54 protein-coding genes and 1 pseudogene (2 of these 55 only partly in view) are annotated in these 57671 nt (G+C 36.4%); 23 read left to right on the top strand and 32 right to left on the bottom strand.

The features are described from left to right. Together FW778_RS13795 and FW778_RS13790 are read left to right on the top strand one after the other, a co-directional pair. On the top strand, positions 1-344 hold the final stretch of the coding sequence (locus FW778_RS13795; RefSeq protein ID WP_150415339.1) for a TonB-dependent receptor. 1300 nt of this gene lie to the left of the window's left edge; 344 of the gene's 1644 nt are visible here — the last part of the coding sequence; the start codon falls outside the window, past its left edge; the stop codon is at positions 342-344. A 111-nt stretch (positions 345-455) separates the two neighbouring features. Beyond that, entirely contained in the window at positions 456-1103 is a 648-nt protein-coding gene (locus tag FW778_RS13790) for a hypothetical protein (protein WP_150415338.1), read from the top strand. 1 nt (position 1104) lies between these two features. On the opposite strand, the gene FW778_RS13785 is transcribed toward FW778_RS13790, so the two are convergent. The 7 genes from FW778_RS13785 to FW778_RS13755 form a co-directional block, all read right to left on the bottom strand. Next, a complete protein-coding gene (locus tag FW778_RS13785; RefSeq protein WP_150415337.1) occupies positions 1105-1590 on the bottom strand; it encodes a DinB family protein in 486 nt (161 codons plus the stop codon). Between the two features lie 45 nt (positions 1591-1635). After that, positions 1636-2028 (bottom strand): ribosomal maturation YjgA family protein, encoded by a 393-nt coding sequence (locus tag FW778_RS13780; RefSeq protein WP_150415336.1) that lies wholly within the window; start codon positions 2026-2028, stop codon positions 1636-1638. A gap of 154 nt (positions 2029-2182) precedes the next feature. Beyond that, on the bottom strand, positions 2183-2401 hold the full coding sequence (locus FW778_RS13775; RefSeq protein ID WP_150415335.1) for a hypothetical protein: 219 nt from the start codon (positions 2399-2401) through the stop codon (positions 2183-2185). Positions 2402-2702: 301 nt separating this feature from the next. Further along, a complete protein-coding gene (locus FW778_RS13770) occupies positions 2703-4616 on the bottom strand; it encodes a tetratricopeptide repeat protein (RefSeq protein WP_150415334.1) in 1914 nt (637 codons plus the stop codon). An 11-nt stretch (positions 4617-4627) separates the two neighbouring features. Then, positions 4628-5608 (bottom strand): AAA family ATPase, encoded by a 981-nt coding sequence (locus tag FW778_RS13765; RefSeq protein WP_150415333.1) that lies wholly within the window; start codon positions 5606-5608, stop codon positions 4628-4630. Further along, entirely contained in the window at positions 5609-8221 is a 2613-nt protein-coding gene (locus FW778_RS13760) for a transglutaminase-like domain-containing protein (RefSeq protein WP_202552241.1), read from the bottom strand. Between the two features lie 78 nt (positions 8222-8299). Continuing rightward, on the bottom strand, positions 8300-9670 hold the full coding sequence (locus FW778_RS13755) for a DUF58 domain-containing protein (protein ID WP_150415331.1): 1371 nt from the start codon (positions 9668-9670) through the stop codon (positions 8300-8302). A gap of 75 nt (positions 9671-9745) precedes the next feature. On the opposite strand from FW778_RS13755, the gene FW778_RS13750 reads away from it, so the two are divergent. Then, positions 9746-10672, top strand: coding sequence for a class I SAM-dependent methyltransferase (locus FW778_RS13750; protein WP_235906257.1), 927 nt, complete (start codon positions 9746-9748; stop codon positions 10670-10672). A gap of 26 nt (positions 10673-10698) precedes the next feature. Here FW778_RS13750 and FW778_RS13745 read toward each other — a convergent pair whose 3' ends face one another. Continuing rightward, positions 10699-11538 carry a glutaminyl-peptide cyclotransferase gene (locus tag FW778_RS13745; protein ID WP_150415330.1) on the bottom strand — a complete coding sequence of 280 codons (840 nt, stop codon included), beginning with the start codon at positions 11536-11538 and terminating at the stop codon, positions 10699-10701. A gap of 294 nt (positions 11539-11832) precedes the next feature. On the opposite strand from FW778_RS13745, the gene FW778_RS13740 reads away from it, so the two are divergent. Both FW778_RS13740 and msrB read left to right on the top strand, forming a co-directional pair. Continuing rightward, positions 11833-13074, top strand: coding sequence for a T9SS type A sorting domain-containing protein (locus tag FW778_RS13740; protein ID WP_150415329.1), 1242 nt, complete (start codon positions 11833-11835; stop codon positions 13072-13074). Positions 13075-13171: 97 nt separating this feature from the next. After that, the gene (msrB, locus tag FW778_RS13735) at positions 13172-13738 is read left to right on the top strand and encodes a peptide-methionine (R)-S-oxide reductase MsrB (protein ID WP_235906256.1); all 567 of its coding nucleotides are present in this window, start codon (positions 13172-13174) and stop codon (positions 13736-13738) included. Positions 13739-13894: 156 nt separating this feature from the next. Here msrB and FW778_RS13730 read toward each other — a convergent pair whose 3' ends face one another. Further along, positions 13895-14884: a GumC domain-containing protein gene (locus FW778_RS13730; RefSeq protein WP_150415328.1), complete on the bottom strand. Its 990-nt coding sequence runs from the start codon at positions 14882-14884 to the stop codon at positions 13895-13897. Positions 14885-15007: 123 nt separating this feature from the next. On the opposite strand from FW778_RS13730, the gene holA reads away from it, so the two are divergent. Next, on the top strand, positions 15008-16021 hold the full coding sequence (holA, locus tag FW778_RS13725; protein WP_150415327.1) for a DNA polymerase III subunit delta: 1014 nt from the start codon (positions 15008-15010) through the stop codon (positions 16019-16021). 84 nt (positions 16022-16105) lie between these two features. On the opposite strand, the gene FW778_RS13720 is transcribed toward holA, so the two are convergent. Then, entirely contained in the window at positions 16106-17089 is a 984-nt protein-coding gene (locus FW778_RS13720) for a bifunctional riboflavin kinase/FAD synthetase (protein WP_150415326.1), read from the bottom strand. A gap of 124 nt (positions 17090-17213) precedes the next feature. Between FW778_RS13720 and FW778_RS13715 the strand changes: the two genes are divergently transcribed. Then, positions 17214-18350: an AIR synthase-related protein gene (locus tag FW778_RS13715; protein ID WP_150415325.1), complete on the top strand. Its 1137-nt coding sequence runs from the start codon at positions 17214-17216 to the stop codon at positions 18348-18350. A gap of 51 nt (positions 18351-18401) precedes the next feature. On the opposite strand, the gene FW778_RS13710 is transcribed toward FW778_RS13715, so the two are convergent. Together FW778_RS13710 and FW778_RS13705 are read right to left on the bottom strand one after the other, a co-directional pair. After that, on the bottom strand, positions 18402-20711 hold the full coding sequence (locus FW778_RS13710) for an N-acetylmuramoyl-L-alanine amidase (protein ID WP_150415324.1): 2310 nt from the start codon (positions 20709-20711) through the stop codon (positions 18402-18404). 6 nt (positions 20712-20717) lie between these two features. Further along, a complete protein-coding gene (locus FW778_RS13705; RefSeq protein WP_150415323.1) occupies positions 20718-21077 on the bottom strand; it encodes a BlaI/MecI/CopY family transcriptional regulator in 360 nt (119 codons plus the stop codon). A 176-nt stretch (positions 21078-21253) separates the two neighbouring features. On the opposite strand from FW778_RS13705, the gene FW778_RS13700 reads away from it, so the two are divergent. Continuing rightward, positions 21254-21943: a cell division ATP-binding protein FtsE gene (locus FW778_RS13700; RefSeq protein ID WP_150415322.1), complete on the top strand. Its 690-nt coding sequence runs from the start codon at positions 21254-21256 to the stop codon at positions 21941-21943. Here the strand turns inward: FW778_RS13700 and FW778_RS13695 are convergent. The 3 genes from FW778_RS13695 to FW778_RS13685 are packed head-to-tail and all read right to left on the bottom strand — an operon-like array spanning position 21924 to position 25479. Next, entirely contained in the window at positions 21924-23084 is a 1161-nt protein-coding gene (locus FW778_RS13695; protein WP_150415321.1) for a glycosyltransferase, read from the bottom strand. The genes FW778_RS13700 and FW778_RS13695 overlap by 20 nt on opposite strands. Continuing rightward, complete coding sequence (locus FW778_RS13690) at positions 23053-24150, bottom strand: glycosyltransferase (protein WP_235906255.1); 1098 nt, start codon at positions 24148-24150, stop codon at positions 23053-23055. Before FW778_RS13690 ends, FW778_RS13695 begins: the two co-directional genes overlap by 32 nt. Positions 24151-24162: 12 nt before the next feature. Further along, complete coding sequence (locus tag FW778_RS13685; protein WP_150415320.1) at positions 24163-25479, bottom strand: polysaccharide deacetylase family protein; 1317 nt, start codon at positions 25477-25479, stop codon at positions 24163-24165. Between the two features lie 178 nt (positions 25480-25657). On the opposite strand from FW778_RS13685, the gene FW778_RS13680 reads away from it, so the two are divergent. From FW778_RS13680 to FW778_RS13645, 8 genes are all read left to right on the top strand, one after another. Beyond that, positions 25658-26578, top strand: a complete 921-nt coding sequence (locus FW778_RS13680) for a serine hydrolase (protein ID WP_150415319.1) — start codon at positions 25658-25660, stop codon at positions 26576-26578. Between the two features lie 76 nt (positions 26579-26654). After that, positions 26655-27236: a hypothetical protein gene (locus FW778_RS13675; protein WP_150415318.1), complete on the top strand. Its 582-nt coding sequence runs from the start codon at positions 26655-26657 to the stop codon at positions 27234-27236. Positions 27237-27329: 93 nt separating this feature from the next. After that, positions 27330-27602 (top strand): 30S ribosomal protein S15, encoded by a 273-nt coding sequence (gene rpsO / locus FW778_RS13670; RefSeq protein ID WP_394349799.1) that lies wholly within the window; start codon positions 27330-27332, stop codon positions 27600-27602. An 85-nt stretch (positions 27603-27687) separates the two neighbouring features. Further along, the gene (locus FW778_RS13665) at positions 27688-29835 is read left to right on the top strand and encodes a polyribonucleotide nucleotidyltransferase (RefSeq protein ID WP_150415317.1); all 2148 of its coding nucleotides are present in this window, start codon (positions 27688-27690) and stop codon (positions 29833-29835) included. A gap of 51 nt (positions 29836-29886) precedes the next feature. Then, positions 29887-30702, top strand: coding sequence for a 50S ribosomal protein L11 methyltransferase (gene prmA, locus FW778_RS13660; protein ID WP_150415316.1), 816 nt, complete (start codon positions 29887-29889; stop codon positions 30700-30702). 68 nt (positions 30703-30770) lie between these two features. Next, complete coding sequence (plsY, locus tag FW778_RS13655) at positions 30771-31424, top strand: glycerol-3-phosphate 1-O-acyltransferase PlsY (protein ID WP_150415315.1); 654 nt, start codon at positions 30771-30773, stop codon at positions 31422-31424. A 129-nt stretch (positions 31425-31553) separates the two neighbouring features. Continuing rightward, the gene (locus FW778_RS13650; protein ID WP_150415314.1) at positions 31554-32366 is read left to right on the top strand and encodes a M48 family metallopeptidase; all 813 of its coding nucleotides are present in this window, start codon (positions 31554-31556) and stop codon (positions 32364-32366) included. A 195-nt stretch (positions 32367-32561) separates the two neighbouring features. Beyond that, positions 32562-33032, top strand: coding sequence for a hypothetical protein (locus tag FW778_RS13645; protein WP_150415313.1), 471 nt, complete (start codon positions 32562-32564; stop codon positions 33030-33032). Between the two features lie 30 nt (positions 33033-33062). Here FW778_RS13645 and FW778_RS23150 read toward each other — a convergent pair. The 4 genes and pseudogenes from FW778_RS23150 to FW778_RS13625 all read right to left on the bottom strand — a co-directional run. After that, positions 33063-33452 (bottom strand): annotated as a pseudogene (locus tag FW778_RS23150) (Pr6Pr family membrane protein); the annotation flags it as partial. Positions 33453-33858: 406 nt separating this feature from the next. Further along, positions 33859-34665 carry a DUF4382 domain-containing protein gene (locus FW778_RS13635; RefSeq protein WP_150415312.1) on the bottom strand — a complete coding sequence of 269 codons (807 nt, stop codon included), beginning with the start codon at positions 34663-34665 and terminating at the stop codon, positions 33859-33861. A 144-nt stretch (positions 34666-34809) separates the two neighbouring features. Then, the gene (locus FW778_RS13630) at positions 34810-37290 is read right to left on the bottom strand and encodes a TonB-dependent receptor (protein WP_150415311.1); all 2481 of its coding nucleotides are present in this window, start codon (positions 37288-37290) and stop codon (positions 34810-34812) included. 69 nt (positions 37291-37359) lie between these two features. Beyond that, positions 37360-37707 carry a hypothetical protein gene (locus FW778_RS13625; protein ID WP_150415310.1) on the bottom strand — a complete coding sequence of 116 codons (348 nt, stop codon included), beginning with the start codon at positions 37705-37707 and terminating at the stop codon, positions 37360-37362. 174 nt (positions 37708-37881) lie between these two features. Here FW778_RS13625 and hypF point away from each other — a divergent pair, with 174 nt between their 5' ends. The 5 genes from hypF to FW778_RS13600 all read left to right on the top strand — a co-directional run bounded on the left by hypF (position 37882) and on the right by FW778_RS13600 (position 45150). Next, on the top strand, positions 37882-40302 hold the full coding sequence (gene hypF, locus FW778_RS13620) for a carbamoyltransferase HypF (protein ID WP_150415309.1): 2421 nt from the start codon (positions 37882-37884) through the stop codon (positions 40300-40302). Positions 40303-40305: 3 nt separating this feature from the next. Next, positions 40306-41409 carry a hydrogenase formation protein HypD gene (gene hypD, locus FW778_RS13615; RefSeq protein WP_150415308.1) on the top strand — a complete coding sequence of 368 codons (1104 nt, stop codon included), beginning with the start codon at positions 40306-40308 and terminating at the stop codon, positions 41407-41409. After that, on the top strand, positions 41406-43154 hold the full coding sequence (locus FW778_RS13610) for an enoyl-CoA hydratase-related protein (protein ID WP_150415307.1): 1749 nt from the start codon (positions 41406-41408) through the stop codon (positions 43152-43154). Before hypD ends, FW778_RS13610 begins: the two co-directional genes overlap by 4 nt. Before the next feature lie 58 nt (positions 43155-43212). Beyond that, complete coding sequence (hypE, locus tag FW778_RS13605) at positions 43213-44250, top strand: hydrogenase expression/formation protein HypE (RefSeq protein ID WP_202552239.1); 1038 nt, start codon at positions 43213-43215, stop codon at positions 44248-44250. 219 nt (positions 44251-44469) lie between these two features. After that, positions 44470-45150, top strand: coding sequence for a HoxN/HupN/NixA family nickel/cobalt transporter (locus FW778_RS13600; RefSeq protein WP_150415306.1), 681 nt, complete (start codon positions 44470-44472; stop codon positions 45148-45150). A 66-nt stretch (positions 45151-45216) separates the two neighbouring features. On the opposite strand, the gene FW778_RS13595 is transcribed toward FW778_RS13600, so the two are convergent. From FW778_RS13595 to FW778_RS13545, 11 genes are all read right to left on the bottom strand, one after another. Beyond that, positions 45217-45468 carry a HypC/HybG/HupF family hydrogenase formation chaperone gene (locus FW778_RS13595; RefSeq protein ID WP_150415305.1) on the bottom strand — a complete coding sequence of 84 codons (252 nt, stop codon included), beginning with the start codon at positions 45466-45468 and terminating at the stop codon, positions 45217-45219. Between the two features lie 49 nt (positions 45469-45517). Continuing rightward, positions 45518-46231, bottom strand: coding sequence for a hydrogenase nickel incorporation protein HypB (gene hypB / locus FW778_RS13590; protein ID WP_150415304.1), 714 nt, complete (start codon positions 46229-46231; stop codon positions 45518-45520). Then, a complete protein-coding gene (locus tag FW778_RS13585; protein ID WP_150415303.1) occupies positions 46212-46580 on the bottom strand; it encodes a hydrogenase maturation nickel metallochaperone HypA/HybF in 369 nt (122 codons plus the stop codon). The genes hypB and FW778_RS13585 overlap by 20 nt, the downstream gene beginning before the upstream one ends. A gap of 10 nt (positions 46581-46590) precedes the next feature. Next, positions 46591-47514 (bottom strand): NifU family protein, encoded by a 924-nt coding sequence (locus tag FW778_RS13580; RefSeq protein WP_150415302.1) that lies wholly within the window; start codon positions 47512-47514, stop codon positions 46591-46593. Then, positions 47511-48071 (bottom strand): hydrogenase maturation protease, encoded by a 561-nt coding sequence (locus FW778_RS13575; RefSeq protein ID WP_150415301.1) that lies wholly within the window; start codon positions 48069-48071, stop codon positions 47511-47513. Before FW778_RS13575 ends, FW778_RS13580 begins: the two co-directional genes overlap by 4 nt. Before the next feature lie 2 nt (positions 48072-48073). Further along, on the bottom strand, positions 48074-48364 hold the full coding sequence (locus FW778_RS13570) for a hypothetical protein (protein ID WP_150415300.1): 291 nt from the start codon (positions 48362-48364) through the stop codon (positions 48074-48076). 12 nt (positions 48365-48376) lie between these two features. After that, a complete protein-coding gene (locus FW778_RS13565) occupies positions 48377-49453 on the bottom strand; it encodes a hypothetical protein (protein WP_150415299.1) in 1077 nt (358 codons plus the stop codon). Further along, complete coding sequence (locus FW778_RS13560; protein WP_150415298.1) at positions 49450-50118, bottom strand: DUF6084 family protein; 669 nt, start codon at positions 50116-50118, stop codon at positions 49450-49452. Before FW778_RS13560 ends, FW778_RS13565 begins: the two co-directional genes overlap by 4 nt. Then, positions 50106-50720 carry a DUF5947 family protein gene (locus tag FW778_RS13555; protein ID WP_150415297.1) on the bottom strand — a complete coding sequence of 205 codons (615 nt, stop codon included), beginning with the start codon at positions 50718-50720 and terminating at the stop codon, positions 50106-50108. The genes FW778_RS13560 and FW778_RS13555 overlap by 13 nt, the downstream gene beginning before the upstream one ends. Positions 50721-50829: 109 nt before the next feature. Beyond that, positions 50830-52641, bottom strand: a complete 1812-nt coding sequence (locus FW778_RS13550) for a nickel-dependent hydrogenase large subunit (RefSeq protein WP_150415296.1) — start codon at positions 52639-52641, stop codon at positions 50830-50832. Between the two features lie 52 nt (positions 52642-52693). After that, a complete protein-coding gene (locus tag FW778_RS13545) occupies positions 52694-53728 on the bottom strand; it encodes an NADH-quinone oxidoreductase subunit B family protein (RefSeq protein ID WP_150415295.1) in 1035 nt (344 codons plus the stop codon). 694 nt (positions 53729-54422) lie between these two features. Between FW778_RS13545 and FW778_RS13540 the strand changes: the two genes are divergently transcribed. Further along, a complete protein-coding gene (locus FW778_RS13540) occupies positions 54423-55481 on the top strand; it encodes a Gfo/Idh/MocA family protein (RefSeq protein ID WP_150415294.1) in 1059 nt (352 codons plus the stop codon). 53 nt (positions 55482-55534) lie between these two features. On the opposite strand, the gene FW778_RS13535 is transcribed toward FW778_RS13540, so the two are convergent. Together FW778_RS13535 and FW778_RS13530 are read right to left on the bottom strand one after the other, a co-directional pair. Further along, positions 55535-55732: a KTSC domain-containing protein gene (locus FW778_RS13535; RefSeq protein WP_150415293.1), complete on the bottom strand. Its 198-nt coding sequence runs from the start codon at positions 55730-55732 to the stop codon at positions 55535-55537. 113 nt (positions 55733-55845) lie between these two features. After that, the gene (locus FW778_RS13530) at positions 55846-56184 is read right to left on the bottom strand and encodes an ArsR/SmtB family transcription factor (protein ID WP_150415292.1); all 339 of its coding nucleotides are present in this window, start codon (positions 56182-56184) and stop codon (positions 55846-55848) included. Between the two features lie 343 nt (positions 56185-56527). Here FW778_RS13530 and FW778_RS13525 point away from each other — a divergent pair, with 343 nt between their 5' ends. Further along, on the top strand, positions 56528-57671 hold the 5' portion of the coding sequence (locus tag FW778_RS13525) for a PAS domain-containing sensor histidine kinase (protein ID WP_150415291.1). Its footprint extends 800 nt past the window's final position; the window shows 1144 of its 1944 coding nt (coding positions 1-1144); it begins with the start codon at positions 56528-56530; its stop codon lies beyond the right edge, outside the window.

The following is a 57671-nucleotide window of genomic DNA, read 5'->3' as shown; positions in this document are numbered from 1 at the left end:
GCGGGCTCGATTTAAATACCTATACTGGCCTGCTTGATAATGCGAAAGCATGGGGATTATTTCCTTTAAAAGTTACAGGCTCTCTGCGGTGGAATGCTTTCAAGCAAGTTCTTATAAAAGGAGATCTGGCTGCATTTTCAGGTGCCAAAGCTTTATTGAGCAACGGCTCGCAGAAAAATTTAAAAGGTGGTACAGATATAAGTGCAGGAGCTGAGTTTAAGATCAATAAACAATTTAGTGCTTGGCTTGATTTTGATAATCTTCTTAATAGCAAATACGAGCGCTGGAGTAATTATCCTGTTTATGGATTACAGGTAATCGGCGGAATACTTATTCATTTCTAGTTTTTTATAACACGAATTTGATTCACGAATTGCACGAATTAATTTGTGCCGTCAATTGCATCTTATAAAATAGTTTGTCATCATTATAAATTATAGATATTTGTGTGAATTATGCAGGATCTTATCGCTTCATATTTAATACAAAAGAAGGAATGCCATCTTCCGCTCCTGGGAAATTTCATAATTAAATCAGTGCCCGCTTATTTAGATGTTGCTAATAAAAAAATTTTCCCTTCAATCGATGAAATTGTTTTTAGTGAAGATGAAAATTATCTTTCCGAAGGATTAAAAGAATACCTTGCTCAACTTCAACATATCTCATTGCAGGAAGCTGAAGAAAAAATTAATAACTGGAGTCTTCATGCGAAAATAAAGCTGGACCTAGGGGAGAGAATTGATTTCGCTTCAGTTGGCAGTCTTCAAAAAGAGGCCTCTGGAAATATTTTATTTGACCAGGAGAATGATTTTAATTTTTATGAGCCTGTTACTGCAGAAAGAGTAATTCATAAAAATACAGAACATGCAGTGTTAGTGGGCGATAAGGAAACGACGTCTGTTGTAATGAATGAATTTTACAAGGATGATATAGTTATAGAAAAAAAATCTTCCTGGAAAATATGGGCCATTGTTTTACTGTCGATTGCTTTACTTGTCTTAATAATTTATTTTTATAATCATTCATTTTCTGTGAATGGAATAGCCAACAAAACTGCATTTCCGGTTCAGGAGCCACCCGCTACTTATTCTGTTCCTCAATAAATTATTTTTTCAAAAAAGCCAATTGCCCGCGATGGTAAGAGAGGTGATTCGTTCTGCTTATCAGTACATTCAACCTGTTTCTGTGAGGTTCTTTTTTAAAATCTTCTTCGTTTACGGAAGTATGTTTTTGAAACCATTCTTCGGATGTGAACTGGTTGAAATGTTCGGATAATTTTGAATTTACTTCATTCCAGAGATTTCTTAAATCATTGATGGAAGTTTTTGGAAGGCCCGATTTATCAGGATTTGTAATAAAGATATCTTCCAGGTGCGGATGCATTTTTTTACCCAAACCTAATAATGGAAATAAAGCATCGTGTACGGCCACGAGGTGCCCCAAAAGATAAACACCGGTGTTTCTGCCGGGTGACACTTCCTTTGAAAGTTGATCGTCTGTTAATTCATTCAATAATGTATTAGTTCTTTTCAATTCTATATTCCAGGCATCCAGCACCATTTTAATTACTAACTCAGTTTTATTTTCCATTGAATTTTTTTGTGTATAAAGTTACATGCGAAAGTGAGATTAAATTTATTTTATTTTCATAGCATTACTAACGGTTATCTCAAGAAGAAGTACAACTGCGATTCCTGCGGTGTACATAACAAGATCGGCCCATCCGAACGATGTGCCCATAATTACACGTGCAAGTTGTGACCGTTGCAATCCAAGTTTATTTATAATATGGAAATATTGAGAGAGTTCTATAATATATGAAAAAAGCAATACAGCAATAGCCGTTGGTAGTGTGGGAGTATTTATAAAGGATTTTATAAAACTGTAAATTAAAATAACCACTAATAAATCTCCAAAGTACGGACGGATGATTTCATCATGAACGAATAAAGCAATTATGATTTCAGCAAATAAAATAATTATTGCTATTATAAAATAATAGGTGTTGAACCTAAAGCGAATACTCATCAGTCAAAAAGATTCATTTATTTTAAAAAGGCCGGAATGGCGCCGGCCTTGTTTAAACCTGGTGTAACTAATGCCAAATTTACTTTTAATAAATCTTTCATTTCTTCAATTTTAATTATAATGTAAAATCGCTAGGTCAGTGGGATGAAACCAATTAACCTAATTTAACAGTCTTGCCATTGTTATCAGAAGCAGTAACCGGGCTCTGGTTAACTGAATTTCTGATTACTTCTTCCCGTTGTTTTTGATTTACATCATTTGTAGCATGTGAGAGTTGAATGGCACACATTACCGGCAAAGAAACCGATACAATTAATAGTTGCATTGCAAACCATAAATTTTTAAGGGTGCTTAAATTGAATGTCTTTTTCATTGTTTTAATTTTTAATTTTTTAAAGTTTATTTGTTTGGCTACTTACTTTCTATTGTGATGCCAAACTGTAAAAAATTAAAAATCAATGAGTTACGAAACCCTTACTGTAAGAGGATTGTACGAATCCGTACAGATTTATATTAATAGCGGACAGTTTAGGGGAAAAGTTTGTCGAAATTAATGTTGTTGGCGAACGTTCCGCGTCCGATAATATCTTGCTTTAAGAATTATTATCTCTTATTGTCCTCAATTTATTTATTGTATCGTTCGAAGAATAAAAAGGATTTATACGATCAGAATTCTAGTCTCCCTCAAACTCCGCAGGTCCACCAACTCCACATAATCTCAAAGCCAGCTCGTTCCCAACACCATCTTCTTTTTTAAAATACATTTTCTGTTGCGGAACAATTATTTTACCGTTAGCATCGGTAACGCTGTAATCAACTTCATATTTATTTTTTAATGCAATAAAATTTAGAAATGCCCTTGGTATGTTACCGTTAGTTTCATCTGCAAAATCAATATCGCATCCCTTCAATTCTTTTATAATATTTTTTTCCATTGAGGCATTCAAACCAGACGCCGATAGATTCATCTTAACTGTAAACCCGCTAAAAGGAATTAACTGTGGATATTCTTTAAAAAAATTGTATTTCATATTTTCTGCCTTGTCTTTATCACCATCGTGCAGATAGCTCCTGGCAAGGCTTTCATACAGTCTTGCTACAAATAGCTTTTCATGTGCGGTATCTAATAAAGCAGTGTTTAAGATATTTTCAAAAGTTTGTTGGCTCTCCTTATAATTGCCCGCTTCGTAAGAAAATTCGCCATAAAAAAGCTGCATGTATCGTACGATATTTTTTCGTTTCTCACTGGCCTCTTTTTGTTTGTATATTTCTGCAAAATATTGTGGGCTTATATTTTTCATCATGTTTAAAATTTCGTCAAAGCCGATCACATTTTCACTTGCAAATATGTTATAAATTACCTGCTCACGTTCAGGATTACCCGCTAATTCATTCACCAATGCAAATTTTAAAAGAAACTGCTCACTGCTTAAGGCGGCTATTTCTGAAAGGTCACTTAAGGAGTACCACCATCCTTTATTTATAAATTTAATCCGCTGAATTTTATTTTTTGCAAGCAACAATTTTATCACGTTCACGGCAAAGTCGTATTGCGATTGTCCCAGCGTTGTACCGATATGAACCTCTTTAAATTGTGCCGCTTTGTTAATTGCCTTCTCACAACTATCGAGTTGCCCATTGTATAAATAGCTTCTTGCCAATGCAATATTGTACCACCCAAAGCCGGGCGTAGAGCCATTTGTATTGATGATACTGTTTGTTTCATCAATGGCCTCTTTGCTTTTCCCGCTATTAATAAAGAGTGCAGGAAGAAAATAATAAGATTCAATTAACCTTTTATCAAATGCGTATTTATCATTTTCAAAATTGGTAATTGCCTCCGCAAAATTGCCTAACGTGTTTTGAAAGTGCGCATAGTTGTTGTATGAAAAGCCCCCGGTTTGTTTGAGTATATCGTAGTATAAGCCCGCTGAATCTATATTCAATAAATAATTATGAATGATGGCGAGATAAAAAATAGAATTGGCATCTCCACCGGCAAGTGCTGCGTACAAATGATTTAAAGCAAGTTGCTCATTGGCTTCAACAGAATTTTTTAAGAATGAATATTTATGGATATAAAAGCGATTGCGGTGAATGGTCCACGCTGCTTTAATATTATATTCCATAAAATCATTTCCCGTATTCCAGCTTTGAACCCTGTCTAAAATCCACATGGCGCTATCAGGCTCTTCCACATTAGAATAGCTGTCGTACAAGGCATTGCAGAGCTGTACAATATCAGATTGTGCAAAACTATAACGGCCGGGAGTTAGAACAGTTTTAAGATCGTTTTTATAATTTCTTTCAAATAATAAAAACGCTTTTTTTAAAGGTGCTATACAGTTTTTATAACCAAGGTAGTCTGCAGCCCTGTCGTATTTAAACATTCCTTCGTAATACCAGCCAACATAGTAAGTGCTGTCGAGCCTTATAAACTCACGGCTTCGGGGCAAAGCATCTTTATCATAAAAATTTACGCCAATGCGCTTGGCGTCTATTTCATAACGTGCTTTATTTTGCGAAAAAGAATGTTTGCAAAACAACGTCAGTACAACGAGGAAAATATAATTTGCGAACCGGAGCATCAATCTTTAACTTAATTAATTTTTAATTTTGAAAGCCGGTCCATTTCTGCAAGAGCAATATTATTAAGTGCACTTACTTTAGCTTCTTTATTCCGGTAAATAAGCCTATGGTGTAATACAGGCTGGGCAAGATCTTTTACATCATCTTCTGTTACGTAAGTGCGGCCATTCACCAACGCATAGGCCTTGAGGCATTTCAGAAAAATAATACCACTACGGGTAGACGCAGCTAAAACTATATCCGGAGTTTTTCGGGTAGCCCATACAATGTTCCGTACTGCTTTTATTATTTCTTCGTGCACGAATACATTTTCACATTGCTGCTGCAGGAATAGAATTTCATGAATGCCCAGCACCTGCTTCAAGTTATTGAGGTTATTGTTAATTCCGAGATAATCCTTATAAATATCGAGCTCCGTTTCCTCATCAACATATCCGAAAACAATTTTTATAAAAAACCTGTCAAGCTGTGCCGCAGGCAGGGGATAAGTCCCTTCCATTTCAACGGGGTTTTGTGTGGCAATTGTAAAAAACAGTTCGCTTAGCTTATAGGTAATTTCTCCCATTGTAATTTGGTTTTCTGCCATACATTCCAGCAAAGCTGATTGCACTTTGGGTGAAGCCCTGTTAATTTCATCTGCCAATAAAATGTTGCAAAAGAGTGGCCCTTTTTTAAAAATGAATTCTTTTTTTATATCATCAAAAATATGAGTGCCCAAAAGATCCATTGGCAATAAGTCCGGTGTAAACTGGATGCGTTTAAAGCTTACACTATCGCCTGCCGTTTCTTCTGAAATGCTGTGTGCAAGCGTTTTAGCCATAACTGTTTTCCCGGTGCCGGGATTATCTTCCAGCAAAATATGCCCTTTGGCGAGCAATGCAGTAAGCACAAATTTAATCTGGTTGCGCTTGCCTTTTATAACGGTTTCAATATTATCGGTAAGGCGCTGTATATTCTGCAAAGCAGTTTCGGTATTCACTGTCTCCATCATTTATATTTTTGGTTTTGAGAAAAAGTTTATGGTTCTGTAATAATTCAAAAATTTAGAGAAACGTTCTCTAAAAGGAATTTTATTTTTTACTGTTTTATAAAAAGTGGGATAGAAATTTTGCACTACATTCTCATCAGAATGAGTCAATGGTTCTTTAGAATATTTGCTTTTCAGATATACCAGCATAAACGAATAAAAATTTGTTTTAAAATGTGCGTCAATTTTTTCTTTTGCAAATTGGGTTGGCGACATTTCATCTCTTGAATAGCCAAGCTGGTTACAATAATAAGCCGCTGCATTGTATGACCAGTAAGCTTTTTGCCGAATTGCTTTTGTATGTCTTGCTTTATAGTTAAACCATTGAAAGATGAGCCAGGGCAGGCTAAAGATCAAAAGAATAAATAATGCAAGAATTGAAATAGCAATCCATATAATTTTTGTAAGACTTGCTGGCTGTTTTTTGATTTCTTTTGCGATCTGTTGCTGTTCTTTGGTAGAATCAATAATTTTTATCTCATCAATGGGAGCGGGTGTAGGAATTTTTTCAACGATTTCTTGATAACTATTACTGTCTTTCAATGAAATATTTTTAAACTGGTCAGAAAAGGAGAGGGCTGTTATTTCGTTTCCTACCTTTAATTCACTAAGGGGAACTTCACCGCTGTCCCGGGTTATAGTTGCAAGCGAAACATCCATGTTCAGCGTTACCGGTTTTTTTAAATCAAATGTTTTATCATGATAAATCATTTGACTAACGGACATATCTACTCGCTTCTTAAGTGTGTCAACGTCGATTACTTTTCCATGTGTTACAAACAAAGCTGTTTGTACAGTTATTGGAGGCGTTCCATCAGGAGCAGGGGCTTGTTGTTGTTCTGTACTGGGAATAGTTGTATCGAAATCGAGCCAGCCGTAACCAGGAAAATAAACCTGCGTCCATGCGTGTGCCTGGTCTTCGTAAAACCAATACCAGCCTTTGTTCTTGGTGCTTCTGTCCATCGTTAAAAAGCCGGTAGAAACACGGGTTGGAATCCCTAATGCTCTCAATAAAAAAAGTGTTGCGCCTGCATAATATGCACAATATCCTTTACGGTTTTGAAATAGAAAATAATTGAGTTTGCTGGCACTTGGTAGTCCTGGTACGCCGGGATTGTCTGTGTATTTAAATAAAGGCTGCCCGGTTTCATCGGTGCTTAAAAAATAATTTCTTACTGCAATAATTTTATCAATAGGTGTAGTTGCATTCTTCGTTATTTCTTTTGCCAGAGCTCTTATTGAATCAAAATCATCACCTTTTGGTATGAAAGTGTAATAACTCATAAACGCAGAATCTTCATTATTCCAATTGGAAATTTGGCGCAACAAATTAAATCTTTGAGTTTGAAAATTTTCCAGCACTTTATTGCCAGCGGGATTGTACACAAAGTAAGCGCTGTTAAGATCGCTCACCATCATTTTGGCCCTGTAAGCACTTTTAAATTGTTGTTTATATTCTTTCTCCACTGCAATGGGCTGGCAGAAAAAAGCGGTTGCAGGGGCTAAAAATTCTTTTGGTGATAGCAGCGCTTTATATACCTCAGTACTTACAACTTTTTTATCCAGGTATCCTTTGCTTTTAAGTAAAACAGATGAATCCGTTTGGGTAAAGTACAACGGAATTTTTGACGGATCAGGCTGAAATAAATCGTTCGAAGGCATCAGGCTATCTACTTCCAGTGTTTGCGTAAGCGTATCAAATTTTGTATAATAATCGTAAGTAAAGTACAGGGGGTTGGGCAAATCAGTTTTAGGAAAATAATTATCCAGTTTTGCGATAAACACCAATCTTTTGGTAGAACTTCTTCCTCCGCTTAATCCCATTTGTTTTTTATTGCTTACAGTTCCGTCTTTATTTTCCTTTGTAAGGCTTTCTTTATTGGGTGTCTGCGTCTCACTTTTGCCACCACCATATTGTTGTTCAATAGCCAGGAAATCTTTTTTATAAAATGAAAAAATTAATAACAAAATAATTCCTGCAGCAACTACAAACCCCAACAGTTTTTTTACAATGAACCATGAAAAATTGGGCTCATCCTCATTCATGTTTCTTACTAACTCTGCCGTGTACACGATGTAAAATGAAAATACTAACACCGGAGCAAAAGCCAGCACTAATTTTTTTGCAGTTATATCTGAGGTATTGCTTATTACAATAATCTGCAACAACATTATTAATGATGAAAGAATAACAGGAAACCACCGCAACCTTGCAAAGCCCCATCCTGCAAGCCATCCGGTAAAAAACAGGAATGAAAAAATATAAAATTTGGTTATGGCATAAAATGCCGTGAATTCACCTGTGTAAATATTACTTACTATTTTGCCTATAATAAAAAGTAACAGCAGTAAAGGAAGAGTAGTAGTAATAAACCGGAAACGAAAACTATAAAACAAACAACCTGCAATAAGCCCCGTAGCTAAGAAAAGACTTTCAGTCGCCCATTGACTTTCCAATACTCCATAATATTCATTTAAATGCCAAAGCAGGTATGCACCAATGGCGATCGCAGGAATTATCAATAATGTAATTCTTGCAAATATTTTTTTAGCGCTATATTTTTTTTCGATTTTCATTTGCCTCATCCTACGTTCTCCGGGGAAGAAGGAGTTTGTTTATGATTAATTCGTTTAGCGTGAATCCGGCAACCAGCATCAGGCTTCCAGTATCAAACTTTCACATTCACTTATCTTCAACAATTCTTTTATGTTTTTTTCATTATCCAATATTTTTTTTCGCAAAGGCGAAAGGGTAAAAGCAAGTTGCATTTTCTCTGAACTATTCTTTTCAGGGTTTATAAAAATCCATTGAAGCCAGTCAGTTACTTTCATTCTTGAAAAACTCTTACTTAGCTCAATGAAAACAACAGTAAGGGTTTTACCCGTTTTTTCAAGAACATCTTCCAGTTGTTTTGCATCTGTTAATGATGAAATACATAATACAGAAGCATATTGTTTATTAAAATAAGTATCCAGGTTATTTTGTTTTTGCCACGACGATGTGCTGATAATGTATTTTGTTTTTTGTATAACATCATCAGCATAAAATGTTTTTGTTTGCTGGTCGGGAATATATTGTATCAATTCGCTTTGGCGATATAATTGTTCATATACATTCCATACAAATGTTTTAAAATCATCAAGAAACACAATGTTAAATTCTTCATATACATCGTTACTCACAGCATTGTAAAATGAAGCATAAAAATAAATGTGCGATGCATAAGGATCATTAGTCTCCGGTATCCTTACAACTAATTCTTTATTCTTTGCATAAATCTTCCAAACGATTCTTCTTACATCATCATTGGTTTCAAAATTTTTATAGTTTAAATATTCACCTTCTACTTTTCTCATTTCCTCAATTCTCATATTGGTATCTTCTGTTTTTTTAGGCTGAACAATAACCTTTGGTGTAGCAGCTTTGAGCGGTTGTGTATAAAAATTACTGTTAACTGAAAGCTGTGAAGTAAAAGAAAAGAACTGGAAAAAATCTTCAAAATAAATAATGCCGCTGCTTATATCGTACTCTTTAATATTTTTTAAAGGCCAGTTATATACGCCTTTTGTTTGCATTGAAAAAAGATGTTTTTTGAGCTCCATCCTTATCGGTGCAAATTTTGGTGAAATATTATTTTTATCATAACAGAGGCGTAAACGAATATATCCGAACAATGGTTTGAATATTTTGGAAATACTTATTTCTACCAGTTGCTTGTCGCTTACGCTTTGCGTGCTCGTCTTTATATTTAGAATACTCTTCTTATTTTTTTTGCTGAATAAAAAAAATATCCAGGAAATAAAAGCGCTGAAAAAAGACAGAACGAGAATTCCTAAGGCAAACCAGAAAGTAACCGTAATAAAAACATTTATGATTGCGGTGCGTGAGGTTTCAGGAACAGCATTATTTTTTAACAGCCAACGATAGGCAAGCAGCAGTGCAATTAGCAAAAGCAAAAAATGTATCCTGAAAGGAACAAAAAAACCAATACGCCTTATTTTTTCTCTGATTGCTGCGATATTCATTTCCGGTAAAATTCATTCAAAATAAACATAAAGAAAAACAAAATCTTTTTCCAGCATTATATATAAAATGCAGGATTGAAGATTTTATATTTTCTTTGTACGAAGAGGAACAAAATGATTTTGTATGATGCATGCCCTTGTTGCGGGCAAAAAAATATTGCTTCGGTGCTTTCTGCTGAAGATTTTACAGTTTCCCACGAAGGATTCGAAATCTGGGAGTGCAGTGATTGCACCGCCAGGTTTACTCAAAACGTCCCGGACATTAATGGAATCGGGCCTTATTACCAATCTGAAAATTATATTTCGCATAGCGACACTAAGGAAGGGATTATTAATAAGCTCTACCATCTTGTACGAAACCGTACGCTTATTCAAAAGCGAAACACTATTAAAAAATTTACCGGTACATCCAAGGGAAGTATACTGGATGTGGGTTGTGGAACAGGAGCCTTTTTGCATACCATGCAACAAGCAGGGTGGGAGATTACTGGTTTTGAGCCGGATGAAACCGCGAGGCAGAAAGCTAAAGAATTATATCAATTGAATTTAGAAAGCCCGGAGAAGTTATTTTCATTACCTGCTAAAAGTTTTGATGCCATCACCCTATGGCATGTGTTGGAGCACGTGCATGACCTTCATAATTATATAAAAAGATTAAAGGAATTATTGAAACCGGGCGGCAAACTTTTCATTGCCGTTCCTAATTACACCAGTTACGATGCGAAAGTTTATAAACAATGTTGGGCTGCTTATGATGTGCCAAGACACCTGTATCATTTTTCACCCGCTTCGATGCATAAATTATTATCAATTCATGAAATGCATATGGTTGAAACAAAGCCGATGTGGTTCGATAGTTTTTATGTAAGCATGCTAAGTGAAAAATATATGACGGGTAAATCGAATATTTTGAATGCTTTTGTTATTGGAGCAATTTCAAATTTTAAAGCAATCTTTAACAAAGAAAAATGCAGTTCGGTAATTTATATCGCCTCATCGTAATTTCCAATAATCAGAACACGCTCAAGCTAAGGATTATTCAATTTCACCTCAAATAACTTTGGCCAGTCTTTCCCGGTAATGTATAATTTTTTTGTGGTGCTGTCGTACGCAATTCCATTTAACACTGCTTCGTCGCCAACCTGGTCATTTGGATCATATTGATGTAATAGGCCCGTAAGATCCATTATGCCGACCGCATGACCATTCGATGTGTCAATCTTTATAATATGATTGTTATACCATCTGTTGGCAAAAACATAACCGTCGATGTATTCAAGCTCATTAAGGCTATCAAGTTCGCCGGTATTGTCTGCAACCGTAAGTATTTTTATGGTCCTCATTTGTTTTGAAGCTTCATCTGGCCGAACATAATATAATTTTGACGACCCATCGCTTATAATAAGATTGTTACCGTCGTTGGTAAGCCCCCATCCTTCTAAACTCCAGTTATAAGTTGCAATAGGATGCATAATATCATCCAAATTATACACAAATATTTTATGGTTCTGCCAGGTAAGCTGATAAATTTTATTTTTAAAAATGGTAATTCCTTCACCAAAAATAGTTGGGTCGGGGATAACATATTTCTTTTCAGGAGTGCCGGTTTTAATATCAACTATGCGTAACGACGATATCTTTGGCTCACCCGTGCCTTCATATAATTTTCCTTTATAAAACTGAAGCCCCTGCGTAAAAGCTTTTGGGTCGTGAGGATAAACGCTATCTACGGTAAATGTAATTGGCTCGGGTGGAGGAATATTATTCGGCCGGCTCACAGGCAGGCTGGTATCTATATCGGGAGTCGAATTATTATTACAGGAAAATAACAGCACAATAAGTGCAAACGGGAGTAGCTTTCTAATCATTATGTATTTAATAAGCTGTAAAAATAGTAAACGCCAGTGTTCTACATGTTAATTCCCTTATAAAATGTTTTTACTGAATGTTTTGAGATATGGGAAATTTGTTCTTTATTTGTGTTTTAAACCTCTGTTACAGCCGCTAACTTTCTTTCAAAAGTTTTTACTGGATTCAACTAAGGTTATACAATTTTTCCATTTATCCCTTGTATTATTCAATTCTATGTAATTCCTGATTCAGAATTCCTATGTAATCCCGCTTACGACATTTTAGGATAATTCTGAAACACAACAGGGATAATGAAATTTATTTTTACTTTTATTTGCTTAAGCTTTACACTCTTTGCAACGGCACAACGATGCGGGACACCTCAATATGCAAAGCAAAATAATTTAAACTCCTTTCTTCCATCTACAGCAACAACCAGCGATCCTTTAAGTCGCGATACGCTTCCAAATGAAGTAATTGTAGTTCCGGTTGTTATTCATGTGTTATATCATTCAAGCGCTCAAAATATACGCGACCAGCAGGTTTTATCGCAATTGACTGTTTTAAACAATGATTACAGGCGCCTCAATGCTGATGCTGTAAATACTCCCGCACCTTTTAAAAGTGTAGCCGCAGATGCAAGAATTGTTTTTTGCCTGGCAAAAGTAGACCCCAACGGACGATATACTTCGGGGATCATCCATAAATATACCAATTCAGATTTATTCCAATCTGATGATGAAATGAAATTTTCTTCAACTGGGGGCGACGATGCATGGGATTCAAAAAAGTATCTAAACATTTGGGTATGTAATCTTTTCGGGCGCACTTTAGGTTATGCTGTTATGCCCGGCGGCCCCGCCGAAAAGGACGGTGTGGTAATTCAATATACTGCATTTGGAACATTAGGTACCGTTATTGCGCCTTTTAATAAAGGGCGCACTGCAACGCACGAAATTGGTCACTGGCTTGGTTTAAAACATTTGTGGGGTGATGCTGAATGCGGAGATGATGGTATTGCAGATACACCACCGCAGGAAACCAGTAATAGTAACTGTGCTACATTTCCGCATTTATCTTCATGTTCTATTAATTCCTACGGTGATATGTTTATGGACTTCATGGATTTTACAGATGATGCCTGTATGAATATGTTTACTCAAGGCCAGAAAAATGAAATGAGGGGCTTGTTTGCTTTAGGAAATCCAAGAAATTCTTTTTTGAATTCATCTGTTTGTGACAGTTCACTTGCGCAGGGCGGTCCACTTCCTAAAGATTCGACTACGAATGCAAATAGCATCAACGTATCAATTTACCCTAATCCATTCAGCAATCAAATAACCATTAAAGCTAAAACCGAAGCTGAAATTAACGGCAAAACTGTTAAACTTTATGACGTAACGGGTAAACTATTTCTCACGCAGACAATCAACGCTCAAACCACATCAATAAACGTAACCAGTCTTCCGTCTGGAATGTATTTTCTTAAAGTGGAGGGTGGAAATGTACCGAAGGTTTTCAAATTAATAAAACAAAAAAATGGAGGGCTTTAAAGGACTATAACAGCTTTCTTCTCAAGACAACTCACTTCTTAACATTTCATAAAAATCCTTTTTATAATTTTGTCTCGTATATGCATAAAAAATTATCATGAGAAAAATTATATACCTGTCATCAATACTGTTTTCTTTATTGCTGGCAAACTGTACGCAATCCCAAACGAAAGATGCTCCTCAAAAAAATGAAACAAAGCCAGCTAATAAATTTCCTGATCCTCAAAAAGTTTCTGCAAATGCAAGTTTCCCAATGAAACTATCAGAGAGTGAATGGAAGAAGAAATTAACGCCTGAACAATATCATATTTTAAGGGAAAAAGGCACTGAAATTGCCGGCACCGGTAAACTTGATCATTTTTATCAAAAGGGAACTTATTATTCGGCTGCATCTCTTCAGCCCGTTTTTAGTTCTGATACAAAATTTAATTCAGGCACCGGCTGGCCTAGTTTTTATGCACCAATAAACCCAGATGCGGTTAAACTTGTAAAAGACGAAAGTTTTGGAGAAGTAAGATGGGAAGTAGTAGATTCAAAATCAGGTTCACATCTTGGGCATGTCTTTGATGATGGCCCTGCACCTACGGGTAAACGTTATTGTATGAATTCAGCTGCTTTAATATTTGTACCTGAAGGCGGTAAACCGCCAGTCGCTTCAAAATAAATTTGTTTTAACCGAATAATACTTTCATAAAGAGAAAACGGAACTAACAGTTGATGCCATAAATGTAAGAACTGCTTTTTACAGCATTACTAAATTAAAAAAGCTTTCCGTCAATACCGGAAAGCTTTTTTATTAAACAGACTTTGCGTTAAATGATTATCCGAACAAACCGCCTTTCTTAAATGCGCGAACTCCTTCGCCAATTTTAAAGCCGTTATTATAAATTTCAATCTTGTAATTACCAGTTTGGAAATTGCTGTTCTGGGTCCATTCAACAGTTACCGGTTGTTTTTGCCCTTGCACATAATTGATCTGTACCTTTTTTGTAAATGGTTTTTCTGTTCCATCCCTGGTAACAAATTTTCCGGAGCCCAGTGCATCAACCACCACGGGGTTTCCATCGGGAGAAGTAATACAAACATAAATGTCTTTCATGCCGCTTTGAGTTATCCTGTTTTCATCGATGTCAAAAGATATTCTTAATTTATCAACTCTTTTAGCAGTGGTAGTTACTTTTTCTTTACCGCCGCTTTTTTCCTTTAATCCCACAATATTAAAGTTGGAGGCATGTAAAGTAGATCCGATATCAATTACATTTTCTTTCTGCTTAATAACCTGGCTTGCCGAGTCGTAATTCTTATTGGCAATATCCCTTTCCTGTGTAACCTGTTGCTTTTCCTGAGTTAGTTGAGTATTCTGAGTTTTTAATTCCTCTATTTGTGCTGTATAGGTTTCAATATTGCCTTTCAACTCAGCTACCAATCTCCTTGCTTCGGCAAGTTGAGCAGCAGTTGCATTCTTGTCGTTGATTATTTTTTGCACTTTACTCCTAAGCTCTTCAATATCTTTATCTTTTGTTTTTAAAAGACTATCAGCTTTTACGTTTGAAGTTTTCAGAACATCAAGCCTCAGGGCTGCATCGTTTAATTCACGCTGGAGCTCATTTTTGGAAGAATCGCTGTTAACAATCTGCGTTGTAAGATCCTGCTTTTCCTGCTTGGTTTTATTTTTGTCGTAAATTATATAGCCCCAGGTTGCGAGCAACGCAACTATCAATATACCTGTTAAAACATTCCGGTTGTTATTTTTTACAACAACTGTTTTTTCGCCGGGCTTATCACTTTCGGGGAAATTCTCGTAACTCATATTTAAGATTTTTTTTAAAGATAAACATTATATTTTTTCCAAAACCATGCCAAACCAATTTTATGTTTTTCAATTTGTTTATTAATTAATAGGTGAATAATTGTAAAATTTTATCTTTGGAAAATGAGTGGACTAAGTATACTCTCTGAGTGGAAAAAAAATATTTTTAAACCATTATACTGGCTTGAAGGTGAAGAAGAATTCTATATCGATGAATTGATGGATTATGCCGAAAAGCAAATCCTCCCCGAAGGAGAGGCAGAATTTAATCTCAGTATCTTTTATGGCAAAGATGCCAACTGGGCGGATGTTTTAAACTCCTGCAGGCGGTACCCTATGTTTGCTGAAAGGCAGGTTGTTCTTTTGAAGGAAGCACAGCAGATGAAAGACATTGACAAACTTGAAAGTTATATTGAAAAGCCTTTAAACTCCACTGTGCTGGTCGTTTCTTATAAAGGTAAAACCATTGATGGCAGAAGCAGGATTTCCAAACTGATAAAAAAAAACGGGGAAGTGTTTCTGTCAAAAAAAATATATGAAAACCAGTTGCCGTCATGGACTAACGGATACGTACAATCGAAAGGATACCAGATTACACCCAGGGCTTTAACATTGCTGGTGGACCATATTGGCAACGATTTAAGCAGAATTGCCAATGAGATTGAAAAACTATCCATTAACCTTGGATCTGAAAAAAACATTACAGAAGATGATATTGAAAAATATATCGGAGTAAGTAAAGAGTATAATATTTTTGAGCTGCAACATGCGTTTAGCAAAAAAGACCTCGCAAAGGCCATCCGGATTATCCAGTATTTTGAAGCCAATCCCAAAGCGGCGCCCATTCAACTGGTATTGCCCTCTCTCTATAATTACTTTACAAAAATATTAGTCATTTACCAGATGAATGACAAGAGTGAAAAAGCGCTCAGGCCTATATTTTACAACAACCCTTTTTTGGTTCAACAGGCTATGGATATGTTGATGAATTATTCTTACGTGGAAGCCGAACAGGTAATTATGCTACTGCATAATTATAACTTAAAAAGTGTTGGAATAAAAAATTATGGTGCTTCCGGTAGTTCATTAATGAAAGAAATGGTTTACAAAATAATTAAAGGAGGGACTTATAATTAATGCGTTTTGATTAACTAATTATGAAACATTAACTACACGAATTACAGGAAGGCTGTATTCTTTATTTAATTCGTGTAATCAATATTAATTTTTATTTAAAACTTGTAATGTATTTATCTTATCAATTGCCAGTTGTTCTTTCAGCGCTTCGAGTCCGTCGAATTTTACTTCATCTCTTAAAAAATATTTCACATAAACTCGTATATTTTGATCATATATCGTTTGATCAAAATCAAAAATGTTTACTTCGATAACCGTTTTGGTACCTCCCACTGTGGGCCGTGTACCAATGTTCATCATGCCTTTAAGATGTGGCATGTTGGATGTACGTTGTACGATGCTATTATCCTGTAAAATAGTATCTATTTCTAACTCTACCGCATACACGCCGTTTGCAGGAATGAGTTTATTTTGATTCGTAACTTCAATGTTTGCTGTTGGATAACCTAATGTTCTTCCCAGCTTATTTCCTTCAACAACTTTCCCTTCAAAAAAATACGTATAGCCTAAGTATTCATTTGCAGTATTAATATCTTTTTCTTCCAGGGCATGCCTTATTTTAGTTGAACTGATAATTATATGATGCAACACATGCTCGGGAATTTCTTTTACTTTAAAATTGAATATTGACTGGTAAGCTTCCAGCAATTTATAATCTCCCTGCCTTTTATTTCCAAACCGGTGATCGTAACCAATGATGATAGAATGCGGATGAAATTTTTCTACCAAAAAGTTTTTTATGTACTCTTCTGCAGTTTGTTCAGAAAATTCCACGGTGAAAGGAACGATTACAAGATGATCAATATTTTGTTTTTGCAAAAGCTCAATTTTCTCAGAAAGAGTATTGAGCAATTTGATCGCCGTTTTGCTTCCGTCCGGTTTAGTAATAATCATTCGTGGATGTGGATGAAATGTAATAATCACCGTTTCTCCGTCAACCAGCCCGGCTTCTTTTTTAAGCTGGTTAATTATCTGTAAATGCCCCGTATGAACTCCATCGAATGTGCCAATGGTAATAACGGCATTTTTAAAAAGTGGTAAGTTATTTATATCACGATGTACCCGCATAAGATGAACGCAAGATAAATGATAATTGAATTTGAAAATGTAATATCAATCTTCAATCTTAATTTTACCGTCCCGATAGCAATCGGATTAACTCGTTAACTAAATAAAGCCTTTAAATTAAGCAATGTCTCTTTATTCCAAACGCGGTGTTTCTGCCCAAAAAGAAGAAGTTCATGCTGCAGTAAAAAATCTCGACCAGGGAATTTTTCCGAAAGCATTTTGTAAAATTTATCCTGATTACCTGGGAGGTGATGATGACTTTATAAATGTGATGCATGCCGATGGAGCAGGCACGAAAAGTATTCTTGCTTATTTGTATTGGAAAGAAACGGGTGATGTTTCTGTATGGAAAGGCATTGCACAGGATGCCGTGGTAATGAATCTTGACGATCTTTTGTGCGTGGGAATTTATGATAATATTATTTTTAATTCAACCATTGACAGGAATAAAAATTTAATTACGGCAGAGGTGCTGGAACAGGTTATAAACGGAACACAGAACTTTTTTGATTTGATGAAAAGTTTTGGTATCAACATCCATTACCTGGGCGGCGAAACAGCAGACGTTGGTGATGTGGTAAGAACAATTGCGGTTAACGGAACAATGACGACTAGATGGCCGAAGTCAAAAATTATTTCGAATGAAAATATTAAACCAGGAAATGTAATTGTAGGATTAGCATCGTTTGGACAATCAACTTATGAAAATACTTATAACAGCGGAATAGGAAGCAACGGCTTAACTTCTGCAAGGCATGACATGCTGAATAAATATTATGCACATAATTATAAAGAGAGCTATGATAATTCTTTAAGTGATGACGTTGTTTATATTGGCAAAAATAAAATTGCAGACATAAAGCAAATTCTCTCGCCAACAAGAACCTATGCGCCTTTAATTAAAAAATTGCTGCAAAATAATTTTGATAAAATCCATGGATTAATACATTGTAGCGGTGGCGGACAAACGAAGTGTTTAAAATACATTCCTGAAAATGTACGCGTGATAAAAGATAATTTATTTGAGCCGCCTCCAATTTTCAAAGCGATACAGGAAGCAAGCGGAGCCGATGATCGCGAGATGTACCAGGTATTTAATATGGGTTGCAGGATGGAGATTTATACCGATGAAAATTTTGCTGAAACAATAATTGCTGGGGCAGCTTCATTTAATATCGACGCACAAATTATCGGAAGGGTAGAAGCAAGTGATAAAAAAACTTTGGTAATTAAAAATAAAAGTGGTGAGCTGACTTTTTAAAACTATTAACCTTTTGGAAAGTCTAGAACTTTCCAAAAGGGTTATAATTAATTATTTTTTTTCAGGGTTTGTTAGTGTTACCGGTTGTAACCGGTAAGCTGCAACAGTATGATCATTTTGAGTTGCAGGAATCCATTTTGGGCCCGTGCGAATTGCATTCATTGCAATCTGTGCTAAATGAGTATCTTTCATCGTTGTTGCTTCTACGTTAGTTACACTTCCATCGGTATTTACTATAAATTTCACTACACACGTTCCATAATCTTTTGTTGTAAAGGAATCTATTGAAGCTTTTACTTCACCAACGATATATTTAACCCAGGCCTCCTGCCCACCTGGAAATTCTGCTTCATGCTCAACTTTGGTGAAGACTTTATTGGGAATAGTATCTGAGTTTTGGTTAATGTTGGTTTCAGGATCATTCTTTTTTTCAAAAGAATTATCCTTTGGTTTTAGTGTTATTTCTATTGCACCATTTTTTCCCTTATCGCCATATTTACTCACTGCACTTTCACCTTTTAGTACAGTTATAGATTTCGTAGCGTCGGGAGAAACTGTATTCAATTTATCTTTTGGAATTTCTTTTCCATCAACAAAATAGATTGGATCAGGTTTGTTAGAACTATCTTTGTTAGATGCCGTCGTCGCTGGAAGAGAATTTTGTTTGGGAGCACCCGGTGTACCAAGAGTTTTTAGCCCTGGCCTTGGTGGTGGCGGAGGCAAAATAAATCCGCGTTTATCTGATTCTTCTTTTGTAATAATTTCTTTTGTGCCATCGTTATAGCTTACCAAGATATTGTTTAGCTTAGGACGTACTTCTATTCCAGTTACTTTTTTGTTTTTATAATACATTGTAGGAATACTGTCACTTTCTACTTGAGTAATTGTTGGTTGTCCTGCATTTTGCTCTGCATATTTTTCAATGCCATCTAAAATATTTCTTGCAATTTTTTCCTGGTTGCTATTTACTGTAATGAATGCTTCATCGGCAGGTGAGGTAATGTAGCCGCATTCGATTAGCGCCGCGGGGCAGATATTATTGTCGAGTACCCAAACGCCGTTAGTTCTGATGCTGATGGTACTTTCCGTTGTGTATATTTTTTGCAGCTCATTTATAATAGCTGATGCAAGTAACTTATTCTTCTGGCTGTTATTTTTGTCAATTATTACTGAGAAGCCATTTTCGCTGGTATTATCTTTATCCGCAGCATTTGTATGAACCGATATAAATAAATCCGAATGATTGGCTCTTGCAAATTCAACCCTGTCTTTTACGTTCATAGATACATCACCGTTTCTTGAGAGTAAAATTTTAATATGATCATTTGAATTTAACTCAGCTATTTTTTTTGCAATAGCAAGATCAATATCTTTTTCTTTAAGCCCGCTTGCAGAAACAGCGCCATTATCATCTCCGCCATGGCCTGCATCTATAACAACTGTAATAGTTTTACCGCTATAACCATCCGCACTTTTTAACGGCGTTACTTTTAATGTAAACGCGAAAAATATAATGGCGGCTAAAGGTAAAACCAGGAGCCTGCTTATGTAACTTACTTTTGGATTTTTATTTTTTGTAAACATAATTAGTCTTCTTTTTAAAGGTGAATGAAAAAAATTGTTGGTTATTGAAAATTGTTGACCCGGGTAAACTGTTTGTAAAATCATTTCAGCAAAAGCATTGATATCACTGTCTTCCACCGCTTCTTTGTCTGCTATAAATTCGTGTATCATACTTAATTCTTTCCTCATAAGCCAGAAGAAAGGATTCATCCAAAAAAATATTAGTACTATGTTCATAAATATTTTATCATAAGAATGTTTCTCTTTTACATGGGCGATTTCATGATTGAAAATCTGCTGCCCTTGCGTCGAATGAAGGTCAATAGCGTTGTTCCAGAAAATAGAATTGAAGAATGAAAATGGAGTTCCTTTTGCGTCGGTAGAAATAAAACTGATTCCTTTCAACTTGGTTGCGGGGTACATTTTCTTTAGCCGGTATATTTTATACAACGCAAGAAAGAAGATAGATAGAAATGCGATTGTAATTAAAAAATAAAGGGCTGATATGATACTTTCTGAATTAAGCTGGAGGCCACTGTGCCTGCTGTATTCTATAATTATTTCGTCGCTGCTATTTATAGTTTGCAACATTTTTACAACAGCGCCTTTATCTTCATTTGATGATTGAAAAATATTTATTTTCATTACCGGTACTATCAAAGACAGTACAACGGCAGCCAATAAATAAAAGCGGTTCCACCGGTGAAAAATTTTATTGCGGAGCGCTAAATAATAATAACCGCACAATATACCGGAACATATAATTACTTTTAATAAATACCAGGCAAGTGTTATCATAAGTTTTTATTTACCTTTTTTTAATTGTTTCAAGAGCAATTCCAGTTCTTCAATGCTCAGGTTATTTTCTTTTACCATTGAAGAAACCGCATTGGAAAAGGAGCCGTCAAAATATTTTTTTACAAGCGACTTCATGCTTCCTTTCGAGTACACATCTTTATTTACCAAAGGATAATACTGGTGGTTTCGGCCAATGATATTTACGCCGGCAAAATTCTTTTCTACCAATATTTTAAGTATTGTGGACACTGTGTTTTGGTGCGGCTTTGGGTTCGGTAGTTCATTTATTATTTCTCTCAGAAAAGCTTTTTCCATTTTCCAGATCACCTGCATTATCTGTTCCTCGGCTTTAGTCAACGTCTTCATAACATTAAATTTTTGTTTCTGGAACAAATATAAACTAAAAATTTAGTTTAACAACTAATTCTTTAGTTTTAATTATTATTTTTTTAACACTTGTGTATTATTTCTTTTTAATAAAATATAATTATACAATTAACTTTGCCGCATTGGAGAAGACTACTTTTTAATAAGATAATATTATGGCCGAAGCAATTGTTGAATTACGAAATGTAAATATTTATCAGGGCGAGTCACTTATTTTACAAGATGTAAATATAACTGTGAACCGTGGTGAGTTTGTTTACTTAGTAGGAAAAACCGGCACCGGCAAATCGAGTCTTTTGAAAACTATGTATGGCGATCTTACTTTGAAAGAAGGCGAGGGGGTTGTGGTAGGGTATAATCTGTCAGAGCTTGATTGGAAAAAAGTTCCTTACCTGCGCCGTAACCTGGGAGTTGTATTCCAGGAATTTCAGTTGCTTACCGATAGGAATATAAATGAAAATCTAAAATTTGTTTTGAGGGCAACAGGATGGAAGGATAATAAATTAATGGATGAAAAAATTGCTGATGTGCTTGATAAGGTTGGGCTTAAAACAAAAGGTTTTAAAATGCCTTTTGAGTTGAGTGGTGGCGAGCAACAAAGGGTTGACATTGCACGTGCCTTGTTAAACTCGCCCAAACTTATTCTTGCTGATGAGCCCACCGGCAATCTTGATCCTGAGACCTCCGATGAAATTATGCAACTGTTATTTAACATTAGCCGGGATTATGGAACTTCAATTATAATGGCCACCCACGATTACCCGGTAATTAATAAATTTCCTGCAAGAACTATAAAAACAGAAAGAGGTAAAGTTTGGGACAATGCTACCATATCCATCGGGTAAGCTGGAGTGCATTTTCATGATTGTTATACGCAGTTTCTAATATTTTTTTTCTTTTATCAATTTCATTTTGTGTAAAAGGTTTTTGAAATAATTCTGTAATTATTTTTTTATAGTCTGATGCGGAATTTGCAATAATGCAAAGCGGTTCAACATTATTTTTTTCAATTGCCGACTGGGTTGTAATCACATACCTTCCTTTAAAAAGAGCGTTCAATAATTTTATTTTGATTCCTGTTTTATTGAATGAAGGCAAAACATGTATATGAGCTTTTCGTATCATGTCATCCATTTCTTTTTTTGATAGATTGGCGGCAATACAAAAGTTGTCGTTGTTATGTGTAAAAGCTTGTAAATACCGCGATGGATTTTTGCCTGCAATAACAAAAGGAATATCCAAAGTATTAAAAACATTTTTCATTAACCATAAAGCCGCTTTTTCATTTTCGGGGACTGATAGATTTCCATGATACAGGCAAAAATTACCAGTACCTATCTCCGATGTTACCTCGGTGAAGGCCAGGAATATGGGGAGATATTCAATATTTTTTGCCGCGAACTTTTGTTGATAGGTTTCCTTGTCTTTTTCGCTTACTGCAATGAACATACATTTGTTGGCAATTTTATTTTCATACTTTTTTAAAAGAAAACTTTCGAGGCGGTAATAATTTTTCTTGAAGATATTGCTGGTTGCCTTTGAAAGTTCTTTATAATATTCAAACTCAACGTTGTGAAGCCTGACAAGTATTCTCCTGTTTGTTAGTTCACGGGTATATAAAAAATAAGTGCAATGAATTCCCTCCAGTAGAACAGGATAATCATCTTTTAAAAGATTGGTTAATAATAATGGGTTGGCCCGTGAACTAACTATAAAGGGCAGACGAAACGAAAAACCTTTGAGAAAACTTTTCCTTTCATAATAATTTACAGTTTGGCAATATTTATTAAGTTCTTCCTGCTCCCCACGCCCATATTCAAAACAATGCAGGTGAATTTTTATACCCAGGCTGTAAAGTGCCTTTATTTTATAAAACAGGTCAAACACGCCGCCATAATCAGCAGGATAAGGCACATCGAGGCAAACTATATGAAGGTTTGAATGAAGAATTGTTTTATCGTTTGATGGTTGAATTGATGTTCTCATAAAAGCTGATTAATTTTTTTTCTTCCCTTTGCCAATGGTACACTTCGCGGGCTTTAATGCAGTTTTGTTGCAGGCGCCGATACAACTGATCATCATTAAGCAATAGATTTAAAGAATTTTCAATTGCTATCGGGGACAGGCTATTTATTAAAAGCGCTACTTCAAACTCTTCATTTATTTTTTTGTATTCCGGGAAATTCATCGTAAGCTGGGGAACCGCATAATGAATGTAATTAAAAAATTTATTGGCCAATGATAAGAATTGATTCAAGCCGATTTGTTCAACAAGGTTTATTCCAATGTATGCATTAGGCGTCATCGTATTTAATTCATCCGGTAAAAATTTCCCTGCGAATAATATTTTATCTCCTAAATGATGTTTAGTCACTAATGAACGGGCGGCATCTGAGAAATTTCCATCACCGTAAACGAATAGTTTTGCATTTACACTCTTCATTGCGGGAATTAAAAACTCAAATCCACGCCCCTCATTTACGCTTCCCTGGTAAAGAATGATTTTTTCTTTTTGATTAATAGTCTCCAATGGTTTTAATACAGGTACATTTCTTATTACTTCGTAATTAACTTTATAATTTTTATGAAATTCTTTTGCGATTCCTTCGCTTACCGTATATCCATTCAAGAATTTTGGAACGAATGTTCGTTCAACAAAATGCCATATTTTATAAATACCCGGGCGGGTTATAATTTCTTTTTGCTGCGAAAAATATTCGTGTGCATCATACACTTTTATTTTTTTTAAAATAAAAGCTGCAAAATAAACAGGAAGCATTGTGTCAAGATCTATACAACAAAAAGCATCAGTTTTTTGGAATAAAAGATAAAAGAACAGTTTTACATTGTATTCTAAATAAAAGCCAAATCCTTTTTTGAAGAAAAGCCGGATTCTTTTTTGAGTATATTTTTTTAATTGGAGATCGGAAGAATTTCCAAATTCAACGCCAATAATTTTTACGTTGAATCCTGAATTAACAAGGCTGTTACATATTCGTATCATCCGTTGGTCATAATTAAGGTCGTTGGTAACGCTAAATATTACTCGCATTTATTTGTTGAATTACTTTCTTAAATAAGTTTTGATTTGTGAAATCATACTGTTATGTACCGAATACCACTTCTTGTTTAGTTTATCATCTGCCAGGTTATCGTTGTGCCATATGCTTATAAAAGTTCCGTCCACTTTTTTTACTTCTTTTAAAAGATTTAATATTTCAACTAAGGCCTTTGCCGGAGATATTTTAGAATAGTATATAAATGAGGCCTCCATACAGGTTATAGGATATATTTTCAATGCGGTAATTTTTTCATTTTTTAAATCGTAGAAATAGAACGGCTTACAGGTTCCGGCTCTGAAACCCGGCAGTTGAGCGAACCCCATCGAATAATCTTCAGTGATTCCGCAGCTTAAAAGTGAATTGTATGTTTCAGGAAAAGTAAACTTTAAATAATGCTGCCTGCTTTTGGTAATTGTTTGGGCTGATATATTTTCAAGTCTTTCTTTTTCAGCGGCTATTTTTCCAGCTATTATTGAAGAATAATAGGAGGGATGAATACCAATTTCACTGAAGGATCTTATTTGATTAATTAAATTTTTCATGACAGGATTGTCGTACCTGAGATTTCTGTCATAAACTGAATTATCGCCAAGTAAAAAAAAGAAAATTGACTGCAAATTATTCAGGGTTATGGTTTTATGTAAATAATTATAAGTGTCCCAGGGGTCATTACATTTATTATGTAGTGTTTGAAACCTGGTTTGAATATTTTTAAAATCCAACTTTAATAGATCTTTGATCGTACTGCCGGCATTTCTTTTAAAACTTCTGCCTTTGAATTTATATGCCACATCAATATCGTAAGTTACAATTGCTTCAAATTTTGAGGATTTAAATTTTAGAGACGGGAATTTTTTTTGTAAAAGATTTTTAAAAAGTCCTATCCATTTGTCAACAATGGGAATTTGTAAAAAATTATTTTTGTAAGCCAAGCTATCCTCGGCTTTAAATCTTCCGTATTTATCGGGAGTAAATTGCAAATACTCTTCATAACGACTGAGCATATAAAATGCAGCAGAAAAAATATCAAAGCCCACGTTGCATTCTTCACTATTAGAAAACAGAATTTTTATCTGATCTTTTTCCGAAACAGGAACTTCAAAATCCCTTATGAAATTTTCAGTTAAGAATGGGGCGGCCTTTATAAAAAATTCATCGGCAATTCGGTTGGCAGAATAGTTAATTTTTTCTTCTGTATAATTTTCAAAGAAGGCAATATTATCAGTTGTGTTATATCTTATTCCAAATTCATTTATAAAAATTGTGTCAAAAATATATTGAGTGCGTGAAGAAATTTGCGGTAAATATATAAGTAACATAATGCAGTATAATTAAATTACCCTTTAGTTTTTAATAATTGTTTTGCCGGTTTATTTTTTCTTTTTGCAAAAGTAATTTGTGCCATTTCAATTATCATGCAAATACGCATAATTTTCAATGTCAGTAAACTTTATATTTGCTCTGGTTAATTAAAATTCTTATACAAAACAATAGAATATGCAAAAGGGTTTATCTCTGTTAGTTTTAATGATATTGATATCATATCAAAATACTTTTTCGCAATATCATACAGATAAAAAACTGGAAAACAAACTTCATGCATTGATCGATTCATTTCATGGAACTGCCGGTATTTATGTGCGGAATTTAAAAACCGGTAAGGAGGTGGCGATAAATGCAGACACTATTTTTCCAACCGCAAGCATAGTTAAATTGCCCATTCTTATTGGAATTTTTAATAAAATTGAAGAAGGCGAATTTACATATCACCAACCGATGCTGTACCGTGATTCGATGGCTCATGGAGGTTCAGGCCTTATGCAATATTTTAAAGATAGTTCTAAAACGGATTTAAGTAATGTCATTACGCTTATGATTACTCACAGCGATAATACAGCAGCAATCTGGTGTGAAAAGTTGGCAGGAGGTGGACTAACTATTAATGAATGGTTGACGGAACATGGCTTTCAATCGACACGATTGAATTCGCGTACGCCTGGCCGTAAGAATAATTATGATGAATATGGCTGGGGCCAAACAACGCCGAGAGAAATGGCTGATTTATTGGTTATGATTCGCCAGGGTAAAGCTGTAACACCGGCAGCAAGCGAACGAATGTACCGGATTTTAACCCATGTGTATTGGGATGATTATGCGCTATCGAAGATTCCGCCGTATGTTCAGGTTGCTTCTAAGCAGGGGATGGTGGATGCATCACGTTCCGAAGCGGTTTTGGTAAATGCACCGCATGGTGATTATGTTTTTTATATTGCCACAAAAAATAATGTTGATATAAAATGGGAGCCCGGTAATGAAGCATGGCAATTGGCCCGTAAAGTTTCGGCATTAATATGGAACTACTTTGAGCCGCATTCTGGCTGGAAACCCGCAGATCGAGTTGAAAAATTTTGGTATTAAATATAATGCTTTTCCTTATAATGAGAATTCCGTTATAAGGTGTATTATTGTTTCGTCTATTGAATCTGATCTGATTATGGAATCAAATTTAAATGCGTTTGATGAAGAACAGCGCACGAGGCCAACACTTCTTACTGTTCTTTGTATTCTAACATTCATAGGAAGTTCATGGTTGATTCTTACAAATATCTGGGCTTATACAACGGCTTCAAAGACCTCCCGGATGATATCGGACATAAAAAATAAAGCGGAAAATAATTCAACAAAAAATATAGACTCTCTTAATGCAGAAAATATTGATACGCTTAAAACAAAAAATGCAGGCTCCCCGAAAAAAAAAGTGGGACACTCAAATGGATTTTTGTTCAGACAAAAAATGATGTCATCTGTTTCAAAAATTATGACTGAAGAAAATATCCGGAAAAACGCATTGGGTGCAATCCTGTCTGCTATAATAACTTTAACCGGGGCTATATTAATGTGGCATCTTAAAAGAGGTGGTTTTTATTTATATATATTGGGGACTTTAATTGCCTTATCGGTGCCGTTTTATCTATATGGAATAAATGTGATGTCATTTGGTATTGCATTTTTTTCTGGTTTTTTTGGACTCCTTTTTATTGCATTGTATGCGCTGAATATCAGAAGTCTCCGATAAAATTTATTTTTTAAGACTCTATAACAATGGGACTGCTTGAAATTAAAATTTAATTATTACCTTTGCAGCCAATTATAAATCTATTTTAATAAAATGTCTTATTTAACATCGGAAATGAAGGCGGAAAAGTTCACTGAATTTGGTGGAAGTGCCGCAAATACAGGGTCTATTGAGGCCCAGGTTGCTTTACTTACAGAAAAAATTAATCATATTTCTGACCATCTTAAATCCAATAAGAAAGATTTTAGTACTCAGCGTGGGTTAATGCAAATGGTTGGAAAAAGAAAAAGTCTTTTAACTTACCTAAGTAAGCATAATCTTACAGGTTACCGTGCTTTAATTGAAAAGTTAGGACTTCGTAAATAATTAAACATTTAATGATTTTGAAAGCTTTTCCCAACTGGATTTCACAGTTGGGATTACTTTTTTACAACTAATACGAACAAATTATATGACTCCAAATCCCATTTCAGTTACTTTCGATATAGGAGAAGGCCGCATGGTGACTATTGAGACCGGTAAGCTTGCCCGCCAGGCAGATGGCGCAGTTACGGTGCGTTTAGGCGACTGCGTTATACTTGCAACAGTTGTTGCCAATAAAGAGCCAAAAGAAGGTCAATCTTTCTTTCCATTGACAGTAGATTACCAGGAAAAATTTGCATCGGCCGGCCGCATTCCGGGCTCCTTTTTCAAAAGAGAAGCGAGGCTAAATGACTATGAAATATTAACTTCAAGGCTTATTGACCGCGCCTTGCGTCCTCTATTCCCTGAAGATTATTTATGTGATGTTCAGGTACTTGTGTCGCTTATTTCAAGTGATCCTGAAGTTATGCCCGATGCTATGGCTTGTCTCGCAGCTTCAGCAGCTTTGGCTGTTTCAGACATCCCTGTCCAGGAAATTATTTCAGAAGTACGCATTGCTAAGGTAAATGGAGAAATGGTCGTTAATCCGAGCCGCACACAATTAGCCGAGGCAGATATGGACTTTATGATTGCCGCTACTGATCGCAATATAATGATGGTAGAAGGAGAAGGAAAAGAGTGCCAGGAAGAAGATTTAGTGAAAGCAATTGAATTGGCGCATAATGTCATAAAAATACAGGTGAAGGCTCAGGAAGAATTAAGAGATAAAGTTGGTGTAAAGGGGAAACGCGAATACACAAAACCTTATCGTAATGAAGAACTATATGCAAAAATAACCACGTTTGCAAAAGATAAAATGCTCGCAATAGCATCAAAAGCATCTGCGAAAAATGAAAGACAGGAAGCTTTTGAAAATCTTCTAAAAGAAACCACAGAATTTCTAGGTGAGGAAATTCCTGATGAAGATAAGTCACTTATAAAATTTTATTTCGGTGAACTTCAATACAATGTTGTTCGCGATATGATTTTGGCAACAAATAAGCGGCTTGATGGAAGAGGCCTTGAAGATATTCGCCCGCTTACTATGGAAGTGGATTATCTTCCCTCACCGCATGGCTCTGCTTTGTTTACGAGAGGTGAAACCCAATCGTTAACAACAGTAACACTTGGAACTCCGCTTGACGAATTGTTGGTTGAAAGTGCCGCCAGCAGCGATTATTCAAAATTTATTCTGCATTATAATTTTCCTCCCTTCTCAACAGGTGAAGTAAAAATGATGAGAGGTGTAGGAAGAAGAGAAGTGGGGCATGGTAATCTTGCACAACGTTCTCTAAAACAAATTTTACCAGGTAGCGATTATCCCTACACCGTTAGAGTGGTAAGTGATATTCTTGAAAGTAATGGTTCATCTTCAATGGCTACGGTTTGCGCTGGTTCGCTTGCTTTGATGGATGCAGGTGTTCCCTTTAAGAAACATGTAAGCGGCGTTGCAATGGGATTGATTTCAAAAGAAGGAAAGTTTGCAATACTTACAGATATATTAGGTGATGAAGATCATTTAGGTGATATGGATTTTAAAGTTACCGGAACAAAAGAAGGAATTTGCGGGGTACAGATGGATATAAAAGTTGATGGCCTAAGCATGGATATTATGCGCAAGGCGCTTGACCAGGCTAAAAGAGGCAGATTGTTTATTCTTGATGCAATGTATCAATGTATTCCTGAACACAGGAGTGATGTTAAGCCACATGCACCCAGAATGGAAAAATTAATTATTGATTCAGAATTTATAGGTGCCGTTATAGGACCCGGTGGAAAAATCATCCAGGAGATTCAAAAAACTACCGGTGCTACGATAAATATAACTGAAGTTGGTAAAACTGGTGAAGTAAGCATTTTCTCAGCTAATAAGGAAAGCCTTGACCAGGCTGTCGCATGGGTTAAAAGCATTGTTTCGGTCCCTGAAATTGGGGATGTTTATGAAGGCACTGTAAAAGGCATTAAGGAGTTTGGGGCCTTTGTAGAATTCCTTCCGGGAAAACAAGGGTTACTTCATATCTCAGAAATAATGTGGAAGCGGCTTGATAGTATGGATAATGTTTTCCACGAAGGTGACAAAGTAAAAGTTAAGCTTATTGGTGTAGACCCAAAGACTGGGAAATTTAAGCTAAGCCGTAAAGCGTTAATACCTAAACCTGAGTCAAATCCCGCAACAAAACCGTCAGGAAACAATTAATCTTTTTGTCAATTTAATAAGTAAGCTTGTAGAATTCTGCAAGCTTTTTTTATGAAAAAATTTATTAAAATAGAAGTTGAACCGATTTCATTGGAAGGGAGTGACATACTAATAGCAGAGTTGTCCGAAAATAATTTCTATGCCTTTGAGCAAAATGATAATGATTTAATTGCCTATATAAAACAAGAGGATTTTGATGCGACGAAATTGGTCACGCTCTTACCTCCAGGTATAGCTTATAAATATTCAATAATTGAAGACAGAAACTGGAACAAGGAGTGGGAGAGTAATTTTCATCCTGTAATCATCAATGATTTTGCAGGAATAAGAGCATCGTTTCATAAACCGTTGCAGAATGTAAAACATGAAATAATCATTACTCCAAAAATGAGTTTTGGAACTGGTCATCATGCTACTACTTTTTTAATGATTGATTTAATGCAAAAAATTAATTTCAACAACAAAAAGGTTTTGGATTTTGGAACAGGAACCGGCATACTGGCAATTCTTGCGGAAAAATTAGGCGCAGCCTCAATCTTAGCAATAGATAACGATGAATGGAGTATTAATAATACTTCCGAAAATATTATAGCAAATAATTGCAATCGGATTATTACCGAGGAAAGAAATACTATTGCAGGCATTTCCAACGTTGATATTATTCTTGCCAATATAAATTTTAATGTATTGACAGAGAACGTAAATAACTTTTCAATGTTGCTGGAACGTAACTCAGTTTTATTACTAAGCGGTTTTTTAGAAGGTGATGAAAAGAATATTATTTCAACATTTGTTAAAAATGGATTTACAAAAACACATATGGGTGAAAAAGAAGGGTGGATTGGAATGGTGTTTAAAAAACAATAATTTTTTTGGCAAAATTATAAGCCCAGGAGATTTTTTTTAAGTTATATTTGTCTACTTTACAATAAATTATGAAAGAACTAATCCTCATCATAACTGCGTACCTTATCGGATCTATTCCTACAGCCTTAATTATAAGCAAATCCTTTTTCGGCGTGGATATAAGAGAATATGGTAGCGGTAATATGGGTGCTACAAATACTTTCAGAGTACTTGGGGCAAAGTTTGGAACTATCGTAATGGCTGGTGATATGCTAAAAGGAATTCTGGCAGTTGCGCTTTATAATCTTTTGCCTTATTATCTCACCAACGAGTTAGATCGTACCAACTTAATGATTGGATTAGGGCTTGCTGCTGTGTTAGGGCACATTTATCCTATTTGGGCACAGTTCAGAGGCGGTAAAGGTGTTGCTACTTTATTTGGAATGCTTCTGGCAATTCAACCGGTTGTGGCCGCAAGTTGTGTTGGTGTATTCTTATTAGTTCTATTTCTAACCCGGTATGTGTCATTAAGCTCTATTCTTGCAGGAGTTGCGTTGCCTATCTGTGTTTTATGGGTTTATAATGAAAAGGAAGTTTTTTACAGAGTATTTGCGGTTGCGGTTGCAGCTCTTGTTGTATTAACGCATCAAAAAAATATCAGTCGTCTTTTAAAAGGAAATGAGAACAGAGTTCCCATCTTAAAATACCGCGATAGAAAAAAAATGCGCAGGAAAGACTCCTGATACATTATTTCTCCCCTTACTACTTAGGTTAATTAGGATCATATTATACAACCCTAACGGATGTATTTTAATCTATTAATAAATTGGTACGCCAATTGATTAGTTATGACAAAATTGAAAACTATGAAAATGAAAAATATATTTCTCCTCTTAGTAATAAGTTCAATATTTATTACTGCTTGTACAACCAATGCAATAACAGGACGTAGCCAGCTATCTCTAGTGTCTGAGGAAAGCCTTCAAAAGGAAGCTGTAACTCAATATAATTCAATTCTTTCGAAAAATACAGTAGTGAGCAATACAACTAATAAAGATGCTGAAATGGTAAAGAGAGTTGGAAAACGTATTGCTGCTGCTATTACAAAATATTATAGTGATAAAGGATTGTCGAAAGAACTTGCGGGATATAATTGGGAATTTAATCTTATAGACAGTAAAGAAGTAAATGCATGGTGCATGCCGGGTGGAAAGGTTGCCGTATACACAGGTCTCTTACCTGTTACCCAGAATGAAGCGGCATTGGCTATTGTGTTAGGGCATGAAATTACCCATGCTGTGGCCCACCATGGACAGGAAAGAATGAGCCAGGCATTGGTTGCCCAAGGCATAGGCTTAACAGGAGACATATTCACATCCGGAAATGGACAAGCCAATAATATCTTTAAAAGCATATATGCACCGGGTGCACAAGTTGCGGTGTTATTACCTAATTCAAGGAAACAGGAATATGAAGCAGACCATTACGGGCTAATATTTGCTGCAATGGCGGGTTACAATCCAAGAGAAGCTGTGCCTTTCTGGACAAGAATGGCCAGTTTAAATTCCGGTTCGAAAACCCCGGAGATATTAAGTGATCACCCCTTAGATGCTAAAAGAATTGAAAAAATTAAAACATACATGCCTGAAGCTTTGAAGTATTACCAGCCTATAAATTCAAAGTAGTTTTTTTAAATTTATATCGATTGATATGCCTTGCCTTTATCGGCAGGGCTTTTTATTGGCTGAAAGGAATATTTTCCGTAATTTTGCACAGTCTTTTCTGCATCTTGGTCTTTTAAAGAATTAATTCCAACCCAATGATTTACAGAGATGCAGTTATGTAGGGCATATTTTTAACCTTAAAATTTTTCTTCGCTTATGTCTCAAACATTGTTTGAAAAATTACAATTAGAGGATGAAAAAAATCTATTAATTCAAGGCCTTCCTTCTACGATTGAAAAACAGTTTTCAAAACTTTCATTTTCGAAAAACGTTACTCCACTTTTAAAAACCCGGAAAATTGATTTTGCTCTTGTTTTTGCTTTAAATTCAAATCAGTTGTATAAAATTCTTTCGGAAGTTTGTCCGGCATTGCAAGCCACAGGAAAGTTGTGGATTGCCTATCCTAAAGCAACTTCAAAAATTACAAGTGATTTAAACCGCGATTGCTCGTGGAATTATTTAACTGAACAGGGTTTTGAAACAGGAGAAATTGTTGAAATGGATTATGTATGGAGTGCCCAACTTTTCACTAAAGCGGAGGCCTGTGAATGCATGGAGCCTTCTTCTGTTATTCAAAAGTTTAAAAGTTCATCGAAAAGAAAAATGGTAGAAATAGAAAGTTATTAGAAAAAATAATTTCTATTTATAGGTACTTTTTTAAACTGCGGGTTTTTTAAACCTGTTTAATGTTATAAATAAAATTGATACAACCAGGAATGCCAAAAGCATTCCTGCGCTATTTATGAGTGTTTTATTATATCCAATTTTGGAAATATCGATGAAGGGATAAGGATAAAACGATGAATAATATCCACGTATTAAAACAAGTATCAAATAAATGAATGGATATAATATCCACGCCAAAACGCTTTTCCCGGTGATTTTTCCTTTTGGCGTAAAGAATACCCACAGTGCAATAACTAATGCCGGGACAATAGAATGAAGTAATTCATCAACAACCCACTGAAGGCCTTCGGGTTTCCATAAAAAACGCAAAATTATATTGTACACGATACCTACAATTGTGATGTACACAGTGATAGCCGTAAGCGTACTTTGTTTTTAAAAAAACCTTTTCAGCTTTAAATTGAATTTGCATAGAAGGGCTGTACAACAAACGGCCACAATGAGATTGGTAAGAATAGTAAAAAAGCTAAAATACCTTATAATAGTTTCCGGCAATGCAGTAACCCTGTTTTCGATGATGAGGTAAAACTGACTGATCAAAGCGAACCATCCAAAAACAACAATTGCTAATAAAAGTGCTTTTAATGAATTTGTAATGTGCATACTGGACTAAGTTTGCTTTTTTAAAAATATTTTTTATTGGATAATTTCAATATTATACAAGGATTTGATCATCTCTTTTAATATTAAATTACAGTATTAATTCAGAATAATAAAAAAGCCGCTCATTACCAATGAGCGGCGAAATATTTATTAAAAATAAATTTTATTTTTTTAAAATAACTGTGTCAGCTACTGCTGTTTGACCTAAAACCACGGAAACATTTTGTTGTGTAGCCTTAAAGGAAGTGTCTTCGGGTAGGTATGATAGTGAGTAAGATCCAGAAGGAATATCATTAAAAAAGAAATTTCCATTTAGCGTATCGGTATAAGTGGATGCAACTGTATCCATACCATTAATTGCATAAATTGCTGTTCTTACGGAATCAGGAAGAACTACGCCTTTTAAATTACCTCCTGACGGAACGAAGGAGATAACTCTTATTACGGGCTTTAAAATATATTTACCACTATTACCTGCTTTAACAATAGATTTTCCGGCGTCGAAATCTAAAATTAAACGATACAACTGGCCACCTGTTACATCCTGATTGATCTGAACCTTTAGACCGGATTGTTGGGCGCTGGGCGTGGTAAGACTAATTTTATCACCACTATTGGTTATGATGTAATTATTATCTCCCAATAATAAGCGTATTTGTGAAATCTTACCAGCCGGTATTTCTGCGTCAGCAAGAATAGTATCCTTGCCATTGGTAAGATCCAATAAATTATACTCCCCCGTATGTGCGTCTGCTACACTGGTCCAATTGGAGTCACCCATATTGATAAGGACGTCTTTAACATCAACCCAAACTTCCCTTACGTCTGGATCAGGGCTATCAGTTAAGCGAATCTGAACTTTTGACTTTCCAGTATTATTTGCATCCCTTTTACTACAGGAAAAAATTAATATGCTACACAACAGGCACATTATTAACGATAGACTAACTTTTTGAGAATTTACTTTCATAATTGATTAATTTAATACGGAATATTTTTTATGTAATTAGGCAAATAATATTCCAAAGTATGTTAATACGTATTATTACCATTGAACAAATTTTCTACATGCAAAAATTACGTGCGAATTAAGGAAATCACTTTCTTTAATTACTTAAAAGTTCAGTGGTACATTTACTTTCAGACTAAAATTTCTTCCCATATTGTAAATGCCATGATGCGGACGCGGATCATTAGGATAAGGTTCGAAATATTTTAACCTGTTTAAATGCGATTGATACGCAACATCAAATAAATTATCGCCTAAAGCTGTAACCGTGAAAAGCGTTTGTTCTTTATGGTTAGTTATATCTGCACCGAAACCTGCATTAAATAGTTGGTAACCGGGGGTTGGCGTTTCAGTATTAAACTCAAGATACGCCCGGTTTTGAGGCGCATAATATTCAAGTTGTATTTTTACAAATGCATTTATAATTGATTTTGATACCTTTTTAATGTTGGCACGTAGTTCAGAATAGGTGTGTAAGGGGGGAATGAAAGGGAGATATTTAGCACTGTCAGAAAGTTTATTCTGTCCGCTAACTCCCTTATTATTTCCATAAACTATAGATAATGAATTTTCAAAATGTAGCCAGTCTAACGGATGTGGATGAATATCGACAGATAATTCTCCGCCGTAAAGATTTGCCCTGGCAGCCTCGAACTGGAATGTATCGACTACAATATTTTGAATAATACCACTTGATACTTTTTGATTGTATATATAATTCTGAATACTATTATCAAAAATACTTGCATCAATTGTAACATGCTGCGAATTAAAACTTAAGCCAATGTCTTCCTGCCAGTTAAATTCCGGTTTAAAATTTAGATTACCTTTTTGAAAACTATTCGTTCCGGGATGAATTCCGCTTGCGGATATTTCTGAAATATTTGGTGCCCTGTAACCTCTGCCAACATTAGCTTTCCCCGTAAAATGATTTGAAAAGCGATATGACAAACCCAGACTGCCGCTAGCCCCGGAAAAGGGGTGCTTGTAGGCATAAAATGGATTTGCTGCACCAACAGTATCCATACCAAAGACGGTTTTATCAAATCCTGTAACAGGATCTGTTTTCGTGTACAAGGCACCGTTATTAAACCGCCTTACATCATATCTTAACCCACCGGCAACCTCCAGTTTGTCAATTGATGTTTTTGCAAAAATAAAAGCGCCAATGTCAAACTGTTTGTAGGAAGGAATAATAAATTCTGTTCCTTTAGTAACATCATTGTTTTGATACATTCCGTTGATGCCTCCCGTAATACTCCATCCATTCTGTTCTGGGAAATAATATTTTGCATCATAAGAAAAAGTGTTTAATGCCAGGTCTAATCCCGGAATAGCAATCTGGGGATGACTGAATTCCTGCCTTAAACTTTTCTGATAAGCAAGATTTATTCCCAGTGATCCCTTTCCTAAAATAAAATTGTTGGTACTGTAAATTCTATAATGCTGTACATGCTGGTGTAGCGCTGTTATTTTATAGGACCTTAATTCGGCGTCAGAAACAATTCGGCGCACCGTATCTGCTTCCGTAATTTGTTTAGTAAATTTTCGTGTGGCTGAATCCCTGCTACCATCTGGTATCTCCTGCAAATCATTGAATGTTGAAACTCCCAAATGCGAATAACCCCAAGAACCTTTAACACCTGCAGACCCAATAAGATCAAGTTCTCTGAAGCCGGTATTATATACCTTTCCATCCACACTGTTTTCATAATTGGTTGCCGTTTTATAAGAAGCTCTTCCCATCCAGGTGAAAGAATTTTTATTTCCTGCAAGCATTGCTGAACCTGCTATTAATCCGTTATTGGTTTGAAATTCACTTGAAATATCTCCAATTGTTTTTCCGTCTGGCGGTGGATTTGGAGGTAAAAGATTTACCACACCCGCAACTGCATCTGAACCATATATTAAACTTGCCGGCCCTTTTACCACCTCAACTTTTGCAACTGTATTTTGATCAACTTCAATCCCGTGCTCGTCTCCCCATTGTTGACCTTCCTGCCGAACGCCATCATACAGCGTTAGTATACGGTTAAATCCCAATCCTCTTATAAAAGGCTTTGAAACATTTGGGCCGGTAGTAACTGCGCTGATGCCCGGCACTTTTGCTATAGCATCAATAATATTTGTACTTAAATTTTGTTGAAGGTATTGTTTACTGATAGAAACGATTGGAATAGGATTTCTCTTTATAGTTGTCGCTCTGGAAGTACCCGTTACAACAATTTCATTTTCTTCAGTAACAGAAATTTCCATGGCAAAGTCCAGGGTTGTGTTTTCATTTATTGAAACTGTTTTTATGTTGTTCTTATACCCTATAAAACCTGCCTGAACCAGGTAAGTGCCTATAGGAATGTTGTGCAATGTATAATTACCATTAGCATCGGAAGTAGTTCCGGTTTTAAGGTCAGGAATGTAAATTGTTGCACCTTGCAGAGGTTGGGCTGAATTTTTGTCGGTAATCTTTCCCGAAAGTGAAACTTTTGTAACAGTACTTTTTATAAAGCTTGTTTGGCTCCATGCAGGGTTAAGAAATATGGAGAAGAATGAAACAATTGTGAAAGAAATAATAGAATTCTTTTTCATTAAGACTTTTTAAAATTTTAGATGGGCTTATAAAATTTTTATTTTTATAAGGCTGTTAAACAAATGCAACTAAAATTCTAAAGGAGGTCCTCGTAAATTATTTTGAAAAGAAGGAAGGAAAATTAAAAATGGAATTCTAAAAGAAACAAATGAAAAAATAGATGGAAAATTAACAACAACAAAGTTGCTAAACGTAACAAAATGTGATTCTGCAACTAGGTTTTCGCAATTACAATTAAAACCACCCTTTGATAATTGTTGTGTTTTGCTAACCGGGGCGGAAGAAGTGGTATCCTTATGATTAGCCAACCAATCATGAAGTGTTTTCTTTGGAGTTATTCCCAGGCAAAAAACGAATAGCAACAGTATAGAACCGGCTTGCTTTAAAATATGCGATTTGTCTAGAAATTTATACATCTTTTATAAAGAGAGCCAAATTATAATAAAAATAGTTATTATCTCTTTTTTACAAATTAATGTAACAATGTTGCAAATGTAAACCCTTTAAACTTTTCAAAAAATAAATAATTAGCCAGGAAAAAACTATAACTAAAAATTGCCGTGGAAACTTACCCGCTAAAAAAACAATAAATGATGGTCCTGTTTTCCTGTATTTTTCTTCACTACATAATCGTACCTTTTCATAAGTTCGCTTACGCAATAAATAGGATGCAAACCTATCATATACATATTAATGGAATCGTCCAGGGTGTGGGCTTTCGGCCATTGATATATACGCTGGCAATGCAAATGCAACTGAATGGTTATGTAAAAAACGTAACCGATGGGTTACACGTCTATTTTAATTCGTCTAAGAATGATGCTGACTTATTTTTAGAAAAAATACTAAAATCTTCTCCGCAACAATCAATAATTACTTCGGCTGAATTACACAAAACAATTGAGAAAGAATTCAGCAATTTCTCAATACTTGTTGAAGAAGATAGCAATTTAAAAGATGTATTAATATCACCTGACAATGCAATTTGTTCAGTTTGTAGAAGTGAACTAAACGATGTAAATAATCGACGTTATCGATATCCGTTTATAACCTGTACACAATGTGGCCCGAGATATTCTATCATTAATAGTCTCCCTTATGAAAGACATAATTCTTCAATGAATAAATTTATAATGTGTGAAAAGTGCAATCATGAATATAACAATGTTGATGACAGAAGATTTTTTTCCCAGACAAATTCATGTGCTGAATGTGGTGTAGAAATGAACATGTATGAAAACGCATCAACTATTGTTTCAAATGATTCAGAAACAATTTTGGCTTCGGTTAAAAATTATTTTGAACAGGGAAAAATTATTTCTATAAAAGGTATTGGCGGGTATTTATTATTATGCGCTGCTAACAGCCCTGAAACAATTGAATTGCTGAGAATCCGGAAACATAGACCGCATAAGCCATTTGCACTTTTATATCCGGATATAGAAACTATTCAAAACAATTTTGAGTTAAGTAAACAAGAAAAGAAACTGCTTGAAAGTAAAGAAGCGCCCATAGTTTTGCTACATCCAAAACCCCCGGCCTTTGCTAATATTGCAGTGCAACACATTGCTCCCGGACTTAAACGTTTAGGAATTATGTTGCCCTACAGCCCTTTGCTGGAGCTCATTGCAAAAGATTACGGCAAGCCTTTGATTGCAACAAGTGCCAACATTTCAGGCTCACCTATTATTTATAAAGACGACGATGCGCTTGCATATTTATTTGACATAGCGGATTATATTGTCACGTATAATCGTGAAATTATTATTCCTGAAGATGATAGCGTTGTGCAGGTTTCAAAGGCATCAGGTCTGCAAATTGTTTTGCGAAGATCAAGAGGATACGCCCCTTCTTTTTTGGATTACATACCTCAAAACAAATCATGTACGCTTTCAACGGGCGCCCTTTTAAAAAGCAGTTTTACCTTAACAATTAATGGAAGAGTTTTTGTGTCTCAATTTCTAGGAAGCGGTGAAAGTTATGAATCACAGGAGATGTATAAAAACACTTTAGCTTACTGGATGAATTTGTACGATATAAAGTCCTGCTTAATTCGTGCTGATAAGCATTCCGGCTACTTTTCTCATCAATATGCTGTAAATATTGCTGAAAAAGCCAACAATAAAATACAATTTATACAACATCACCAGGCGCATTTTGCAGCAGTTTTGGCGGAAAATAATTTACTTAATTCTGCCAATTCAGTATTAGGAATCATATGGGATGGAACAGGCCTCGGTGATGATGGAAATATATGGGGAGGAGAATTTTTTAAGTATGAAAATAATACAATGGCACGTTGCTATTATTTTGAATATTTCCCCGTAATTGCCGGCGATAAAATGGCCCTGGAACCACGCATATCCCTGCTGTGTGCCTTAAATAAGAGTTGGATTCATTTGGAAAAAATAAAGGTAAAATTTACTGAATCGGAATGGCATAATTATCAGTTATTAATAAGGGAGTCAAAACTTTTTACGTCGTCTGTTGGAAGAATATTTGATGCAGTTGCTTCTTTACTGGATTTATGTGACAAGCAAACTTATGAAGGGGAAGCTGCAATGCACCTACAGGCCCTGGCCGAAGAATATGTTGCCGAAAAGGGCTTCAAAATGGATAGTTCATATTTTAGGGAAGAATCAATTTATTACCATGTACCTACCGTAACTTTAATGCAGGAAATAATAGCAGATATTGAAAATGGAAAATCAAAAGGATACATTGCTTCAAAGTTTCATTATTCGTTAGTATGTCTCGTCGGTATTATCGCAAAGAAATCAGAAGTTAATAAGATTTGTTTCAGTGGTGGTGTTTTTCAAAATTCTTTGCTCGTCGATTGGGTTCAAAATGAATACTGCAAAAAATACGATTTGCATTTCCATAAAAAATTGTCACCTAACGATGAGAACATTTCTTTCGGGCAAATGGTCTATCACGATAACAACATAACAAGCACAAGTTCGACGACAAATAAAGTAGCAGAATTTATGATTTATAACGCTAAATTATAAAGCATGAAATATATATCAGAGTTTCGTTCACCCGAAATAGTGAATACGCTTTTAAGAGAAATCAAAAATACTGTTAAGGGTAGGTGGAACATTATGGAAGTATGCGGTGGGCAGACACACTCGCTCGTGAAAAACGGAATTCTTAACATGCTCCCGGAGAACATTCAAATGATACACGGGCCGGGTTGCCCTGTTTGTGTTACCCCCATTAGTTTAATTGACCGGGCTGTACACCTTGCAATGGAACACAATGTAATTCTCTGTTCTTATGGTGATATGATTCGTGTACCCGGCTCCGGTATGAGCCTGCTCGAAGCAAAAGCAAGGGGCGCAGATGTGCGCATTTTATATTCCCCTCTTGAAGCAGTAAAAATTGCCAAAGAAAATCCCGGGAGAGAAGTAGTTTTTTTTGCTGTAGGGTTTGAAACTACCGCTCCCGCGAACGCACTATCGGTTATCCATGCACGAAAAGAGAATGTTAACAATTATTTCATCCTTGCATCACATGTGTTAGTGCCGCCTGCCATAGAAGAAATTATGAATGACGAATTGAATAGAGTGGATGGATTTCTTGGTGCGGGGCATGTGTGTGCTATCATGGGTATTTACGAATATTATCCTCTTGTTGAAAAATATAAAGTGCCTATCGTTATCACTGGTTTTGAACCGGTGGATTTGCTTGAAGGAATTTTGATGGTTGTAAAACAATTAGAATCGGGCGAAGCCAAAGTGGAAAATCAATATGCACGTATTGTAAGCGAAGAAGGCAATGTAAAAGCACAGGAAATGATATACGAGGTGTTTGAAGTAACAGACCGTTTGTGGCGTGGCATGGAAGTGATCCCGATGAGTGGTTACAAAGTAAAAGATTCCTATCGCGATTTTGATGCAGAAAAAAAGTTTAATATTCATATTGAAGAAGCATCGGAAAATCCTGAATGCATTGCGGGCGATATTATGAAAGGAATAAAAAAGCCTTATGAATGTCAGCACTTCGGCAAGAAGTGCCGGCCCGTTAGTCCGTTAGGTGCACCAATGGTATCCAATGAAGGAGCGTGTGCTGCATACTATCATTATTCAGGATTGGCAGAACAATTGGAAGTATGAAAATATTACTCATTACAACGTCATTTAACGGGATGAGCCAGCGGGCATGGGTTGAACTGGACAGGTTTAATCACCAGGTAAAAGTGCATATTGCTACCACGCAGGAAAACATGCTGAATGCGGTAAGCAACTATCAACCGGAATTAATAATTGCGCCATATCTTAAAACTGTAATTCCCGACGCCATATGGAAAAATTATACTTGTCTTATCATTCATCCCGGCATTATTGGTGACCGTGGCTCGGCATCGCTGGATTGGGCTATTCTAAATAATGAAACAGAATGGGGTGTTTCTGTTTTACAGGCAACACAAAAAATGGATGCAGGCCCCATCTGGTCAACAGCAACTTTTCTTATGCGAAATGTTTCTAAATCTTTTTTATACCGGCATGAAGTTACACAGGCTGCTATGAAAGCGTTGCTGGAAGCGGTACAAAAATTTGAGGAAAAAAAATTCGTTCCTCAATCACGTGAAGAAATTGATATAAGCCATAAAGGCAAATGGAATCGTTCAACCAATGAAAATGATTTCAGGTTTTCATGGAATGAAGACACTGCCGCCATCATGCGCAAAATAAACGCGGCAGATAGTTTCCCCGGGGCCATGTGTACAATTAATGATAATGAATATCTAGCCTTCGGAGCATTTGAAGAAAGAATATTGAAAGGAAGCCCTGGAAGTATTTTGGGAACGCTTGATTCGGCGGTTTGTATAGCGACTATTAATTCCGCGGTATGGATACAGTGTTTAAAGAACAGAGAAGCCAATTCAATTAAATTGCCTGCCGCAATAGTTTTGGCCAATTTTGAAAAATATATTCCAGATTTTATGGTTAATACTTTTGATTATAAAATTAATTCAGACTTCTTTAGTGAAATAAAGTACCACGAGGAGAATGAAGTAGGATACCTTTCTTTTGATTTTTATAACGGCGCTATGAGCACGGATCAATGCGTTCGCTTAAAAAATGCTTTCGCGAAAGCAAAGCAACGTAACACAAAAGTGATTGTATTGTTGGGAGGGCAGGATATTTGGAGTAATGGCATTCACCTGAACCTAATTGAAGCGTCTGAAAATCCTGCAGAAACTTCCTGGGAAAATATTAACGCGATGGACGATTTAATTCATGAAATTATTTGTACCGATACACATTATATTATAAGTGCGTTGCAGGGAAATGCAGGAGCAGGAGGCGTTTCATTAGCACTTGCGGCAGATAAAGTTTTAGCGAAAGAAGGAATTGTGTTTAACCCCCATACGCGCAATATGGGATTGTATGGTTCCGAATACTGGACGTATTTATTACCAAGAAGAATTGGCGATAAAAGAGCAAAATTGTTTACGGAACAATGCCTTCCATGGGGAACTGATATAGCACTGGAAGTAAAACTGATCGATGGTTGTCTAAATGAAGATGATGAATCGTTTCGAAATAAAGTAAAAAATATCGCAGAAGAGATTGCGCATCTTTCTTATTTTTCTCAGTTACTAACGGCAAAGAAATTTAAGCGCAAAAGAGATGAAAGTTATAAACCTTTGCAACAGTATCGTGAAGAGGAATTAAAAATAATGCGAAAAAATTTTTTTGAAGATGATTGGGGGTATGATTACAAACGCTACTGTTTTGTTCATAAAATTAATGTTGAAGAAAAAGCAAATTCTATTGCAGATAAAGATTTGTTCAGTGAAAGAAGAAAAATATGGAGGCGAAGAAAATATGAAAAGCTTTTTTATGAAGCATAAATAATTTTATCATCGTTTTTAATGCAATTGTTTTATAAATAATATTAAACAGATACCAATGCAGTTACAGTGTCCCATGCCTAAACTTGATTTTGACATTATTACTTTAGGCCATGGAAGCGGTGGAACGTTAACAAGCCAGTTGTTGGACACCGGTGTTTTTAGCTTGTTGCAAAATGAACTGCTGAATAAAAAGCACGACGGCGCCATATTTAACATGCAAGGCAAAGTGGCGATGAGCACCGATTCCTTTGTAGTGTCTCCTATATTTTTTGAAGGTGGCAATATTGGCGACCTCGCCGTAAACGGAACTATAAACGATATTGCCATGTGCGGCGCATCAGCAAAATATTTATCGCTTGGTTTTATTTTGGAAGAAGGCTTAAAGATGACCGAATTTTGGGAGATATTAAATACTATAAAATTTGCATGTGAAAAGGCAGGTGTCCAGGTGGTGACAGGTGATACAAAAGTGGTTGAACGGGGAAAGGGGGATAAGATATTTATTAATACCACCGGCATAGGCGAAGTGCATGAAAAAGCAAATATTGATATTAATAACATAAAAGCAGGAGATAAAATTATTTTAAGCGGGCCACTTGCAAGACATGGAATTACTATAATGAGCCATCGGCAGGGACTGGAGTTTGAAACAACGATCAGCAGCGATACAAGGGCTTTAAATAAAATAGTTATCGAATTGTTAGATGAGTTTGGTGAACAGATTCACTTATTGCGTGATCCTACAAGAGGCGGCCTGGCAACGGTTCTAAATGAAATTACTAAGGAAGCAAATTTGGGTATTGATATTTCCCAAAAAAATATCCCGGTAGAAGAAGAAGTGTATGGGGCGTGCGAAATGCTTGGACTCGATCCGTTATATGTAGCTAATGAAGGATTATTTGTTGTGGTAGCTGATGCAGGTATAGCCGATCATCTTTTACTTCAATTGCAGGAATGGGAACATGGTTCTATGGCCGCGATAATTGGTGAAATAACGGAACAGCATACACGACAGGTCTTAATGAAAAGTAATATCGGTGGCAGGAGAGTACTGAATATGCTGGCTGGCGAGCAATTGCCAAGAATATGCTGAGGAAAAGCGCGTTGAAGTATGGTTAGCAAATAGAGAAATACTAATCATAATGCGAAAGCGTATGATTGTGAATTACTAAAAGAATTCATTTTATTTTAATCAAAAAATGGGTTCTAACGGTAAAATATAATCGAATTTTTAAGTAACGCAAAGTAGAAATCTTACCCGGAAAAACAAACAAAATATTTCATAACTAATAACTTATATTTTTTAATATAGATGTTTACTTTTCCTCTCTTGCTGACGATTTATGCCGGGTTCATCCATGCATTTGAAGCGGATCACCTGCTGGCTGTTAGCAATATCGTTTCTCAACGTGATAACATCAGGCTTTCTTTGAAGGATGGAATATTCTGGGGGCTCGGTCACACCTCAACCATCTTTTTAATTGGTGTATTAATGATTGTTTTTAAAGCAGGAATATCGGATCAGTATTTTCGTTATTTCGAATTGCTGGTAGGTGCAATGCTAATAGCCTTAGCTATTTACCGGATGTTTATTTTTTTCAAAACAAAAAAAGTGGTTATACACGCACATCCTCACCATCATGCCGGAGAACAACATAACCATTTGCACGTTCACGTGGGTGATAAAGCAGTGCACCAACACAAACACTCGCTGGCTTATGGAGTAGGCCTGATGCATGGACTCGCCGGGAGCGGTGCATTAATTTTAATCGCGATGTCTCAAATGAAAAGCCCTATCGATGGGCTTATCTATCTTGTAGTATTTGGGGTGGGTTGTATTGTTGGAATGTTGGTGGCTGCAGGATTGTTCAGCATTCCTTTTTCAAAAAAAATAATCCAGGCGCAAACGTTGCAAAGTATTTTGATCATTGCAACTTCTCTTCTTTGTTTTTTATATGGCGGTAAAGTAATTTATGATAACCTGGTCGCATAAACGCAATTGCGTAATTGGGAACACTAATGGCAATTTAAATTTATTCTTCAGTGTGACAAAAATAAATTAAGGCTGTTCATTTAAATCCATCAATTCTCCTATTTCTTTCAGGTATTGATAAACTCGGTGAGCTTCTTGTTCGTTTACAGTACTTATAGCAACGCCTACATGAACGAGTACATAATCATTCAGTTTTGCTTCGGGTACCATTTCGAGGCTTACGTCTTTAATAATGCCGCCAAAGGAAACCTTTGCCATTCTTACATTTCCGTCAAGCGTTTCAGTGGATAATATTTTACCTGGAATTGCTAAACACATTTATGTATAATTATGAAATATGAAATAAAGGATTGCATAGGTATGTTCTTTATACTTCGGCATTCGCCAGTTGGTTTTTCTTCTCACTCACTCTATTTAATAACCAGTTACACCATTCATCCATTCCATCTCCCTTGTAACTTGATAATAAAAAAATATCGATTTTATTATTCACTTCTTTTGCATCTTTAATTACAGCATCAACTGAAAAAGGTACGTAAGGCAACAGGTCTTTTTTGGTAACAATCATAATATCTGTTGTTAAAAACATACTTGGATATTTTTTGGGTTTATCATCTCCTTCGGTACAGGAAACTAACGTTACCCGAATGTCTTCGCCTAAATCATACGACGCGGGGCAAACCAGGTTACCTACATTTTCTATGAAAAGAATATCAATGTTGTCAAAATTCATACTGGGTAAAGCCTGTTGTATCATTTGCGCCTCCAAATGGCAAATACCCTGCGTTACTATCTGTAACGCCTGTACGCCCTGTTGACGAATCCTTTCGGCATCACGCTCCGTTTCCAGGTCACCTTCCAGCACAGCTATATTTATTTTGTCTTTTAAACGTTTAATTGTTTCTTCCAGCAACGATGTTTTACCGCTTCCGGGTGACGATACAAGATTTAGCACAAGAATGTTCCTTTCCTGCATATCATTTCTTATTTGCTCTGCTATGTAATCATTAGCTTTTAAAAGACTCAATGATACGTCTTGCACCTTTAATGTACCTACCGCTTTATTCGTTAACTTCTGCATAAGATGGTTCCTCTGAAATAATTTTACTGATTAATAATTCTTTTCCCTCAGTTATGTTGGATGCCGGCTCTCCGCACAGGGGGCAAACAAAAATATATTTTTCAACTTTAAAGGTGTTGCCGCAGTTTTTGCATTCCGCTGAAACGTCTACCATCTCGATAAACAATTCTGAATTTTGGAAAGCAGTATCTGCCTTTATAAACTGGAACACGTTTTTCAATATTTCCGGCTCAATGCATGCAAGCATCCCAATCTTAAGATGAATTTCGCGAATATTTTCAAGTTCCTTAATGTCTAATTCGTTTTCGATAGTGTTTAGAATACTTTGACAAATAGATAACTCGTGCATAACATTGAATTTATCCCACTGCTAATTTAACGATTCCATTTGCTTCCAGCAAAGGAAAAGGAGAGAGATGTATACTTTCATCATCCGTGCAAATTCCTGCACGCTGTACATCATACCGATGACCGAGCTGGCAGCTGATAATATTTTCGTTGATAGTACCGTTAGTAAACGATCTTTCGCAAGCGGGGCAAAAGTTGCGATATGCATAGAGGCGATTGTTTACCCGGCATACGATTATTGGTATATGGTCATTTTCAACTGCCATCATTTTCCCGTCTGGCAATTTTTCAAGGCCATTTATCACTTTCCATCCCTCTGTTCTTAGTCCGGCATTTGAATTGTTAGTTACTCCTTCTACTTCCAGTGAAACAATATCCGGGCAATATTCCTCGATTGCCTGCCTGATACCCAATTCAAGCGTACTCGAAGAAGACGGGCATCCTTTGCAATTACCTGCAAGCTTTAATTTTACGATGCCATTGTCAACGCTTACAATTTCCACGCTGCCATCATGGCTATCCATGTAAGGTTTTACTTTTTCAAGCGCCTTATACAAGCGTGTTTTTAAATCTAAGGGATGTAGATCGTGAATAAGTAAAAGGCCATTCAGAAAGCTGTCATCAATAAGCCTGTTATAAATGTCTTTTGCAGCGGTGCTGTTACCATCGGAGATGATCTTTAAAATTTTTTCAATCCCTTTGCCGTAAAAGCTTAGTATTTCCTGGATGCACTCTTCTGCAATTGATTTTGCTTTTGTATCATTTAAGGTTTCTATTTCTTCTATTAATTGCTGAATATGGTCGCTTTGCCGGTTCAGTTCAGATACTTCATCTTTCAGTTGTTCTTCTTTTTTTAAAAGATGATTGCTTTGCCCGTTTGTTTTTTGTATAACGTCCTGTACCGCATTCAAATCATTTTCTGAAAATATATTCATAATACTTCTTTTTTTACTGAGTAAAATTCGTTTACGAGATCATCGATGAGTTTTATGGCAGTATCTATTGACGCGTTAACGGAATCGCTTAGCCCAATTTCGAAATCATCTGTTGTCTCAGGCTCGCAGGCAACAATAAAAACTTTCCCCGGCCATGAACCTATTGATTTAACAAACCTCAAGACTGTAACGGGGTCGGCGCCATGCGGATCTATCGGGCCGCCCTGCTCCAGATCATTACTAAATTCTCTTTCGTTGGGTTCAATTACGTATAAGGTCCCGGGCTTTTCACCTCTGGCAGAAGCATCAATAAATATTAATCCATCATAGCCTTTCATAAGATCGTAAGCGAGTTTAAGCCCGCTCGTACCAAAGTCTTTTACTTCCAAGCCCGTGGGATAATTTCTATCCATGATCCTTTTTACAACGGCACTTCCAAAGCCATCATCTTTCATAAACATGTTGCCGACACCGGCAATCATTATTCTTTTTTTTACAGAGTTCGGTTCGTCTATTCGATGTTCTGTCCCAGTTATTGATGTGTTGCTGTTTGTCATTATTATTTTATAAGTTCAACTTCTTCAGGACTGAAATAAAGATACATTCCAAGTTCACGCTGCAAATCCTGGCCCGGATCGTCATCCATTGTGACGGCTATATGAATTACATCATCATAATCGGTATGAATTACTTCAATCGTAGCAATTCTTCCATTTAAAAAAATGTCTGATGTGTCTGACCTTCGTTTGCCAAGATCTAATTTTACTTTGTCTCCCTTGCTATATAAAATTCCGTCAATCATTTTTACTACTTCTCCGGGCGTATCCTCTCTTAAACCTGTTGCTCTCATTGTTTTACCTTTTTATTCATTATTAAATTGGCTTGCTTTATTTTCCTTCAACATGCTATGATATTGATGAAGGTCTTCAGGCGTTAAACCGTTGACTTTTTTCAACATGGCATTCATTTTTTCATCTTCAGTTCCAATTCTATTTCTATCTTCTTCTGTTAAAAGATTTACATGCAACAAAAGCGCTTCCTCAATTTCAGTACTGTCGAACAGGTCGCCCGAGCTTTGAGGGTTAATCTCCGGATGGTCGTACAAGATAATAGGAGAGGAAAGCAATGTAGTATTGCTCTTATCAATAACTATGGGCCATGTGTTGATATTTGTACAACCTGCCGTGGCGGTTGTCCATTTTACCGGAGTATCCTGTTGGGAAATAAATTCGCCTTGCAATGTCTGCAATATGATATGTGTCGACAGGAACGATTGCATTATTGCTTCATCTCTTGAAATTGTGTTTGCGTTTTCCAGGCCCGTTGTATTAGTAACTACAACGGTTATACGAAATGAGTCAGTAGATTCAATTATTGATTCTGCGGAAATTAGTATGCTGCCTGTTATTTCTGAAATACTACTCACACTTTTTGCAACCACAACATTCTTTTCGTTTAAGATCAATTCACCTTCATTCATGTTGTCAAACTCTATAGGAATGCTTATACCACCTTTTGCCAGCTGGGTAAGCCCAATGTCGCCGGTAGTTATTTTTCGTTCAACGGTTTGCCATCCTGAATTGTAAAATTTTCCATTTATATCCAGGTTAGATACAGGAATATAATCCTCATTGTCCTTTTCGTTATTTGCCTTTTGAAAAAGCTCTGTTTTTCTTAAATGAAGAAACCTAACGGTGACGGATACTGTTAAATCATTATCGCCTGTAATGATGGATTGCGATTGCATTTTGGAATGTGAATGTTCATGATAAGCATTATAATCTTTAGGAAAAATTACGCCGAATGGAATTGGTTTTTGATTTTTTACCGCTGAGCGATAATAAGGATATAGAGAATAGCCCTCATAAAGAAGAGTATGCGTAAGATTTTCTAAAATTAAATCCGCCTCCATGGCTATTTTCGTTTTTTCATTAGTCATGCTGAATGTTTTTCTGTAAGTTCAACGCCTTGCAAAGCTTTATCCACTAAGGATTCGAAAGCCGTTTCCAATGTTGGAAATACGCTTTTGCTTTTATAAGTAACCAGCCTGTCATACGTGTCTTTTTTTACGCGAAGCCACCGGCTGTCAGGAAAATAAATGTCCATCATCTCCTGCCATAAGTAAGCTGGCATTTTGTGAGTCGCTTCTTTTTCCCATGGAATTAGAGACACCTGTAAGTTGCCGTTAATATCTTTATAAAATAAGGTGCCACTGAAAAGAAATGCCAACGGCACATGGCCGTCTGAGACCGCATGAAAATATTTTCCTGCGGCAAGTGCCTGGTCTTCGCTGCACGGTATGGCAACTTCGACAGTGGTTGTACCGGTGAACCTTGGCACGGGGATGTTTACAATGGTCCAGAAAAAACTTTTAAGCGTCTCGTCCCATCTCATCGGTTCGCCAAACAGTTCGTATAATTTATCTTTGGCTTCTTCATTATAAGTGCGTTTTATCGCTTCAATCATTACCTGGCATTTCAACGCGGCCGCATATACTTCTTCATGTTCAACCGTGTTAGTAATTTGTAATTTAAAAGACAACGTTGGCATTGCCGCAAACGGTTTCACTTCAGATGAGATAATCTCAAATTTTAAATCGGGCATGGTGCAGATTTTTCTTTTAATTCATTAAAAAACCGGTTGATGATATCATTCACTTCTTTGCCACCGAAGATTCCTTTCCAGGCCATTCTTATCATGCCAATAAGCTTATAACATTTGTCGATGGGTACTATATAATATTGGCCTGCATCCCCAAGCCTGTTTACCAGCAAGGCTTCCAGGTCATACGTAAGGCTTTTTAGTATGGGATTGAACTCTGTTAAACTATTCCACGCTTCCATTTTTAATTTTGATTCTGTAGCGCCTGTTGGTGCAGGGTAGTAGGCGATGGTGCCGTTCCTTACTGCGCTCTTTACAAAAAAAGCCATGTTAACCGGGATGAGAAAATCTGACCATAATTCATCAGGCATAATAAAATCACCAAGATGGAGATGGCGTTGAGGAAGTGGTTTATATTTTCCTTTACCCACATTTAAAATCATACACATTTCGCAGGTGCAGATGAATTTCATTTGCGAAAGATCTACCAGGTGCCGATGATCAGGAGATAATATTGTTCCGCAGAAATTACATCTCTCTACTTCTATTTCCGGTAGCGACGTTGCAATTTTCCTCAATTTAGATATGAGTGATGGGGCTGCCATAAGGGATAACAATATTTTAGAAGGTGAGTGGCGAATAATCAAAGGTTAAGCAACGGCCTATATAAATTTTTTTTATAATTCACTTATCATTATCACGCCTCACCATTTTTTATTTTCCGTTATTGTATGATGCCAGTGCTGTAGGAGTATGTGTTGATTTTACCAATTTTCCCCCACCTAAATACATATGTACACCACAAGGTAAACATGGGTCAAAGCTTCTTACTGCTCGCATAATATCAATCCCTTTAAAATTATCAGGGCCGTTTTCTTCAAAGATGGGAGTGTTCTGAACTGAATCCTCATAAGGACCGGGTGTTCCGTAAACATCTCGTGGGCTTGCATTCCATGGAGTAGGAGGGAACATTTGATAATTAGCAACCTTGCCCCCTTCTATTACCATGTGGTGAGATAAAACACCCCTTGCTGCTTCATGGAAACCGCAACTTATCGATTCATCCGGAACTTTAAACGGTGTCCATGTTTTGGTACGGCCTGCGTGAACTTCATCCAATGCTTTTTCCAAACAATATAATCCCACCATTGCTGAATAAGTTTGATGATAGGCCCTTGCACGATCTCTTTCTATTGCATTGCTCCATTTTGGAACTTTCCACACTTGTTTTACAGCGGGCATTCCCACTGTTTTAGGTAAATTAAATTCGAGAGAATCGCCTGTAGCTTTTATATATCCTATATCAACCAAACCAGCTTTAGCCGTAACCCATTGTCTTGCAAAAGGCCCTCCGCCGGTATCGCAGCACACATGTTTGCCGCTGCGTTTATCGAACCATCTTGGAGAAGTTACCCAGGTATACTTTCCGGCAAAATCTCTTTTTTGTGGTTTGGGCTTTGTTGTTTTATTCCATGGATGATTGCGGTCAACCGGGTTCCCCAAAGGATCCTGCCTTACAAACATTCGTTCGTTTTGCCAATCATCATAATAAGAGCTACCCAACAGGATTCTTATGCCAAGATTAATTTCAACAAGGTCAGTCGTTACCAATTCACCATTAATTGCAACGCCGGGAGTAATAAATCTCCTTCGGCCCCAATTGGTCATATTCTTATAATCGTAATCGCAATATTCGGGATCATCAAACGAGCCCCAGCAAACAAGATTTGTATCCCGGTACCCAACTCTTTCATAACCGGGCAATGCTTCATAAAAGAAATCATATAAATCATCATGAAGAGGCACAATTTTTTTGCAATACTCAATGTATTTCATCAGCCGCACATAGTAATCGGTAAGTGTTTGATGTGTAATTGTTGTACTAACGCCACCGGGAACCAACGTAGACGGATGTGTGTGACGGCCTTCCATCAGGCAAAACATTTCCCGCGTTAATCTCGACATCTGAAGTGATTCCATATAACCCTTACCTGTAAAAGGATTGAGAGAATCCATGATGTCGGCAATTGTTTTATAACCGTGTACAGAAGCGTTCGGTGCTTCTGTATGTTTCGCTTTTTCGTATACGCCTGGGTTAGTTTCCTTAACCATTTGCCCGCAGAAATCTACACTGCATAAGTTGTCGTTATAAATAGCATGATCAAACATATAATCTGCCGATTCACCAAGATTTAAAACATAATCACCAAGGTGTGGCGGCTTAACATTGTATGCCATATTTTGATTAAGAACTGAACAAGTCATGTGGTTATCTCCGCAGATTCCACATATACGGCTCGTGATAAAGTGCGAGTCTCTTGGATCTGTTCCACGCATAAAAATATCGAAGCCGCGAAATACCATTGAAGTACTGTAGCACTCCTGCACTTGCTTGTTGGTAAAATCTATTTTGCAATGAATGCCCAGGCTACCAACAATTCTAGTGATAGGGTCCCACGACATTTCTTTAACAACGATGTTTGACTTGTTGTCGGTGGCTTTGGGTTTGGTTAATACGTCAGGCATAACGATAAATTTTTAGGATAAATAAATTGACCTTCATAATAGAATAGAATAGTTACCATGTGGGAACATAACCGCTTGTAATTTTTTTGCCGGGTTTTCTCCAGCCAGGTTCCTGGTCTTTTTTCTTTGTCGTCATGTTCCGGAACACACGAAGCAAAGGCCCATACGTAAACTTGGCGCCGTTAGAAGAAAATCTTGCACCAAATGCTTCATCCATGAAAGGCATAAATTTATCAGGGAAGCCGGGCATAGTGCAAGCCATACAAATACCGCCAACATTAGGGCAACCGCCTATTCCGTTTTGCCAGCCTCGCCTCGGAACATTACAATAAACTATTGGCCCATTGCATCCTATCTGCACGAGGCATTTGGTAGAACCATATTCTTTTGCAAAATCACCTTCTTCATAAAACGCAGCACGGTCACAACCTTCATGCACTGTCCTGTCGAATAGCCACTTTGGCCGTAATGCATTATCTAAAGGAATCATCGGGGCCTTACCAGCCAGTTGAAAAACGAGGTATAATAATGTTTCTGTAGTGTTATCAGGCTGTGCAGGACAGCCCGGAATACATACGATAGGCAGGCCTGCCTTAGATTTCCAATTCCAGCCAAGATAATCAGGAAGCCCCATTGCACCGGTAGGATTATTCTTCATGGCCGGAATGCCGCCATAAGTCGCGCAGGTGCCCACCGCCACTACTCCTGCTGCTTTTGGTGCAAGCCTGTCTATCCATTCAGTGGTAGTTATCGGCTGGCCAAAGGGACCGGTAGTTCCCATAGCCGCCCAATAACCTCCCGTATCTTTTATTGCTTCTTCATTCGGTAGTGAACCTTCTAAAATTAAAACGAATGGATCCAATTCTCCCTTCTCTGCTTTATACCACCAATCCATTAATTCATCACCATTTTCGTAAGAAATAACGGGACTGTGAATATGGACGTTAGGCATACCTGGTAAAGCACCCAAAGCAATATCTTCGAGACTTGGATTTACTGCACCTGTCATGGCAACGGAATCGCCATCACAACTTAAACCGGAGGTCATCCATATTATATGAATGTCGGTTACTGGTTTATCAGCCATCGTTTTTTATTTAAAAAAGTTTAAAAAAAGAGAGGAAAGAACTTAACTATATTTCGTAGTATAATATTTCATCCTCAATAATTCTGCCATTTTGTAACGAATTGGTTTTATACTATGATCAAAAAAATCCTTAATAATAAGTTGTTTGATGTTGATTTTTTTTCACGGTTCGCCCGAGGAACAGATTCTACGTTGCATTGCAAAGGGATGACAATAGAGCCTCTGTTAGTTCATAAAATATGTTTCAACATCATTACTTACAATGAATGAAAAGAGGCTTAATAATTGTGATTAATTTTTTCTCTGCTTCATTTGTTATAAAATATTATAAATAGAAAATATGAAAAAGAAATCAATCACTAAAAAAGCTGTCCCAATTCTGGTGACCTTCGGAATTATAATTGGTGGCTTACTCCTCTTTAAGTTGATTGCAGACAGTCAATCGAGAGTCGATTATTAAAACCAGAGTGCGATCATATCGTCATACGGGAAATTTTTGGTTCCATTTTAAATTAAGCTTGTAAATAACAATACTTCCGTCGTGCCGGAAGCAGACATGGCAATACCTTTTCCCATATAAATTTCGGCCAAAATAAAATTCGCTTATATTCTCGTTTACCCTACACCGTTATAACACCTCTTCCTCTGTTATTTTGGCACCCTGCTTGCAATCGCCTGTTTACAAAAGACTACTATGAAAAAAAAACTGGCTGGTACTACCATACCTGTAACGAAAACTTTAAGCGATAATAAGAAGCCGGTAAAGGATAAACTAGGTATCGCTATTATAGGATTGGGTGAATATGCTTCAGACGAATTGGCTACAGCGCTGAAGAAAACTAAAGAATGTTACCTCGCAGGGATTGTTACAGACGAACCATCCAAAGCAAAAAAATGGAAAAAATATTTTAATATACCCGACACTAATATTTACGATTATAAGAATTTTGATAGGATTAAAGACAATGCTGACATTGATATTATATATATCGTTTTACCCAACTCTTTACATAGAGAATATGCAGTTCGTGCAGCCAAAGCCGGCAAGCATGTAATTTGCGAAAAGCCGATGGCCATTACAGTTAAGGATTGTGATAAAATGTTAACAGCTTTTGATAAAAGCGGAACAATGTTATCAATAGGGTACAGGCTTCACTTTGAGCCCCATCACATAAAAGTAATGGAGCTTGGACAAAAGAAATATTATGGAAATATTAAACGATTGATAGCAAAAAATGGTATTCCTGAAATAGATGGATGGCGGCTTGATAAAGAACTTTCCGGTGGCGGAGCACTGATGGATGTGGGAGTATATTGCGTACAGGCGGTCCGGTACACAACCGGTATGGAGCCTGTTTCAGTAACTGCAAAAGAAGGAAAGAAAACTTCTAAAAAGAAATTTAAAGAGATAGAAGAATCTATTTCGTGGCAGATGGAAATGCCCGGCGGCCTTATAGCCGAATGTGAATGCAGCTATACCAAAGAGATGAGTTTATTAAGAGCGGAAGCAGAAAGTGATTGGTTTGAATTGTCTCCTGCTTTTACGTATAGTGGCATTAAAGGAAAAACTTCATCCGGTAAAATGAACTTGCGAAATATTAATCAGCAAGTGGCTCAAATGGATGATTTTGCCAATGCGATAAAAAACAACAAACCTACGCCTGTAGATGGCGAAACGGGTAAGCAGGATGTAAAAATTTTGCAGGCTATCTACAAGGCGGTGAAGACTGGTAAGCGGGTTATAATCAAATAAGGTTATATTTTCAAGTCGTCACCATCTCTAATAACGTATGCTGTGTCGCTTTATCAATTCACTTTTTCAAAATGATAGTTGTTTTTGATATGCTTATTTAAATAAGTTCCTTTTGAGCCCGATGATTTTAATGACTGATAGACGCTTTCGGGAACATCCTTATAATCGTATATCATCCCAGACACAAAAACAATTCTTAATGTAGACGAAGTAACATCGTAAATGATATTTTTGATTACAGATGACGGCATAACATTTATACAATTATTAAATATTGAAGGTAGTTGATACCATAAAACGTTTTTATTTTTTCAATAATTTCTTAATTCAAAATTATTGCCGGGGATCTAATAAGAATTTGTAACTAACCCGCAACAAGATTTTTGATAAAATCATTAATTAATTGCAGCCGCGAATAATTGATCGAGTAATAGATATATTTTCCTTTACGCTCCGTGTATACAAGTTTGTTGTTTCTTAAAACAGCAAGATGCTGAGATGCTACACATTGTTCAATACGCAGGCTGCTATAAATCTGGGTAACTTCGATTTTTTCTTTTTCATGGATCAATAGAATTATGTCCTGCCTGAGTTTATGATTAATCGCTCTAAAAATTAAAGCGCTTTTTTTTACCTGGTAATCATCAATAACAGGCAAGCCTTTAGGGTCAACAGGTAATACCTGATTATTGTCTGGTGTCATGGGGTGAAAATGTTTAAAATCATGTTGCTTAAGTATTCACGGCAAAGATGCATTTAAAATTTTTTATTTAAAAAGTGCATTTATTTGCCCCTGAACTGTATATCCTGTTTACTTATTAAAAATTGAATATTTTCATTTATTGCCTGCAGGCACCCACACTTTTTTCCTGGCCCGCTAATCTGCCAGCAACAAAAGCGGATTTCATAATCCATGGCATAATTTTTACTTACAACTTTTAGCCGAAAACTGTAAGACCTTGTGAAGCAGGCGGCGTAAATGTTACCGTAATCTTTAGATAATTTAACTTCAAATTTATTGTCAATCATTCCTGCAATATGCTTATATGAATAAAGCCAGTCTTTCCGCTCCTTGTTTTTTATCGGGTAGTGGTGAAATGGAAGAGTTGACCCGAACCCTGGATTGGTCACAAACGCCTGTTGGGAAATTTGAAGAATGGCCAATAAGTCTTCGTACAATTGTGTCTGTTGTACTCAGTTCAAAATTTCCGATGTTTTTATGGTGGGGTGAGGAACTTACGCAGTTTTACAACGATGCGTATCGCCCAAGCCTTGGTAACGAGGGCAAGCATCCAACTGCATTGGGTCAGAAAGGAAAGGACTGCTGGCCCGAAATATGGCCTGTTATTTATCCGCTCATACAACAGGTATTAGCTGGTGGATCTACCTGGAGCGAGAATCAATTAATACCTATTTACCGCAACGGCCATTTGGAAGATGTTTATTGGACATTCTGCTACAGTCCTGCACGCAACGACGAAGGTATCATAAACGGCGTGCTGGTTACCTGTACCGAAACTACAAAACAGGTGCTTACAGAGAAGCATCTGAAAAAGCAATTAAGCAACCTGTTTTTGCAGGCACCTGTTGCCTTATGTATTTTCCGGGGCGAAAACCATATGATAGAAGTTGCTAACGAGCGCATGCTTGAACTCTGGGGAAAAAATGCCGCCGAGGTTTTAAATAAACCCCTTTTTGAAGCGATGCCCGATGCGGGTAACCAGGGTTATGAGCAACTGCTGGATGAGGTTTACAAAACCGGGAAACGCTTTATAGCAGACGAACTCCGGATTACTTTAGTAAGACATGGCAAAAGCGAAGGTATTTTTGTAAAATTTGTTTATGAACCATTGCGTGAAGAAGACGGTACTATAACGGGCATTATGGCTTTGGCCGATGAAATAACAGAGCAGGTTTTGGCAAGAAAAGAATCAGAAGAGGTGCGGGAAAGGTTTGAAACGCTGGCTAATAATATCCCTAACCTTGCGTGGATAGCAAATGCAGATGGCTACATATTTTGGTTTAACAACCGGTGGTACGAATATACCGGCACAACCCCTCAGGAAATGATAGGCTGGGGTTGGAAATCGGTGCATGATCCGTCAACATTTCCATCAGTTTTGGAGAATTGGCAGTATTCAATACAAACCGGGAAACCTTTGGAAATGGTTTTCCCGCTTAAAGGCGCGG

The organism is Ginsengibacter hankyongi, assembly GCF_008710285.1.
Taxonomy (GTDB): Bacteria; Bacteroidota; Bacteroidia; order Chitinophagales; family Chitinophagaceae; genus Ginsengibacter; species Ginsengibacter hankyongi.
This window is presented reverse-complemented; position numbering and strand designations above follow the sequence as displayed.

Coding starts and splice junctions, on each gene's coding strand:
- FW778_RS13790 (WP_150415338.1), top strand. CDS start 456: ATGCAGGATCTTATCGCTTCATATTTAATACAAAAGAAGGAATGCCAT.
- FW778_RS13785 (WP_150415337.1), bottom strand. CDS start 1,590: ATGGAAAATAAAACTGAGTTAGTAATTAAAATGGTGCTGGATGCCTGG.
- FW778_RS13780 (WP_150415336.1), bottom strand. CDS start 2,028: ATGAGTATTCGCTTTAGGTTCAACACCTATTATTTTATAATAGCAATA.
- FW778_RS13775 (WP_150415335.1), bottom strand. CDS start 2,401: ATGAAAAAGACATTCAATTTAAGCACCCTTAAAAATTTATGGTTTGCA.
- FW778_RS13770 (WP_150415334.1), bottom strand. CDS start 4,616: ATGCTCCGGTTCGCAAATTATATTTTCCTCGTTGTACTGACGTTGTTT.
- FW778_RS13765 (WP_150415333.1), bottom strand. CDS start 5,608: ATGATGGAGACAGTGAATACCGAAACTGCTTTGCAGAATATACAGCGC.
- FW778_RS13760 (WP_202552241.1), bottom strand. CDS start 8,221: ATGAAAATCGAAAAAAAATATAGCGCTAAAAAAATATTTGCAAGAATT.
- FW778_RS13755 (WP_150415331.1), bottom strand. CDS start 9,670: ATGAATATCGCAGCAATCAGAGAAAAAATAAGGCGTATTGGTTTTTTT.
- FW778_RS13745 (WP_150415330.1), bottom strand. CDS start 11,538: ATGATTAGAAAGCTACTCCCGTTTGCACTTATTGTGCTGTTATTTTCC.
- FW778_RS13740 (WP_150415329.1), top strand. CDS start 11,833: ATGAAATTTATTTTTACTTTTATTTGCTTAAGCTTTACACTCTTTGCA.
- msrB (WP_235906256.1), top strand. CDS start 13,172: ATGAGAAAAATTATATACCTGTCATCAATACTGTTTTCTTTATTGCTG.
- FW778_RS13730 (WP_150415328.1), bottom strand. CDS start 14,884: ATGAGTTACGAGAATTTCCCCGAAAGTGATAAGCCCGGCGAAAAAACA.
- holA (WP_150415327.1), top strand. CDS start 15,008: ATGAGTGGACTAAGTATACTCTCTGAGTGGAAAAAAAATATTTTTAAA.
- FW778_RS13720 (WP_150415326.1), bottom strand. CDS start 17,089: ATGCGGGTACATCGTGATATAAATAACTTACCACTTTTTAAAAATGCC.
- FW778_RS13715 (WP_150415325.1), top strand. CDS start 17,214: ATGTCTCTTTATTCCAAACGCGGTGTTTCTGCCCAAAAAGAAGAAGTT.
- FW778_RS13710 (WP_150415324.1), bottom strand. CDS start 20,711: ATGATAACACTTGCCTGGTATTTATTAAAAGTAATTATATGTTCCGGT.
- FW778_RS13705 (WP_150415323.1), bottom strand. CDS start 21,077: ATGAAGACGTTGACTAAAGCCGAGGAACAGATAATGCAGGTGATCTGG.
- FW778_RS13700 (WP_150415322.1), top strand. CDS start 21,254: ATGGCCGAAGCAATTGTTGAATTACGAAATGTAAATATTTATCAGGGC.
- FW778_RS13695 (WP_150415321.1), bottom strand. CDS start 23,084: ATGAGAACATCAATTCAACCATCAAACGATAAAACAATTCTTCATTCA.
- FW778_RS13690 (WP_235906255.1), bottom strand. CDS start 24,150: ATGCGAGTAATATTTAGCGTTACCAACGACCTTAATTATGACCAACGG.
- FW778_RS13685 (WP_150415320.1), bottom strand. CDS start 25,479: ATGTTACTTATATATTTACCGCAAATTTCTTCACGCACTCAATATATT.
- FW778_RS13680 (WP_150415319.1), top strand. CDS start 25,658: ATGCAAAAGGGTTTATCTCTGTTAGTTTTAATGATATTGATATCATAT.
- FW778_RS13675 (WP_150415318.1), top strand. CDS start 26,655: ATGGAATCAAATTTAAATGCGTTTGATGAAGAACAGCGCACGAGGCCA.
- rpsO (WP_394349799.1), top strand. CDS start 27,330: ATGTCTTATTTAACATCGGAAATGAAGGCGGAAAAGTTCACTGAATTT.
- FW778_RS13665 (WP_150415317.1), top strand. CDS start 27,688: ATGACTCCAAATCCCATTTCAGTTACTTTCGATATAGGAGAAGGCCGC.
- prmA (WP_150415316.1), top strand. CDS start 29,887: ATGAAAAAATTTATTAAAATAGAAGTTGAACCGATTTCATTGGAAGGG.
- plsY (WP_150415315.1), top strand. CDS start 30,771: ATGAAAGAACTAATCCTCATCATAACTGCGTACCTTATCGGATCTATT.
- FW778_RS13650 (WP_150415314.1), top strand. CDS start 31,554: ATGAAAAATATATTTCTCCTCTTAGTAATAAGTTCAATATTTATTACT.
- FW778_RS13645 (WP_150415313.1), top strand. CDS start 32,562: ATGTCTCAAACATTGTTTGAAAAATTACAATTAGAGGATGAAAAAAAT.
- FW778_RS13635 (WP_150415312.1), bottom strand. CDS start 34,665: ATGAAAGTAAATTCTCAAAAAGTTAGTCTATCGTTAATAATGTGCCTG.
- FW778_RS13630 (WP_150415311.1), bottom strand. CDS start 37,290: ATGAAAAAGAATTCTATTATTTCTTTCACAATTGTTTCATTCTTCTCC.
- FW778_RS13625 (WP_150415310.1), bottom strand. CDS start 37,707: ATGTATAAATTTCTAGACAAATCGCATATTTTAAAGCAAGCCGGTTCT.
- hypF (WP_150415309.1), top strand. CDS start 37,882: ATGATGGTCCTGTTTTCCTGTATTTTTCTTCACTACATAATCGTACCT.
- hypD (WP_150415308.1), top strand. CDS start 40,306: ATGAAATATATATCAGAGTTTCGTTCACCCGAAATAGTGAATACGCTT.
- FW778_RS13610 (WP_150415307.1), top strand. CDS start 41,406: ATGAAAATATTACTCATTACAACGTCATTTAACGGGATGAGCCAGCGG.
- hypE (WP_202552239.1), top strand. CDS start 43,213: ATGCAGTTACAGTGTCCCATGCCTAAACTTGATTTTGACATTATTACT.
- FW778_RS13600 (WP_150415306.1), top strand. CDS start 44,470: ATGTTTACTTTTCCTCTCTTGCTGACGATTTATGCCGGGTTCATCCAT.
- FW778_RS13595 (WP_150415305.1), bottom strand. CDS start 45,468: ATGTGTTTAGCAATTCCAGGTAAAATATTATCCACTGAAACGCTTGAC.
- hypB (WP_150415304.1), bottom strand. CDS start 46,231: ATGCAGAAGTTAACGAATAAAGCGGTAGGTACATTAAAGGTGCAAGAC.
- FW778_RS13585 (WP_150415303.1), bottom strand. CDS start 46,580: ATGCACGAGTTATCTATTTGTCAAAGTATTCTAAACACTATCGAAAAC.
- FW778_RS13580 (WP_150415302.1), bottom strand. CDS start 47,514: ATGAATATATTTTCAGAAAATGATTTGAATGCGGTACAGGACGTTATA.
- FW778_RS13575 (WP_150415301.1), bottom strand. CDS start 48,071: ATGACAAACAGCAACACATCAATAACTGGGACAGAACATCGAATAGAC.
- FW778_RS13570 (WP_150415300.1), bottom strand. CDS start 48,364: ATGAGAGCAACAGGTTTAAGAGAGGATACGCCCGGAGAAGTAGTAAAA.
- FW778_RS13565 (WP_150415299.1), bottom strand. CDS start 49,453: ATGACTAATGAAAAAACGAAAATAGCCATGGAGGCGGATTTAATTTTA.
- FW778_RS13560 (WP_150415298.1), bottom strand. CDS start 50,118: ATGCCCGATTTAAAATTTGAGATTATCTCATCTGAAGTGAAACCGTTT.
- FW778_RS13555 (WP_150415297.1), bottom strand. CDS start 50,720: ATGGCAGCCCCATCACTCATATCTAAATTGAGGAAAATTGCAACGTCG.
- FW778_RS13550 (WP_150415296.1), bottom strand. CDS start 52,641: ATGCCTGACGTATTAACCAAACCCAAAGCCACCGACAACAAGTCAAAC.
- FW778_RS13545 (WP_150415295.1), bottom strand. CDS start 53,728: ATGGCTGATAAACCAGTAACCGACATTCATATAATATGGATGACCTCC.
- FW778_RS13540 (WP_150415294.1), top strand. CDS start 54,423: ATGAAAAAAAAACTGGCTGGTACTACCATACCTGTAACGAAAACTTTA.
- FW778_RS13535 (WP_150415293.1), bottom strand. CDS start 55,732: ATGCCGTCATCTGTAATCAAAAATATCATTTACGATGTTACTTCGTCT.
- FW778_RS13530 (WP_150415292.1), bottom strand. CDS start 56,184: ATGACACCAGACAATAATCAGGTATTACCTGTTGACCCTAAAGGCTTG.